Annotated in this window: 47 protein-coding genes and 11 pseudogenes (1 of these 58 running past the window's edge); 33 read left to right on the top strand and 25 right to left on the bottom strand. The window is 53.1% G+C overall.

Translation table 11 applies throughout. The features are described from left to right. The 6 genes from JMI88_RS27470 to JMI88_RS27445 form a co-directional block, all read left to right on the top strand. Window positions 1-658, top strand: partial view of an ABC transporter substrate-binding protein gene (locus JMI88_RS27470; RefSeq protein ID WP_236023089.1) — the 3' end only. 866 nt of this gene lie to the left of the window's left edge; only the last 658 of its 1,524 coding nucleotides appear in the window; the start codon falls outside the window, past its left edge; it ends in the stop codon at window positions 656-658. A gap of 137 nt (window positions 659-795) precedes the next feature. After that, the gene (locus JMI88_RS27465; protein WP_236023088.1) at window positions 796-1,839 is read left to right on the top strand and encodes a carbohydrate ABC transporter permease; all 1,044 of its coding nucleotides are present in this window, start codon (window positions 796-798) and stop codon (window positions 1,837-1,839) included. 32 nt (window positions 1,840-1,871) lie between these two features. Then, complete coding sequence (locus tag JMI88_RS27460) at window positions 1,872-2,771, top strand: carbohydrate ABC transporter permease (RefSeq protein WP_201365153.1); 900 nt, start codon at window positions 1,872-1,874, stop codon at window positions 2,769-2,771. A 991-nt stretch (window positions 2,772-3,762) separates the two neighbouring features. Further along, window positions 3,763-4,464, top strand: a complete 702-nt coding sequence (locus JMI88_RS27455; protein WP_201365243.1) for an IS6 family transposase — start codon at window positions 3,763-3,765, stop codon at window positions 4,462-4,464. A 504-nt stretch (window positions 4,465-4,968) separates the two neighbouring features. Continuing rightward, complete coding sequence (locus JMI88_RS27450; protein ID WP_201365152.1) at window positions 4,969-5,292, top strand: dihydrofolate reductase family protein; 324 nt, start codon at window positions 4,969-4,971, stop codon at window positions 5,290-5,292. A 393-nt stretch (window positions 5,293-5,685) separates the two neighbouring features. After that, window positions 5,686-6,624, top strand: a complete 939-nt coding sequence (locus tag JMI88_RS27445) for an NADP-dependent oxidoreductase (protein WP_201365151.1) — start codon at window positions 5,686-5,688, stop codon at window positions 6,622-6,624. On the opposite strand, the gene JMI88_RS27440 is transcribed toward JMI88_RS27445, so the two are convergent. Next, entirely contained in the window at window positions 6,541-6,996 is a 456-nt protein-coding gene (locus JMI88_RS27440) for a transposase (protein ID WP_201365150.1), read from the bottom strand. The two genes, JMI88_RS27445 and JMI88_RS27440, sit on opposite strands and share 84 nt — an antisense overlap. After that, complete coding sequence (locus tag JMI88_RS27435; RefSeq protein WP_201365149.1) at window positions 6,959-7,186, bottom strand: hypothetical protein; 228 nt, start codon at window positions 7,184-7,186, stop codon at window positions 6,959-6,961. Before JMI88_RS27435 ends, JMI88_RS27440 begins: the two co-directional genes overlap by 38 nt. A gap of 408 nt (window positions 7,187-7,594) precedes the next feature. Between JMI88_RS27435 and JMI88_RS27430 the strand changes: the two genes are divergently transcribed. Continuing rightward, window positions 7,595-11,788 (top strand): PAS domain-containing protein, encoded by a 4,194-nt coding sequence (locus JMI88_RS27430; RefSeq protein ID WP_201365148.1) that lies wholly within the window; start codon window positions 7,595-7,597, stop codon window positions 11,786-11,788. A gap of 14 nt (window positions 11,789-11,802) precedes the next feature. Here the strand turns inward: JMI88_RS27430 and JMI88_RS27425 are convergent, their stop codons facing one another. Continuing rightward, window positions 11,803-12,264 (bottom strand): hypothetical protein, encoded by a 462-nt coding sequence (locus JMI88_RS27425; RefSeq protein WP_236023101.1) that lies wholly within the window; start codon window positions 12,262-12,264, stop codon window positions 11,803-11,805. Then, window positions 12,257-13,036 (bottom strand): annotated as a pseudogene (locus JMI88_RS27420) (IS6 family transposase). The gene JMI88_RS27425 and the pseudogene JMI88_RS27420 overlap by 8 nt, the downstream one beginning before the upstream one ends. A 92-nt stretch (window positions 13,037-13,128) precedes the next feature. Between JMI88_RS27420 and JMI88_RS27415 the strand changes: the two are divergent. From JMI88_RS27415 to JMI88_RS40910, 5 genes and pseudogenes are all read left to right on the top strand, one after another. Next, window positions 13,129-13,602 (top strand): dihydrofolate reductase family protein, encoded by a 474-nt coding sequence (locus tag JMI88_RS27415; RefSeq protein ID WP_201365146.1) that lies wholly within the window; start codon window positions 13,129-13,131, stop codon window positions 13,600-13,602. A 244-nt stretch (window positions 13,603-13,846) separates the two neighbouring features. After that, window positions 13,847-13,993 (top strand): hypothetical protein, encoded by a 147-nt coding sequence (locus JMI88_RS27410; protein WP_201365145.1) that lies wholly within the window; start codon window positions 13,847-13,849, stop codon window positions 13,991-13,993. Window positions 13,994-13,996: 3 nt separating this feature from the next. After that, window positions 13,997-14,197: a helix-turn-helix domain-containing protein gene (locus JMI88_RS27405; protein ID WP_201365144.1), complete on the top strand. Its 201-nt coding sequence runs from the start codon at window positions 13,997-13,999 to the stop codon at window positions 14,195-14,197. A gap of 69 nt (window positions 14,198-14,266) precedes the next feature. Further along, window positions 14,267-14,923, top strand: coding sequence for an oxygen-insensitive NAD(P)H nitroreductase (nfsB, locus tag JMI88_RS27400; RefSeq protein WP_201365143.1), 657 nt, complete (start codon window positions 14,267-14,269; stop codon window positions 14,921-14,923). Between the two features lie 52 nt (window positions 14,924-14,975). Continuing rightward, window positions 14,976-15,056, top strand: a pseudogene (locus tag JMI88_RS40910) (hypothetical protein); the annotation flags it as partial. Here the strand turns inward: JMI88_RS40910 and JMI88_RS40905 are convergent. Next, entirely contained in the window at window positions 15,045-15,434 is a 390-nt protein-coding gene (locus tag JMI88_RS40905; RefSeq protein ID WP_373323985.1) for a transposase, read from the bottom strand. The pseudogene JMI88_RS40910 and the gene JMI88_RS40905 overlap by 12 nt on opposite strands. Before the next feature lie 648 nt (window positions 15,435-16,082). Here JMI88_RS40905 and JMI88_RS27390 point away from each other — a divergent pair. From JMI88_RS27390 to JMI88_RS27380, 3 genes are all read left to right on the top strand, one after another. Further along, on the top strand, window positions 16,083-18,359 hold the full coding sequence (locus JMI88_RS27390; protein WP_201365142.1) for a PAS domain S-box protein: 2,277 nt from the start codon (window positions 16,083-16,085) through the stop codon (window positions 18,357-18,359). Window positions 18,360-18,368: 9 nt separating this feature from the next. Beyond that, complete coding sequence (locus JMI88_RS27385) at window positions 18,369-18,764, top strand: response regulator (RefSeq protein ID WP_201365141.1); 396 nt, start codon at window positions 18,369-18,371, stop codon at window positions 18,762-18,764. Between the two features lie 255 nt (window positions 18,765-19,019). After that, on the top strand, window positions 19,020-22,316 hold the full coding sequence (locus JMI88_RS27380; RefSeq protein ID WP_201365140.1) for a PAS domain-containing sensor histidine kinase: 3,297 nt from the start codon (window positions 19,020-19,022) through the stop codon (window positions 22,314-22,316). A 14-nt stretch (window positions 22,317-22,330) separates the two neighbouring features. On the opposite strand, the gene JMI88_RS27375 is transcribed toward JMI88_RS27380, so the two are convergent. Then, on the bottom strand, window positions 22,331-22,567 hold the full coding sequence (locus JMI88_RS27375) for an HAD family hydrolase (protein WP_201365139.1): 237 nt from the start codon (window positions 22,565-22,567) through the stop codon (window positions 22,331-22,333). A 23-nt stretch (window positions 22,568-22,590) separates the two neighbouring features. Further along, window positions 22,591-23,371, bottom strand: a pseudogene (locus JMI88_RS27370) (IS6 family transposase). Between the two features lie 124 nt (window positions 23,372-23,495). On the opposite strand from JMI88_RS27370, the gene JMI88_RS27365 reads away from it, so the two are divergent. Both JMI88_RS27365 and JMI88_RS27360 read left to right on the top strand, forming a co-directional pair. Continuing rightward, a protein-coding gene (locus tag JMI88_RS27365) for an IS630 family transposase (RefSeq protein WP_201365138.1) occupies window positions 23,496-24,682 on the top strand; the annotation gives its coding sequence in 2 pieces (ribosomal slippage) (window positions 23,496-23,937 and window positions 23,937-24,682; 1,188 coding nt in all). Window positions 24,683-24,726: 44 nt separating this feature from the next. After that, window positions 24,727-25,443 (top strand): IS6 family transposase, encoded by a 717-nt coding sequence (locus JMI88_RS27360; RefSeq protein WP_201365137.1) that lies wholly within the window; start codon window positions 24,727-24,729, stop codon window positions 25,441-25,443. On the opposite strand, the gene JMI88_RS27355 is transcribed toward JMI88_RS27360, so the two are convergent. Both JMI88_RS27355 and JMI88_RS27350 read right to left on the bottom strand, forming a co-directional pair. After that, complete coding sequence (locus JMI88_RS27355) at window positions 25,440-25,610, bottom strand: hypothetical protein (RefSeq protein WP_201365136.1); 171 nt, start codon at window positions 25,608-25,610, stop codon at window positions 25,440-25,442. The two genes, JMI88_RS27360 and JMI88_RS27355, sit on opposite strands and share 4 nt — an antisense overlap. A 146-nt stretch (window positions 25,611-25,756) precedes the next feature. Continuing rightward, window positions 25,757-26,221, bottom strand: coding sequence for a GNAT family N-acetyltransferase (locus JMI88_RS27350; RefSeq protein WP_201365135.1), 465 nt, complete (start codon window positions 26,219-26,221; stop codon window positions 25,757-25,759). Window positions 26,222-26,247: 26 nt separating this feature from the next. Between JMI88_RS27350 and JMI88_RS27345 the strand changes: the two are divergent. The 9 genes and pseudogenes from JMI88_RS27345 to JMI88_RS41175 all read left to right on the top strand — a co-directional run bounded on the left by JMI88_RS27345 (window position 26,248) and on the right by JMI88_RS41175 (window position 34,644). Next, window positions 26,248-27,066 (top strand): annotated as a pseudogene (locus tag JMI88_RS27345) (IS6 family transposase). 544 nt (window positions 27,067-27,610) lie between these two features. Next, window positions 27,611-28,611, top strand: a pseudogene (locus JMI88_RS27340) (nitrilase-related carbon-nitrogen hydrolase). A 184-nt stretch (window positions 28,612-28,795) separates the two neighbouring features. Then, window positions 28,796-28,963, top strand: a pseudogene (locus tag JMI88_RS27330) (hydroxylase); the annotation flags it as partial. Next, window positions 28,951-29,472 (top strand): alpha/beta fold hydrolase, encoded by a 522-nt coding sequence (locus tag JMI88_RS27325; RefSeq protein ID WP_201365131.1) that lies wholly within the window; start codon window positions 28,951-28,953, stop codon window positions 29,470-29,472. The pseudogene JMI88_RS27330 and the gene JMI88_RS27325, both read left to right, overlap by 13 nt. 494 nt (window positions 29,473-29,966) lie before the next feature. Beyond that, complete coding sequence (locus JMI88_RS27320) at window positions 29,967-30,329, top strand: nuclear transport factor 2 family protein (RefSeq protein ID WP_201365130.1); 363 nt, start codon at window positions 29,967-29,969, stop codon at window positions 30,327-30,329. Between the two features lie 76 nt (window positions 30,330-30,405). Then, window positions 30,406-31,311, top strand: a complete 906-nt coding sequence (locus tag JMI88_RS27315) for an SDR family oxidoreductase (protein WP_201365129.1) — start codon at window positions 30,406-30,408, stop codon at window positions 31,309-31,311. Between the two features lie 541 nt (window positions 31,312-31,852). Further along, entirely contained in the window at window positions 31,853-32,722 is an 870-nt protein-coding gene (locus tag JMI88_RS27310; protein ID WP_236023086.1) for an NmrA family NAD(P)-binding protein, read from the top strand. Window positions 32,723-33,006: 284 nt separating this feature from the next. Next, window positions 33,007-33,795, top strand: coding sequence for a transposase (locus JMI88_RS41180; protein WP_444542386.1), 789 nt, complete (start codon window positions 33,007-33,009; stop codon window positions 33,793-33,795). Window positions 33,796-33,810: 15 nt separating this feature from the next. Continuing rightward, on the top strand, window positions 33,811-34,644 hold the full coding sequence (locus tag JMI88_RS41175; RefSeq protein ID WP_444542387.1) for a transposase: 834 nt from the start codon (window positions 33,811-33,813) through the stop codon (window positions 34,642-34,644). Here JMI88_RS41175 and JMI88_RS27300 read toward each other — a convergent pair. The 4 genes from JMI88_RS27300 to JMI88_RS27285 all read right to left on the bottom strand — a co-directional run bounded on the left by JMI88_RS27300 (window position 34,633) and on the right by JMI88_RS27285 (window position 40,167). Further along, a complete protein-coding gene (locus JMI88_RS27300) occupies window positions 34,633-34,923 on the bottom strand; it encodes a hypothetical protein (protein WP_201365128.1) in 291 nt (96 codons plus the stop codon). The two genes, JMI88_RS41175 and JMI88_RS27300, sit on opposite strands and share 12 nt — an antisense overlap. A gap of 46 nt (window positions 34,924-34,969) precedes the next feature. Continuing rightward, window positions 34,970-36,583 (bottom strand): tetratricopeptide repeat protein, encoded by a 1,614-nt coding sequence (locus JMI88_RS27295; protein ID WP_201365127.1) that lies wholly within the window; start codon window positions 36,581-36,583, stop codon window positions 34,970-34,972. A 26-nt stretch (window positions 36,584-36,609) separates the two neighbouring features. Continuing rightward, the gene (locus tag JMI88_RS27290) at window positions 36,610-37,872 is read right to left on the bottom strand and encodes a vWA domain-containing protein (protein ID WP_201365126.1); all 1,263 of its coding nucleotides are present in this window, start codon (window positions 37,870-37,872) and stop codon (window positions 36,610-36,612) included. 96 nt (window positions 37,873-37,968) lie between these two features. After that, on the bottom strand, window positions 37,969-40,167 hold the full coding sequence (locus JMI88_RS27285) for a protein kinase domain-containing protein (RefSeq protein WP_201365125.1): 2,199 nt from the start codon (window positions 40,165-40,167) through the stop codon (window positions 37,969-37,971). Between the two features lie 293 nt (window positions 40,168-40,460). Here JMI88_RS27285 and JMI88_RS27280 point away from each other — a divergent pair. Next, window positions 40,461-41,279, top strand: a pseudogene (locus JMI88_RS27280) (IS6 family transposase). A gap of 306 nt (window positions 41,280-41,585) precedes the next feature. On the opposite strand, the gene JMI88_RS27275 reads toward JMI88_RS27280, so the two are convergent. Both JMI88_RS27275 and JMI88_RS27270 read right to left on the bottom strand, forming a co-directional pair. Then, on the bottom strand, window positions 41,586-42,050 hold the full coding sequence (locus tag JMI88_RS27275; RefSeq protein ID WP_201365124.1) for a hypothetical protein: 465 nt from the start codon (window positions 42,048-42,050) through the stop codon (window positions 41,586-41,588). A 96-nt stretch (window positions 42,051-42,146) separates the two neighbouring features. Continuing rightward, a complete protein-coding gene (locus JMI88_RS27270; RefSeq protein ID WP_201365123.1) occupies window positions 42,147-42,755 on the bottom strand; it encodes a hypothetical protein in 609 nt (202 codons plus the stop codon). Between the two features lie 1,177 nt (window positions 42,756-43,932). Between JMI88_RS27270 and JMI88_RS27265 the strand changes: the two genes are divergently transcribed. The 3 genes from JMI88_RS27265 (at window position 43,933) to JMI88_RS27255 (ending at window position 47,136) form a co-directional block, all read left to right on the top strand. Beyond that, window positions 43,933-45,570 (top strand): IS1182 family transposase, encoded by a 1,638-nt coding sequence (locus tag JMI88_RS27265; protein WP_201365122.1) that lies wholly within the window; start codon window positions 43,933-43,935, stop codon window positions 45,568-45,570. A 102-nt stretch (window positions 45,571-45,672) separates the two neighbouring features. Beyond that, the gene (locus JMI88_RS27260) at window positions 45,673-46,290 is read left to right on the top strand and encodes a transposase family protein (protein WP_201365121.1); all 618 of its coding nucleotides are present in this window, start codon (window positions 45,673-45,675) and stop codon (window positions 46,288-46,290) included. 510 nt (window positions 46,291-46,800) lie between these two features. Continuing rightward, window positions 46,801-47,136 (top strand): hypothetical protein, encoded by a 336-nt coding sequence (locus JMI88_RS27255; RefSeq protein WP_201365120.1) that lies wholly within the window; start codon window positions 46,801-46,803, stop codon window positions 47,134-47,136. Window positions 47,137-47,242: 106 nt separating this feature from the next. Here JMI88_RS27255 and JMI88_RS27250 read toward each other — a convergent pair whose 3' ends face one another. From JMI88_RS27250 to JMI88_RS27240, 3 genes are all read right to left on the bottom strand, one after another. Further along, window positions 47,243-47,407, bottom strand: a complete 165-nt coding sequence (locus JMI88_RS27250) for a hypothetical protein (RefSeq protein WP_201365119.1) — start codon at window positions 47,405-47,407, stop codon at window positions 47,243-47,245. Between the two features lie 12 nt (window positions 47,408-47,419). After that, window positions 47,420-47,995 carry an RNA polymerase sigma factor gene (locus tag JMI88_RS27245; protein WP_201365118.1) on the bottom strand — a complete coding sequence of 192 codons (576 nt, stop codon included), beginning with the start codon at window positions 47,993-47,995 and terminating at the stop codon, window positions 47,420-47,422. Window positions 47,996-48,062: 67 nt separating this feature from the next. Continuing rightward, window positions 48,063-48,293, bottom strand: a complete 231-nt coding sequence (locus tag JMI88_RS27240) for a hypothetical protein (RefSeq protein WP_201365117.1) — start codon at window positions 48,291-48,293, stop codon at window positions 48,063-48,065. A gap of 154 nt (window positions 48,294-48,447) precedes the next feature. Here JMI88_RS27240 and JMI88_RS27235 point away from each other — a divergent pair, with 154 nt between their 5' ends. Together JMI88_RS27235 and JMI88_RS27230 are read left to right on the top strand one after the other, a co-directional pair. Next, window positions 48,448-48,744: a transposase gene (locus JMI88_RS27235; protein ID WP_201365116.1), complete on the top strand. Its 297-nt coding sequence runs from the start codon at window positions 48,448-48,450 to the stop codon at window positions 48,742-48,744. Between the two features lie 59 nt (window positions 48,745-48,803). After that, entirely contained in the window at window positions 48,804-49,061 is a 258-nt protein-coding gene (locus JMI88_RS27230) for an IS3 family transposase (RefSeq protein ID WP_201365115.1), read from the top strand. A 96-nt stretch (window positions 49,062-49,157) separates the two neighbouring features. Here the strand turns inward: JMI88_RS27230 and JMI88_RS27225 are convergent. The 7 genes and pseudogenes from JMI88_RS27225 to JMI88_RS27195 form a co-directional block, all read right to left on the bottom strand. Continuing rightward, a pseudogene (locus JMI88_RS27225) lies at window positions 49,158-50,127 on the bottom strand (IS3 family transposase); the annotation flags it as partial. Between the two features lie 20 nt (window positions 50,128-50,147). Continuing rightward, window positions 50,148-50,615: a transposase gene (locus tag JMI88_RS27220; protein ID WP_201365113.1), complete on the bottom strand. Its 468-nt coding sequence runs from the start codon at window positions 50,613-50,615 to the stop codon at window positions 50,148-50,150. Continuing rightward, window positions 50,612-51,803 (bottom strand): annotated as a pseudogene (locus JMI88_RS27215) (IS701 family transposase). Before JMI88_RS27215 ends, JMI88_RS27220 begins: the two are co-directional and overlap by 4 nt. A 59-nt stretch (window positions 51,804-51,862) precedes the next feature. Further along, window positions 51,863-52,009, bottom strand: a pseudogene (locus tag JMI88_RS27210) (transposase); the annotation flags it as partial. Between the two features lie 788 nt (window positions 52,010-52,797). Next, complete coding sequence (locus tag JMI88_RS27205) at window positions 52,798-53,403, bottom strand: hypothetical protein (RefSeq protein WP_201365111.1); 606 nt, start codon at window positions 53,401-53,403, stop codon at window positions 52,798-52,800. A 279-nt stretch (window positions 53,404-53,682) separates the two neighbouring features. After that, window positions 53,683-54,848 (bottom strand): IS3 family transposase gene (locus JMI88_RS27200; RefSeq protein ID WP_201365110.1). Its coding sequence is split into 2 segments (ribosomal slippage): window positions 53,683-54,581 and window positions 54,581-54,848, totalling 1,167 coding nucleotides; the frame shifts between segments, so codons are not numbered across the junction. Window positions 54,849-55,472: 624 nt separating this feature from the next. Continuing rightward, window positions 55,473-56,139 (bottom strand): annotated as a pseudogene (locus JMI88_RS27195) (IS6 family transposase). A 443-nt stretch (window positions 56,140-56,582) separates the two neighbouring features. Between JMI88_RS27195 and JMI88_RS27190 the strand changes: the two are divergent. Further along, entirely contained in the window at window positions 56,583-57,506 is a 924-nt protein-coding gene (locus tag JMI88_RS27190; protein ID WP_201365109.1) for an SDR family oxidoreductase, read from the top strand. The last annotated feature ends 165 nt before the right edge of the window (window positions 57,507-57,671 follow it).

Here is a 57,671-nt window from a genome sequence, read left to right as displayed (position 1 = left end):
CATGAGCATTACCGACGAAACAGCACGTGCCTACTTCGAGCGTGGCAAATTCGGGATGATAGTTGGTGGTGTCTGGAATCAGCCGGAATGGACGACGCACGGATTCACCAATTATAGCCTGACTACGCTGGTCGGACCGACGGCAACGCGCAAAGGCTTCTACTATCACACACCCGGCGGTCAAGAGTTCGCCATTTCCGCCCAAACAAAACATCCTGAAGAGGCCTGGCAGTGGTTCAACTGGCTCTATAGCGATGCGGCGGAACAGCGCTGGGTACAGACGTACAACGAAGATCTTTCGACCTTCAAGAGTCTCAACGATCCTTCGAAAATCAAGTTCAAGCCCTTTGCCGAATATGTCGCCAACGCGCCCTTGAACCTTACCTATCCCAATCCCAACGTGCGCAATCCCGAAACCTCGAAAGTCATCTTCAACTCCCTGTCGCCCAATTTGAATGACGCGATAGTTGGCCTCTGGACCGGCCAGTTGCACGATATGAAAGCCGCGCTCAGCGACCTTGAGGGCCGTGCTAACTCCGCGATCCAGAAAGCCATCTCACAGGCCCAGACCAATGGCGCTAAAGTCTCCATTAAAGACTACACTTACCCGGACTGGGATATCACCAAAGACTACATCACCAAACACAACCAGGGATAGGCAAACGAGTCGCGCAGCTTCCTTGCATGGCGATTGAACGCAGCTAGAAGTGCTAGCTGCGTTCTCGCCATGCGTGAGAGGCCAGACGCACGCCATAACTTACAATCGGGCTAACTAAAAGAGAGGACTTTCAACTCATGCGAGCTCAGGAAGTAAAACTAACACAACCAGAGATGGAGAAGAAGCATGTCACCGTAACTGCCCATAAGAAAAGTCTCTGGCAGGAAATATATAGAAACCGCTGGTCTTACATCTATCTTGTTCCGATGATCATCCTGCTGCTGGCTTTCATTGTCTACCCCATCTTCGCTTCTCTGGGCTACACGCTCTATCAGTGGAATGGCATCGGCGATCCGACCGCATATGTCGGCCTCGACAATTTTAAAAAGGTGACAACCGATCCCATTTTCTGGGAATCTTTCATCCACACATTCATTTTTACTGCCGTGGTGGTTCCTGTTCAATTGACGCTGGCCCTGATCCTGGCCCTGATCCTGAATAGCACCAAATTGCGCTTCGCTACGTTCTATCGCTCAGTCTATTTTCTGCCGGTCGTGATGTCTCCGGCGGTCATCGGCGTGATCATGAATCTGATGATCAGCAATTTTGGCGATAACTTCAATACCATCTTTTTGAAGCTCCACCTTATCAATCAACATATCGACTGGCTGGCTGATCCCCGTTTTGTGCTGTGGATCATTATTGCTATTCAAATTTGGAATACCCTGGGCATCAATATGGTCTATTTCCTGGCCGGGTTACAGACTATTCCCACCGAACTCTACGAGGCCGCGCGCATCGATGGAGCCGGTTGGGCCGCTCAGTTCTTCTCGATCACCATCCCGATGCTGCGCGGTGTGGGAATGATCATCCTCTTCCTCGCCATTCTGGGTAACCTCAACGTATTCGACCTCGTGCAGGTATTAACCGGCGGCGGCCCATACTTTGCCTCCAATGTCGTGAGCACCTATATCTATCAGCAGGCCTTTGGCGGTTTCAGCGTCGGTGGCTCCGGAGGAGGAGGGGTGGTACAGCCAAACGTTGGTTTCGCCTCAGCTGCTTCGTTCTTCTTCGGCCTGATCCTGATCGTATTGACCAGCTTCCAAGCCCTCGGCTGGCGATATGTGCGCCGCAACGGTGCCAGAACTGCCACTTCCGCTACCGAAACCGGGGCAGCATAGCAACTAGCTAGAATGGAAAGGACTTCATAATTATGGCAACCTCAATTCCACAGGCAACAGTGCGCGAAACAGAGAGACGACGAAAACAGGGCCGTAACTTCAGATACCGGCAGACTACGGGAAGGCTGCTATTGCATGCGATCCTACTGGTCTGTGGCTTCTTCTGGGTCTATCCCTTCCTATGGGCACTGGGCAGTTCACTCAAAAGCGAGGCGGGCTTCTTTAGTGAGGGCCTGAGTTTCATTCCCAAAGAGTTTCTGTGGCAGAATTATGTCGATGCCTGGACACAGGCGACATTCGGTCAGTACTTCTTCAATACGGTCATTATTACGGTCCTGACGGTCGTCTTTACGCTGACTTTCACCTCGATGGCTGGATTCGTGCTGGCCCGCACCAGTTTTCCCGGTAAAAAATGGTTGATCGCGTTGATCGCGGTCACCCTTTTCCTGCCACACGGCTACACGATTGTGCCGGTTTTCGATCTGATCCAGCGCATTGGCCTGCTCGATACCCTCTGGTCCGTCATCGTGGTAGAGACGGCAGGGAATATGGTCTTCAGCACCTTTCTCTTCATGGGCTACTTCTCGACGATTGATCGCGAACTGGAGGACGCGGCGCGCGTGGATGGTGCCAGCTTCCATCAACTCTTCTGGCAGGTGATGTTCCCGCTGGCTCGTCCGATGCTGGCAACACTTGGTCTCTTCACCTTTATAAATAGCTGGAACAACTTCCTGATCCCTCTGGTCTTCACGCTGGGCAATTCCGACCTGCGCACACTCCCTGTTGGTCTATACGCATTTATTGCCCAGACTTCCACAAACTGGGTACTGCTCTGCGCAGCCTCAATGATCTCGCTCGTGCCTACTATCCTGGTCTTTGTATTCACGCAACGCCATGTGATTAACGCCTTTGCCGGTGCAGTGAAGGGGTAGCAGACTCAGCATTCTCTCTCCTACTTACTTGCTCTTCAGCTATATCGGCACCATTCTATACCTCGAGGTATAGAATGGTGCCGATATAGCTGAACCAGCGTTTCTTAGCAGTATTTTTACAGAGAATATGTCGAGAAAGCCCCGTCCATGAATTTATCAAAAGTTCGACGATAAAGTATGCTCAAAGTACATTGAAGATATGTCCTCAAAGCAATGAGTGTGAAAAAATGGGCTGTGTTGCAAAAATAAAACTCATCAGATATGATGGATGAAAGGTATTGTCAACTTGATAACGGAACTGAACATTGTGCTAAAATAACTGCATGAAAACAAACGCCACTTCCCCCAATTACAAAGGCCACCGCTTTGTGCGTCCGTAGAGTCCTCTTGAGAACGCTCCCAAGGGAGCTACGAGCGGAGAGATCTCGTATCGTCACCTGATTTACCGGAGATGGAAACGTTAAAAGGGAACACAGCATGTCAAGAACGCATCAGTTCTAGGATTCAGCGAAAAGATCGTGATGCAAGACGAAGAGATGGCATGGTGAAAGCTGAATTGCTTGAACACCAGTTTCTTGGCCGTAATAGCCCGGGTGGACGAAGGCTGAATGAAACGTCCATGGAGAAGAAGTATCTTGTAATGGGAAGCGGTACGAGATACTCTCCCTCTTCTCCCGGCGTCCCAGAAAGGACGTAAAAGGAACGAACGGGCACCTAAACCATCTGAATGTCTCAGGAGGAGCAAAACGGAGATGCCCTACGTCGGAGAGACCCGATAAGGGTACGGAACTTGCATAGTAGTCCGAGACGGTAACGCCGATCACATGGCGAAGGCAAGTAAGTTGTTCAAGTGAGCAGGAGACCAACGTATGCGAAATGCAAAAAGCGGAGGCCTAAAGCAAACGACCAGTTATTTGGGAACAACTGGAGAGCCGGATACTTGGAAACTTGTACGTCCGGTTCGGAAGGAGGATCGCAGAAACCTCCCCATCTGGGAGAAGGCGCTGTGATCCCACCTTACCCGACTGAAATCATCAGCCATGCTGTTTGGCTGTATTTTCGCTTCTCGCTCAGTTTTCGCGATGTGGAGGAACTTCTGGCACAGCGCGGGATCATCGTGACCTATGAAACCGTCTGTCAGTGGTGTCTCAAATTTGGACAAACATACGCCAACGAACTACGCCATCGTCGCCTTCGTTGCGGTGACAAGTGGTATATGGACGAGGTCTTTCTCACGATCCGTGGCCAGAGGCACTATCTATGGCGAGCAGTCGATCAAGAGGGAAACGTCCTCGACATTCTGGTTCAGAGCCGACGAAACAAAAAAGCGGCGAAACGTTTCTTTCGGAAACTCCTCAAAGGGCTCCAATACGTCCCCCGCGTGATCATCACTGATAAATTGAAGAGTTATGCTGCGGCGAAACGTGAGATTCTACCTGGAGTGCAGCATCGACAGCACAAGGGGCTCAACAACCGGGCGGAAAACTCGCACCAACCCACGCGGCTCCGAGAGAAGAAGATGCGACGCTTCAAATCAGCCAAACAGGTGCAACGCTTCCTTTCTGCCTTCGGCCTCATCTCCGGCCACTTCCAACCGCGACGACATCGTCTGCGTGCGCAGGAATATCGTGCCACTTTACAGGACCGATTCCAGACGTGGAATGAGGTAACCAGAGTAAAACTGGTCGCATAACTGTAATGATCTCCCCACCTCTCGCTCTGCAGCATCTTTCCTCGTTATAACTCATCAATATATTTCATCTCTTATGAATAAGTTGACAATACCCGAACGGTGTATTCCAGACAAGGAAGATCTGCGGGCTTGCGAATGTAGGAACCATGCAGCCGTGTTGATGGAGAGGCACACGCAGGGCATGGAACCGCTCTTCTGGTTGAACGTAGAGAAAAGATGAGCACATTGCCCTCAAGCGTCGCTTCTTCGATGACCACATCAGGGTTATTTGGGAACAATAGGTTGGTCAGAGAATTCATTGGTACTTTCATGAAGGGGAAGAAAACAGCGAAAAAAAATCTCTTCTATTTTACTACCTTTGAGCTTCCCACACAAAGTGCGCATGAACCAACACTTCCTTCATTTTACGTACAAATTTACACCCGATTTGCTGGTCCGAACCCAGTCGTAGACCAGGTCATCCGGACGACAGGTGCCGTGCTGAGTGGCAGGCGGAGCTACGATGTGGGCCGGAAACCGGGACTACCACCAGCGTATCGGAAGGTCTTCGGAGGAGCCTGGATCGGACCTGTGTTCGTCCTGACGCATCACGCACCTGACGACGACGAAGATGAGACGATCACGTTCCTCTCGGATGACATTCGATCCGCAGGTGCGACAGGCTTGCGAGCCACAGAGGGGAAGAAGCTGCTGATCATCGGTGCCAGCCTTGCCCGTCAGTGTCTCGAGGCAGGGCTGATTGACGAGATCCTCGTGCATGTAGCGCCCATCTTGCTCGGTGATGGTGTCCGCTTCTTTGCCCGAAAGGCGGGCGAACAGGTTGCCTGAGAGACGATAGCCGTCTCACAAGCAGAGCAACTGACCACCCTTCGTTTCCGCGTGAGAAAGGCATGAACAGAAGCAACAGATGGGGGATGAACGCACCTCTCCGGCCAAGGGCACGCTCGCCAGAGAGAGACCAGTTCCAAAACCTGGCAGAGCAAAATGGCTCCGTACTTTCCCTATAAAATGGCCCTTGTAGCAAGACCATTATCATTCTATACTGTTGCCAGGTAAAGCACTTCGGAGCCATATGCAGGTACATATCCATTCAGAAGCTCCCCTTTCGCTCAAGACTTCTTAGCGCCTGCGGCACTTCGTGCGTCATGTGTAGGTCCTGCTGGAGAGATCAGCCTGGGAATGCGCTGGAAGCATGAGGAAGAACAAGGAGACAGGTAAGCGATGAAAGCTATTCACCTCTATAGTCAGAGCGGACCCGATCAATTTGTGTTCGAAGATGCACCGAAACCTCAGCCAGGAGTGGGAGAAGTCCTGATTCGGGTCCATGCGACCAGTGTGATGTGGCAGGAACCTACCTGGCCGGAAACCTGGAAAACACCGGCTGGTATCGAACGTCAGCATCCCATACCAGGTCATGATGTTTCTGGCGAGGTCGTTGAAGTGGAGGCCGGCGTCACTGGTATCGCCGTAGGAGAGGCTATCTATGCGCTCACCGAATTTTGGCGGGATGGCGCGGCTGCGGAATACACTGTCGCACGCGCAACTGATGTGGCGCCCAAGCCACGAACCCTTGGGCACCTACAGGCAGCCGGAGTCCCCCTGGTTGGACTGACCGCCTGGCAAGCGCTTTTTGAGCACGCAGGGCTTACCAGTGGGCAATCGCTTCTCATTCATGGTGCCGCTGGTGGCGTGGGAAGCATGGCGGTTCAAATGGCAAAGTGGGCTGGTGCCACGGTGATCGCGACAGCCTCTGCACACAATCATGCATTCCTACGCACGTTGGGAGCCGATGAGATCATTGAGTATACCACCACGCGCTTTGAGGAGGTCGTCCATGATGTCGATCTTGTTCTTGATACGGTAGGAGGCGAAACATTGGAGCGCTCCTGGACAGTGGTGAAAAAAGGAGGCATGCTCATCTCCGTTGCCAGCCCACCCTCAACTGAACAGGCCAAGGCGCATGGCGTGCGGTCCGTGTGGTTTATTGTTGAACCCAATCGGGAGCAACTGATCCAGATCGGGAACCTGATAGATACAGGCCAGCTCCGACCAATCACCGAGCGGGTCTTCCCTCTCTCAGAGGCATCCCAGGCGTTTGAGCAGGCCCGACAAGGGCACACGCGCGGAAAAATCATTTTGCGCGTAGAGAACGAGGAGTAGAGGACGAGGAAAGGAGGAGATGAGCATGATGCTTGTGACAGGCACAACGAGTGCTGTACGGATGACCTGCATGACAGCCAGAAACATGATCTGCTTTATCGTCCTGGCTCCCCCGCGGGTCAAGGAGGAGGCTTCCAAGGTGCTTCCCGATTGAGCCACCACCGGCGCCCAACCAACGTATGCTTTGAGGGCCGAAGCCAAGGGGAAGTTGTGGATCGAGCCGATAGCCGCTCTGATCGTCACCGCCGTGATTGGCCTAAAGCCTGGAAACGACAGCAGAATCTGCCCTTCGCGCGCCTGTTCAACCATCGCGATGATGTCGCTCTCCAATTGGTCAATAGGCTCGCGCAAGAGTCGAAGCGCTTTGATCAATTGGCCTTCCTTGTTCCAGAACCAGCCCGCGTTGGCGAATCAGGTCTTTCACGCCGATACGCTCAGCGGCCAGACGCTGCAATTCCAGCAGCTTGCGATCCGAGAGGGAACGGGCCCCTCCTCGAATCGGTTGCAACACGGTGAGGCTGGCAGTGGCCAGCGCTTGCGTTGATAGTACTCCAATGCCCAAGGTTTGGAGCGTGTGGATTGCCCAGCAAACGGCTGCGGAGCATGGCGCAATGGTTTGATGCAGGCAGAGCGGCGATGTGCTGTGGAATACGTGCCACGCTGATGGCCGACATCATCGATAACCACAGTGTCGTGCTTTTCGTCAGCCCAGTCGATGCCTGCGTACCACATGGGAGGTTCCTCCTCGAGCAACAAACGTTCCGGTCGCCTTTCGGATCCGACAGTTCCTATGCGCAAGCATACCCTTGCATACCCTTGCTCAAGCCCTCTCGACAGAAGGGCTTGAAAGGAGTTGAACGGAGAAGGAGGTTCCGCGTCTTCTCACATTGCTCAATGCTGTTTCGAGATATCAGAGCAGGGAAGCATCTTCCTTCCAGGGATGGGACCACATGAAAGGGAGAATTACTGCATGATGTTGGATGGAAAACAGATCAGGCATCTCACGCTTCCACTCTGGAAGGCGCTCATCAAGCATATTGCTGTGCAGAAACGTGCGGAGCAGCAGCTCAAAGAAAGCCGGGAGAACTTTCGTGTCCTGGCCGAGACCGTGCCCCAGTTGGTGTGGACAGCCCAACCTGATGGCTCGGTGACCTATTCGAATCACCGATGGTATGACTATACTGGCGCCTCCCCTGAACAGGCCTTGGGCGAGGAATGGAGCCAGTTTTTGCACCCTGACGATTATGAGCACACCCTGACGATCTGGCATCATGCGCTCGCAGTGGGAGAACCCTATGAGATTGAATATCGTCTCAAGGAGGGCCAAACGGGCGCGTACCGCTGGTTCTTAGCTCGCGGCATGCCGATGCGCGATGCAGGCGGTCACATCGTCAAGTGGTTTGGCACCTGCACCGACATTCACGACAAAAAGCAAGTCGAGGACGAAATCCGTGTCCTGGTTGATGCCATCCCCCAATTCGTCTGGATGCTGCGCCCCGATGGCTCGTGTGAATACACGAACCAACGCTGGTGTGACTATACCAATATGACTTCTGAACAAGCTCAAGGGGATGGTTGGCTCCACCAGGCCATCCACCCCGATGACCAACAACGTGTCCTGGAGGTGTGGCAGAGCGCCGTCCAGGCAGGCAGGCCCTATGAAGCGGAACTGCGCCTGCGCAATGGAACCACCGGGGAGTATCGCTGGTCCCTTGCCAGAGGAGTGCCGTTCAAAGATGCGCAGGGCACGATCCTGAAATGGTTTGGCACCAACACTGACATCGATGAGCAGAAACAGGCTGAACAGAGAATCAAAGCCAGTGAGGAAGACTTGCGCGTGCTGGCTGAAACGGTGCCACAGTTGGTGTGGACAGCACGCCCAGATGGAGCTTTAGAGTACTGGAATCAACGGTGGTATGCCTATAGCGGTTCCTCCCCTGAACAGGCCTTGGGCGAGGAATGGAGCCAGTTTTTGCACCCTGACGATTATGAGCACACCCTGACGATCTGGCATCATGCGCTCGCAGTGGGAGAACCCTATGAGATTGAATATCGTCTCAAGGAGGGCCAAACGGGCGCGTATCGCTGGTTCTTAGCTCGCGGCATGCCGATGCGCGATGCAGGCGGTCACATCGTCAAGTGGTTTGGCACCTGCACCGATATTGAGGACCAGAAACGGGCGGAGCAGCAGCTGAAAGAAAGCCAGGAGAGCTTGCGCGTGCTGGCCGAAACGGTGCCGCAGCTGGTCTGGACGGCACAGCCCGATGGTCAGGTCGAGTACACGAACCAGCGCTGGCGTGACTATACTGGGGTCACGCTTGAGCAGATACAAAGTGACCGATGGGCTCATCTCCGGTTCATCCATCCTGAGGATCGTGATGGCAATCGAGCACGCTGGCAACATGCCCTGGACACGAAAGACATGTATGAGCACGAAGAGCGTCTCAAAAATTGCCAAACAGGGGAGTATCGCTGGTTCTTAACCCGTGCACACCCAGTACGCAATGAAGGGGGTCAGATCGTCAAGTGGTTTGGCACCTGTACCGACATCGAGGAGCAGAAACAGGCCGAAGAGAGAATCAAAATCAGTGAGCAGAACTGGCGCATGCTTGCCGAAACGGTACCACAGTTGGTCTGGACGATGCAACCCGATGGTCGTCTCGAGTATATGAATCAACGGTATCGTGACTGGATGCAGCCCGATTTTGAGCTCAGTGGGGACGATTTCTGGCGTCAGTTTGTGCATCCTGCCGATTTTGAGCGCACATTGGCGCTTCGGCGCCATTCGCTGGAAACGGGTGAGCCGTATGAGAATGAATACCGTCTCAAGAATCGTCGGACCGGTACGTATCACTGGTTCTTAACCCGCGCTCTGCCAGTGCGCAATGAAGCAGGCCAGATCATCAAATGGTTTGGTACCTGTACTGACATCGAGGAGCAGAAACAGGCCGAAGAGAGAATCAAAATCAGCGAAGAGAACTGGCGTATGCTGGCCGAAACCGTTCCACAGCTCGTCTGGACAACGCAACCAGACGGCCGCGTTGACTACGTGAATCAACGCTATTGCGACTATACTCAGGCCACACTTGAGCACATCCGAGATGATGGCTGGCACCAGATTGTGCATCCCGAGGATATTGAGCGTACGCTGGCACTTCGGCGTCAGACACTCGCAACGGGTGAACCCTATGAGATCGAATACCGTCTCAAGAATCGTCAGACTGGTGAGTATCACTGGTTCTTAACCCGTGGCCTGCCGGTGCGTAATGAAGCAGGCCAGATCATCAAATGGTTTGGCACCAGCACCGATATTGAGGGCCAGAAACGGGCGGAGCAGCAACTCAAAGAAAGCCGGGAGAGCTTGCGCATGCTGGCCGAAACGGTGCCGCAACTGGTGTGGGTGAGACGACCCGACAGCCGGCACGAGTATGTGAACCAGCGCTGGTGTGACTACACCGGACTCACGCTTGAACACGTCCAAAGCGACCGCTGGGAGTATCTCCAGTTCATCCATCCTGATGATCGGGAAAGCAACCGAGCGCACTGGCAGCACGCCCTGGAGACGGGAGACATGTTTAAGTACGAAGCGCGTCTCAGAAATGCCCAGACCGGGGAATACCGCTGGTTTTTAGTCCGTGCCTTGCCAGTGCGTGACGAAGGAGGTCACATCGTCAAGTGGTTTGGCACCAGCACCGACATTGAGGACCAGAAACGGGCGGAGCAGCAACTCAAAGAAAGCCGGGAGAGCTTGCGCGTGCTGGCCGAAACGGTGCCGCAACTGGTGTGGGTGAGACGGCCCAACAGCCGGCACGAGTATGTGAACCAGCGCTGCTGTGACTACCTCGGGCTCACGGCTGAACACATGCAAAGCGACCCATGGGCTCATCTCCAATTCATCCATCCTGATGATCAGGAAGGCCACCGAGCGCACTGGCAGCATGCCCTGGAGACGGGAGACATGTTTGAGCACAAAGTGCGTCTCAGAAATGCCCAGACCGGGGAATACCGCTGGTTCTTAGCCCGCGCCATGCCCGTGCGCGATGAAAGCGGCCAGATCGTCAAGTGGTTTGGGACCTGCACCGACATCGACGAGCAGAAACGCTTGGAGGAAGCCTTGCGCCAGAGTCAGGAGCGCGCGAACGCCCTGATGAACTCCAGTATTATTGGGACCTTTCTCGCCGAAGATGAGCAGGTCGTGGATGCCAATGACACCTATCTGCACATGCTCGGCTACAGCCGAGAAGATTTGTGTGCCGGGAGCATCAACTGGGCTCGCATGACACCTCCAGAGTACCTGGCTCGCACCCAGCAGGCACGCCAGGAACTTGTCGTTCACCAATATAGAGCGCCTTATGAGAAAGAATATATCTGTCAAGATGGCAGCCGCCTGCCGGTGCTCGTGGGAGTTGTGGCCTTACGACTCGACCCACACCAGGCGATCGGCTTTGTGCTGGATAATTCGGCGCGCAAGGAACTCGATCAACGCAAGGATGACTTCATCAATATGGCAAGCCACGAACTAAGGAATCCGCTCACGGCCTTGAAGATGCACATCCAGTTGATGCGCAGACGGCAGCAAAAACAATCACATGACGAGGTGGTCACAGCGCTTTCCACCCTGGAGGGACCCATCAAGCAACTCGAACGCCTGATCGGAGAGTTGCTTGATGTCTCCAAGATCCAGGCGGGCAAGCTGGAGTATCGGCAGGGGCAAGTGGATCTTAACGAACTCCTCCGGGAGATCACCGACACCGTGCAATACAGCTATCCAGACCATAGCATTGTGGTACGTGCGCCAGTGAGGGCCTGCATGATCGGGGATCGAGACCGCCTGGGACAGGTCTTCACCAACCTGATCAGCAACGCCATCAAATACTCTCCTCAGGCAGAGACGGTCGAAGTGGAGATGGACACCACTGAAGATGTGGTCACAGTTCGGGTGCGCGATCATGGCCTCGGTATTCCGCGGGAACAGTGCGAGAAAATCTTTGAACGCTTTTATCGGGTCGCCAATCCCAGGCAGAAAGGGATTGCCGGCCTGGGCATGGGGCTCTACATCGTAGCCAGGATCGTCAAGCATCATAAGGGAACCATCACGGTGGAGAGCGAGGTTGGAAAAGGCTCCACTTTTACAGTCACCCTTCCCAATATGAGATGCGCTTGAACCACTTACATGAATCATCCCGAAAAAGGGAAAAGCTGAACACTGGGAGGATAGTAGAGCCAGAGAAAGCTCAACGCCTCCCGGAGTCGATAGAGCGGAACGTCAAACTGACGATACCGTTCGCCCGTCCGAGGACACCACTGCTTGAGCAGATGTTCTCGGACGGTTGCGAAGAAGGGTTGGAGTAAGGAGAGGAGAAACGCAAAGGCCAGGGTCGCAATCATCAACAGTTTCAGACGCGCCTCCCAGCTCCAGGACCGTGGACTTTCAAAGCCCAACTCACTTTTGGTGTACCTCCACGTCATCTCGATCTGCCATCGTCGCGCATACCGATAGACAATCTGCCACATATCCTCTTCATTGCGGATCGCTTCGTTGGTGAGTACATACCACGGCAACTGTCCTTGGTTGTGTTGCAAGAAATGAGAAGAAACAAGATGAGCATGGTAGGCCTCTCCATGTTCAAGCTTAGGCAACAACTCCAAAAAGTCTGGCGACCAGTGCGGCCTGCCCTTTTACGTCTCCTTTTCCACCTTTTGTATTTGCCCTTTCCGCAGCATGTTCATCATCTCGTATCCTTGCAGCGTTCGCCAGGCCGTCTCGAACGAGAAAAAGCCCATTCCCGGTTTCGTCAAGCGTTTGATGAACCGATGGTCTTGCTCGATCAGATTGTTGAGGTATGTCACCTGTCGCAATTCCACGTGGTCAGGCAGGACTCCAGCGGCTTTCAGGTTGGCCACGGCCTTGGGATAGGCTGCATTCTTATCGACGTTGATCACTCGAAGAGTTAATATGGCGGGGTTGGCCGCAGCCGCGGGCTGGGACATCTGTTCCTCGACTGGATGAGCTTGAGAAGCTCCATCAGTGGAGAAATGCAGTGCTTTCAGGAAGAAACGTGTGGCCGCCTCGGTATTGCGCGTCGGACTCAAGAGAAACTCGAGGGTGTTCCCCTGGGAATCAACGGCCCGATAGAGGTAGAACCAAACTTTTTTGATTTTGATGTATGTCTCATCCACGCGTCCTCGAGTCATTGCAGGCTTTGAGATGCGGTCGGCAGCGCTTCTCCAGTTCGGGGGCATACTGCTGAACCCAACGATAGATCGTGGTGTGATCGACATGCAAACCCCGTTCGAGCAACATCTCCTCTAGGTCGCGGTAACTCAACGAATAGCGCAAGTACCAGCGTACGCACAAAAGAATGATCTTGGCTTCAAAATGACGCCATTTGAACGGGGTTTGCTCGATCATGATGAAGAACTCCTCTGCGATGCTCCAAATAAAGCAGAGTTTATCATTGTACCTTCATTCTTGCAACACAACCAGAAATGATAGGGAAAGTTTTGTGGCACGTCACCATGTCGTTGGACGGCTTTATCGCCGGGCCAGACGATGGGATGGACTGGGTAGCTCGATTTGCTGGTCCAAACCCAGTCGTAGACCAGGTCATCCGGACGACAGGTGCCGTGCTGAGTGGCAGACGGAGCTACGATGTGGGCCGGAAACCGGGACTACCACCAGTGGATCGGAAGGTCTTCGGAGGAGCCTGGATCGGACCTGTGTTCGTCCTGACGCATCACGCACCTGACGACGAAGAAGATGAGACGATCATGTTCCTCTCGGATGACATTCGATCCGCAGTTGCGACAGGCTTGCGAGCCACAGAGGGGAAGAATCTGCTGATCATCGGTGCCAGCCTTGCCCGTCAGTGTCTCGAGGCAGGGCTGATTGACGAGATCCTCGTGTATGTAGCGCCCATCTTGCTCGGTGATGGTGTCCGCTTCTTTGCCCGAAAGGCGGGCGAACAGGTTGCCTGAGAGACGATAGCCGTCTCACAAGCAGAGCAACTGACCACCCTTCGTTTCCGCGTGAGAAAGGCATGAACAGAAGCAACAGATGGGGGATGAACGCACCTCTCCGGCCAAGGGCACGCTCGCCAGAGAGAGACCAGTTCCAAAACCTGGCAGAGCAAAATGGCTCCGTACTTTCCCTATAAAATGGCCCTTGTAGCAAGACCATTATCATTCTATACTGTTGCCAGGCAAAGCACTTCGGAGCCACATGCAGGTACATATCCATGCAGAAGCTGCCCTTTCGCTCAAGACTTCTCAGCGCCTGCGGCGCGACACCTGGTCATGTGTCGGTCCTGCTGGAGAGATCAGCCTGGAAATGTTCTGGAAGCATGAGGAAGAACAAGGAGACGTGTGAGAGATGAAAGCTATTCACCTCTATAGTCAGAGCAGACCCGATCAATTTGTGTTCGAAGATGCACCGAAACCTCAGCCAGGAGTTGGAAGGGGTATTCAAACGGCGCTGAAACACTTCTATGGCGAAGCTGAAGATGCTCTGAAGCAGCGTCTAGCCCAGACGACTGTCGCAGATCTCTTAGAAGAAACATTGCAATACTGTTGAACAGGCACAAGAAACAGCAATGATGCCTCATCAACAGCGCCTCGTAACACAAACATAAGGATGAACTTCATGAATCTCACAAAGATTACCCAAACTGGTCACATGACGAAAGCGTTTGATCCGGATCGTCGTATTCCACAGGAAACGATAGATACATTGCTAGAGTTTTTGCGCTTCAGCCCTTCCTCTGTGAATGTACAGCCCTGGCATTTTTTCGTAGCCAGTACACAGGAAGGAAAAGAACGCATCGCGAAAGAAATGCGTCCAGAACAGGCCGTCAACGCCGTGAAGGTTGAGAATGCCTCTCATGTAATCGTTTTTTGTACACGCATGAGCCTGCCGACAGGGTACATGGATATTATGCTTGACAAAGAAGAGCGTGATGGTTGGTTCAAAAGTGCATCTGCTAAAAAACACTGGGGAGATAGTGCTAGCGATTGGGTCAGTCTGCACGAGTACGACTATAAAGACCTCCAACATTGGATGGAAAAACAGACATATATGGCGTTGGGAATGTTGCTCATTGCTGCAGCTGAGTTTGGCATTGATGTCAGTCCTCTTGAGGGATTCGACCCTCGCAGGCTCGACGCTGAACTGGGGCTACGCGAAAAAGGCTTTACATCCAGTGTCCTGCTCCCTCTTGGCTATCGCGACTTTGAGAAAGATCATGCTGTTCATACACCAAAATCCAGATTATCTAAAGAAGAGCTATTTACCTTTATTTAACCTGTAACGCTTATACTGTGGTGTTTATAAAGGTAAATATTAAAGAGGTGAGGTGCCGGCAACACTGACACATGCAGATACGGGCCAGCTCCGACCAATCACCGAGCGGGTCTTCCCGCTCTCAGAGGCATCCCAGGCGTTTGAGCAGGCCCGACAAGGGCACACGCGCGGAAAAATCATTTTGCGCGTAGAGGATGAGGAAAGGAGGAGATGACCATGATGCTTGTGACAGGCACATGACAGGCACAACGAGTGCTGTACGGATGACCTGCATGACAGCCAGCAACATGATCTGCTTTATCGTCCTGGCTCCCCCGCGGGTCAAGGAGGAGGCATCCAAGGTGCTTCCCGATTGAGCCACCACCGGCGCCCAACCAACGTATGCATTGAGGGCCCAAGCCAGGGGGAAGTGGTGGATCGAGCCGATAGCCGCTCTGATCGTCACCGCCGTGATTGGCCCAAAGCCTGGAAACGACAGCAGAATCTGCCCTTCGCGCGTCTGTTCAACCATCGCGATGATGTCGCTCTCCAATTGGTCAATATGCTCGCGCAAGAGTCGAAGCGCTTTGATCAATTGGCCTTGTTCCAGAACCAGCCCGCGTTGGCGAATCAGGTCTTTCACGCCGATCCGCTCAGCGGCCAGACGCTGCAATGCCAGCAGCTTGAGATCCGAGAGGGAACGGGCCCCGCCTCGAATCGGTTGCAACACGGTGAGGCTGGCAGTGGCCAGCGCGTGCGTTGATAGTACTCCAATGCCCAAGGTTTGGAGCGTGTGGATTGCCCAGCAAACGGCTGCGGAGCATGGCGCAATGGTTTGATGCAGGCAGAGCGGCAATGTGCGTTGGCATACGTGCCACGCTGATGGCCGACATCATCGATAACCACAGTGTCGTGCTTTTCGTCAGCCCAGTCGATGCCTGCGTACCACCTGGGCAGGTTCCTCCTCGCGCAACAAACGTTCCGGTCGCCTTTCGGATCCGACAGTTCCTATGCGCAAGCATACCCTGGCGCAAGCCCTCTCGACAGAAGGGCTTGAAAGGAGTTTCACGGAGAAGGAGGTTCCGCGTCTTCTCACATTTCTCAATGCTGTTTCGAGATATCAGAGCAGGGAAGCATCTTCCTTCCAGGGATGGGACCACATGAAAGGGAGAACTACTGCATGATGTTCAATCCACAAAGCAGCGTCTCAAGCATGCTCACATCGCGTGAAACGCTCCTCAGCGCGCTTGAGACGCTTCCTGATGCGTTGATTGTCGTCGATGACGCCACAACGATTGTGTATGCCAATGCGAGCGCGCAGACCATGCTCGGCACCACACAAGAGGCGCTTGTTGGAAACAGCTTCTGGTGCCTCGCTCCTCACCTGGTGAGCACAACGCTCTACCAGGCGGTGCTCAAGGCCAGACAGACGCGGAAACTGACCGACGTGGAATATCGTTCCCCGGTGACCCAGACCTGGTTCCATGCACAGATCTCGCCCACCGGAGTGGGCCTCGCGGTCTTTTTCCAGGAAAACACGGAACCAACGCAGTGCCAGGACGCCCTTCGCCAAAGTGAACAGCGGTATCGGGATCTCCTGGAGCACAGTGCTGAGCGGGTCGCGATGTTGACACCGGAGGGACTGATCCTGGAGATCAGTCAGCGTCCCTTGACGGACGCGCAGGTCCAGCTCGAGGAGGTGATTGGCAAACCGCTCACCGCTGTTTCCTGGTGGTCGTCTGTCCCGCATGCCCAAAGGCAATTAGGTGCGGCGATCGAACAGGCCAGACAGGGAGTGACGGTACGCTTTGAAGCCCGCATATACCCACACCCAGGAAGGTATCTCGACCTTGCCGTGACGCTGACGCCCCAATGTGCGGCGAATCAGCAGGTCGAGTATCTGATCTGTACGGGATTCGATATTACCCAGTACAAGCGCGTGGAAGAGGAACTTCGTACTGTGCTCGATACCGTGCCCCAATTTGTCTGGATCAGGCGGCCTGATGGTTCCATCGCCTACTGTAATCGACGCTCGCACGACTATGCCCATATGATGTCCGAGCAATGCACAGAGGATGAATGGCTCCAGCAACTGCCTCCCGCTGACCGGCAGTGCATCCAGGGTATGTGGCACACAGCCCCCCGAACGGATATCACGCATGATGAAGCGGTCTCACTTCAGTTTGTACATCCTGAGGATCGAGAGCGGGTCCTGGCTCTTCAGCGCCAGGCATTAGAGACAGGGGAACCCTATGAGTTTGAATATCGCCTCAGGGAGAGACAGCCGGGCACCTATCGCTGGTTTTTATCACGGGGTGTGCCTCTGCGGAACGAGGAGAGGCAGGTCGTCCAATGGTTTGGTACCTGCACCGATATTCAGAGGCAGAAACAAACCGAGGATGCCTTGCGCCAGAGCCAGGAACGCGTGAACCATCTCATGAATTCCAGCGTGATCGGGATCTTTTTCGCCGAAGACGACGTGGTGGTGGAAGGGAACAACACCTTCCTGAGGATGACGGGCTATAACCGAGACGAGCTGTGCCGGCGGTGTATCAACTGGGGCAGTTTCACCCTGCCAACCTCGAAGCCCTCGCTGTTCCAGCAAGTGCACCAGGAACTGGTCGTGCAGCAAGATACCACGCCCTTTGAAGCCGAACTCGTGTGTAAGGATGGTAGCCGCCTGGACGTGCTAATGGGAGGAGTGGCCTTTCATGGTGAGGTGCTCCAGGGCATCGGCTTTCTGCTGGACAACTCAGCCCGCAAGGAGCTGGAGCAGCGCAAAGATCACTTTCTAGGGATGGTCAGCCATGAACTCAAGACGCCGCTCACGTCCTTGAAGCTGCAAACGCAACTATTACGAAAGCAACTGGGAAAGCAAGGCATCTACAACGCGGATACCGTTCTTTCCCGGATGGAGGCACAACTCAACATGGTTACCCGATTGGTCGGAGAGTTGCTCGACCTCTCCAAAATTCAGGCTGGCACCCTGGAGTATGCCCAAGAAACGGTGAATCTGGACGACGTGCTCCAGGAGGTCGTTGATATCGTGCAACAGATGCAGACGACCCATACCATCGTCGTGCATCGTGCCGCGTCCCCCCCTCTTCTGGTCGGGGATAAGGACCGGCTCGAGCAAATGTTGCTGAACCTGATCAGCAACGCGATCAAATATTCCCCAGGAGCCAACACGATAGAGGTGGATATCAAGGTATCCGAAGAGGCCGTGACGCTCAGCGTGCATGATCAGGGTATCGGCATTCCACAAGAGCAGCGCGAGAAAATCTTTGAGCGCTTCTATCGGGCGGTTGCTCCACATCAGCGCGCCTTTCCAGGCCTCGGAATGGGCTTGTATATTGTCGCGGAGATTGTGAAATACCATGGAGGATCCATCACGATGGAGAGCGAAATGGGAAAAGGATCGACGTTTCAGGTGACGCTTCCCCTGAAAAGAACATAAGGAGCGCATATGTCTATGTTCCAACGACAGGCATGGAGTGATGTTCTTGCTGTCAAGCGTATTCTCATTGTCGAAGATGATCCCATCCTTGGCAATCTCCTGCTGGAAGTGCTCCAGGAGGAGGCAATCTATCAAGGGCATCTTGCCCCGAGCGGCGAGATGGCGCTGAATATGCTGCAAACGATCACGCCTGATTTGTTTCTCCTCGATTATCATCTCCCTGGGATGAATGGGCTGGAACTCGCCGACCAGTTGCAGCGTAGAGAAGGAGGTGAGCAAACACCCATCCTCCTGATGAGTGCCGATTTGCCACAAGAAAGCGGCGCCTTGGATCATCTCAGAACGCTCCGGAAACCCTTTGATCTGGAGACACTGCTGCAATTGATCGCAAATCTTCTTGCATGAGAAGGGTATTGTCAACTTAAAAATTTTCGTTGATGAGCTTTCACTACTTCGATGCCACATCAACCAGAATTCTCGAGCAACTCAGGCAAGAAAAAGGGCGCAATCTCCACTTTGAGGCCTGTTTCTCTTCTATAAGCTCTACAATTTCAATGAAGTTGACAATACCCATCATTGTAATAGATTTCTTGAGGTTAGAGCAGAGATGCGCCTTCGTTCTCAGGGATGGGGGTACGTGAAAGGGAGAGCTACCGCACGATGTCGAATACCAAACAGACCCGGCATGTCACTCCTACCTCGAGTGACACGCTCCTTTCTCTGCTTGAGGCGCTTCCAGGTGCCCTGTTTGTCGTCGATGACGCCGCCACGATTGTCTATGCCAATGCGAGCGCGCAGGCCATCCTAGGCACCACACGAGAGGATGTAGTGGGCAAGCCCTTGTGGCGCGGCGCTTCCCAACTGGTGAGCACCGCACTCTATCAGGCCGTCCAGCAGACCAGACAGACCCAGGCACCAACGGAAGTGGAGTATGTGTCTCCCGTGACGGGGACCTGGCTGCACGTGCAGCTCGCTCCCACGATTGGGGGGCTGATGGTGCAGGTCCACCAGGGCAGAGCCGCAGCCCGACGAGAGGCGCCGGTTCCCCAGGGCGAGTGTCTCTCCATCGAGGACCTGGATGGCTTGTTTAGCAGGATCGGCGTGCTGACCCCCGAGGGGATCGTCCTCGAGATCAATGAGATCCCCCTGGCGCAGGCGCGCGTCCGACGCGAGGAGGTCATTGGCCACCCGCTCGCCGAAGCCCGGTGGTGGTCCTGTGCTCCGACCAGTCAAGCGCAGTTGCGCGCCGCCATCACGCGAGCCAGCAGGGGAGAAACCGTGCGTTTCGAGACGGTGGTTCACCCCAGGGAAGGGATGGACCTTCACCTTGAGGCAACGATCACCCCCCGCAGGGACGTGGACCACCACGTCGCGTACCTCGTCTATGTCGGGACCGACATCACTGAGCGCAAGCGCGCCGAAGCGGAAATCCATGCCCTTATCGATGCTATCCCCCAGCTGGTCTGGACCACGCAACCGGACGGCTCTCAGGACTCGTGTAATCAACGCTGGCGCGACTATACCGGCCTGAACACCGAAGAGGCCCAGGGGGAGGGATGGATGCAGTGTCTCCATCCTGAGGACCGGCCACGCGTCCGCTCCGTGTGGCAGCGCGCCGTCCAGACCGGCGGGGTGTATGAAACGGAACTGCGCCTGCGCCAGGGCACGACTGGGGAGTATCGCTGGTTCTTAGCCCGCGCCATGCCGGTACGTGATGAAAGAGGCCAGATCATCAAATGGTTTGGCACCAACACCGACATTGAGGAGCAGAAACGGGCGGAGCAGAGAATCAAAGAAAGCGAGGAGAACTGGCGAGTGCTGGCCGAAACGGTGCCGCAGCTCGTGTGGATGGCACGCCCAGATGGAGCTTTAGAGTACTGGAATCAACGGTGGTATGCCTATAGCGGTTCCTCCCCTGAACAAGCATTGGGCTCTGGATGGAGCCAGTTTTTACACCCTGACGATTATGAGCACACCCTGACGATCTGGCATCATGCACTCGCAGTGGGAGAACCCTATGAGATTGAATATCGTCTCAAGGAGGGCCAAACGGGCGCGTATCGCTGGTTCTTAGCTCGCGGCATGCCGATGCGCGATGCAGGCGGTCACATCGTCAAGTGGTTTGGCACCTGCACCGACATTCACGACAAAAAGCAAGTCGAGGACGAAATCCGTGTCCTGGTTGATGCCATCCCCCAATTCGTCTGGATGCTGCGCCCCGATGGCTCGTGTGAATACACGAACCAACGCTGGTGTGACTATACCAATATGACTTCTGAACAAGCTCAAGGGGATGGTTGGCTCCAGGCCATCCACCCCGATGACCAACAACGTGTCCTGGAGGTGTGGCAGAGCGCCGTCCAGGCAGGCAGGCCCTATGAAGCGGAACTGCGCCTGTGCAATGGAACCACCGGGGAGTATCGTTGGTCCCTTGCCAGAGGAGGGCCGTTCAAAGATGCGCAGGGCACGATCCTGAAATGGTTTGGCACCAACACTGACATTGACGAGCAGAAACAGGCTGAACAGAGAATCAAAGCCAGTGAGGAGAACTGGCGCGTGCTGGCTGAAACGGTGCCACAGTTGGTGTGGACAGCACGGCCAGATGGTCGTCTTGAGTACGCCAATCAACGCGCTTGCGACTACCTTGGGGCTTCCCCTGAATCCATACTGGGCGATGAATGGAGCCAGTTTTTACACCCTGACGATGCTCAGCGCACCCTGACGATCTGGCATCATGCGCTCGCAGTGGGTGAACCCTATGAGATCGAAAATCGCCTCAAGGAGGGCCAAACGGGCGCGTATCGCTGGTTCTTAACTCGTGGGGTGCCGGTGCGCGATGAAGCAGGCCAGATCGTCAAGTGGTTCGGCACCAGCACGGATATCGACGATCAGAAGCGCATCGAAGAAGCCTTGCGCCAAAGTCAGGAACGCGTAAGCGCTTTGATGAACTCCCCGATTATCGGGATCAATATCGAAGAAGGCGGGCAGATTGTAGATGCCAATGATACCTTTCTGCACATGACCGGCTATACCCGCGAGGATCTGTATGCGGGGAACATCAACTGGGTGCATATGACCCCTCCAGAACATCTTCGTCTTCAGCAATCTCGCCAAGAAATGGCCGATCACCAATATATAGCGCCTTATGAGAAAGAGTATGTATGTAAAGATGGAAGTCGCCTTCCGGTAATTGTTGGACGCATCGCATTGCCGTCTAATCCCTCTCAGGGGATCGCCTTCGTGCTGGATAATTCGGCCCGCAAAGAACTCGATCAACGCAAGGATGATTTCATCAATATGGCAAGCCACGAACTGAGGAATCCACTCACGGCCTTGAAGATGCAAATCCAACTGGCGCGCAGACGGCAGCAAAAACAATCACATGACGAGGTGGTCACAGCGCTTTCCACCCTGGAGGGACCCATCAAGCAACTCGAACGCCTGATCGGAGAGTTGCTTGATGTCTCCAAGATCCAGGCGGGCAAGCTGGAGTATCGGCAGGGGCAAGTGGATCTTAACGAACTCCTCCGGGAGATCACCGACACCGTGCAATACAGCTATCCAGACCATAGCATTGTGGTACGTGCGCCAGTGAGGGCCTGCATGATCGGGGATCGAGACCGCCTGGGACAGGTCTTCACCAACCTGATCAGCAACGCCATCAAATACTCTCCTCAGGCAGAGACGGTCGAAGTGGAGATGGACACCACTGAAGATGTGGTCACAGTTCGGGTGCGCGATCATGGCCTCGGTATTCCGCGGGAACAGTGCGAGAAAATCTTTGAACGCTTTTATCGGGTCGCCAATCCCAGGCAGAAAGGGATTGCCGGCCTGGGCATGGGGCTCTACATCGTAGCCAGGATCGTCAAGCATCATAAGGGAACCATCACGGTGGAGAGCGAGGTTGGAAAAGGCTCCACTTTTACAGTCACCCTTCCCAATATGAGATGCGCTTGAACCACTTACATGAATCATCCCGAAAAAGGGAAAAGCTGAACACTGGGAGGATAGTAGAGCCAGAGAAAGCTCAACGCCTCCCGGAGTCGATAGAGCGGAACGTCAAACTGACGATACCGTTCGCCCGTCCGAGGACACCACTGCTTGAGCAGATGTTCTCGGACGGTTGCGAAGAAGGGTTGGAGTAAGGAGAGGAGAAACGCAAAGGCCAGGGTTGTGTTGCAAGAAATGAGAAGAAACAAGATGAGCATGGTAGGCCTCTCCATGTTCAAGCTTAGGCAACAACTCCAAAAAGTCTGGCGACCAGTGCGGCCTGCCCTTTTACGTCTCCTTTATCCACCCTTTGTATTTGCCCTTTCCTCAGCATGTTCATCATCTCGTATCCTTGCAGCGTTCGCCAGGCCGTCTCGAACGAGAAAAAGCCCATTCCCGGTTTCGTCAAGCGTTTGATGAACCGATGGTCTTGCTCGATCAGATTGTTGAGGTATGTCACCTGTCGCAATTCCACGTGGTCAGGCAGGACTCCAGCGGCTTTCAGGTTGGCCACGGCCTTGGGATAGGCTGCATTCTTATCGACGTTGATCACTCGAAGAGTTAATATGGCGGGGTTGGCCGCAGCCGCGGGCTGGGACATCTGTTCCTCGACTGGATGAGCTTGAGAAGCTCCATCAGTGGAGAAATGCAGTGCTTTCAGGAAGAAACGTGTGGCCGCCTCGGTATTGCGCGTCGGACTCAAGAGAAACTCGAGGGTGTTCCCCTGGGAATCAACGGCCCGATAGAGGTAGAACCAAACTTTTTTGATTTTGATGTATGTCTCATCCACGCGTCCTCGAGTCATTGCAGGCTTTGAGATGCGGTCGGCAGCGCTTCTCCAGTTCGGGGGCATACTGCTGAACCCAACGATAGATCGTGGTGTGATCGACATGCAAACCCCGTTCGAGCAACATCTCCTCTAGGTCGCGGTAACTCAACGAATAGCGCAAGTACCAGCGTACGCACAAAAGAATGATCTTGGCTTCAAAATGACGCCATTTGAACGGGGTTTGCTCGATCATGATGAAGAACTCCTCTGCGATGCTCCAAATAAAGCAGAGTTTATTGCTCTGTCAAGGATGGTTTGCAACAGGAGAGTTTTTCTGTTATCCTGGAAACTCCATTCTCTTTTTCTAGGAGAGACAGATGAGAGAGCGTCCACACAAGTATGAAGTCGCGTTGAGTGAAGAACAGCGGTTCCTTTTACAGCAATTGCTGGCTGGCGGCAAAGCTCCTGTGAGACAACAAGCGCATGCTCGTATTCTTTTGAAAATCGATCGCAATGCTTCTGGTCCCCGTTGGACCGATGAGCAAGTGGCGGAGGCCTTCGAGATGAGCCGCTACACCGTAATCCGTATTCGCGAGCGCTTCGTCAATCATGGCCTGGACGATGCCCTCAACCACCGTCTTCACACGCAAAGGCGAGCGCAAGCCCTGGATGGGGAGCAAGAAGCCCATCTCATTGCGCTCTCCTGCAGTCCCTGCCCGACTGGACAAGCCCGTTGGAGCTTGCGTTTGCTGGCCAATCGGCTCGTGGAATTGGGCTATGTCGAGCAGGTGAGCCACGAAACTGTGCGCAAAACGCTCAAAAAAATGAACTCAAGCCCTGGCTAAAACAATGCTGGTGTATTCCTCCCGAAGCCAGCGCCGCCTTTGTCTGGCGCATGGAAGATGTGCTGGAAGTCTACACGCGTCCCTATGATCCTCGTTTTCCCCAGGTGTGCATGGATGAAAGCGCCAAACAACTCCTGCAGGACAAACGCGAGCCCCTGCCGATGCAACCGGGGCAACCAGAACGCGTTGATTACACCTTTGAAGCTGCCGGCATGCGCAAAATCTTCCTGGCGTGTGAACCGCTGGCTGGCAAACGCTTTGTCAACGTGACAGAGCGTCGGACGAGCGAGGACTGGGCCCAGTTCATCCGTGAACTGGTAGATGTTGAGTATCCCGATGCCGAGAAGATCGTGCTCGTGATGGATAATCTGAGTACCCACACGCCCTCTGCTTTGTATCAGACCTTTCCTCCGACTGAGGCACGTCGCATCCTCCGCACGTTGGAAATCCATGATACTCCTGTGCATGGAAGTTGGCTCAACATGGCTGAGATTGAGCTCTCCGCCCTGGCGCGCCAGTGTCTCTCTCGTCGCATTGGAACCCAGGAGGAACTGGAGCGTGAGGTTCATGCCTGGCAACAGAACCGCAATGAGGAGGCCATCACGGTCAATTGGCGTTTTACCACCGCTGATGCCCGTATCAAGCTCAAACGGCTTTACCCATCCCTTGAGAAAAAGAAGTCACCCTCTCCAACAGGCAATGTTGCAAAGCATGATTGACAGAGCACTACAGTGGGGAGAAAAGAGCGAGAGAGGTCTCCATCATGAGCAACCAGAACCAGAATCCCTTCAAGTGGCGTCATTTCCAGGCTGACATCATTCTCCTGTGTGTGCGCTGGTATCTGCGCTATTCGCTCAGCTATCGGGATCTCGAAGAAATGATGGCTGAGCGCGGCCTGAACGTTGATCATACCACGATCTATCGCTGGATCCAGCACTATGCTCCTGAGCTTGAACGGCGGTGCCGCCTCCATGTGAAGTTCACAACGGATTCTTGGCGTGTTGATGAGACGTACATCAAAGTGAAAAAAGAGTGGGTCTACCTCTATCGAGCGGTCGATTCACAGGGAAATACACTCGACTTTTGGCTGAGCTCGATCAGAGATGGAAATGCGGCTAAGCACTTCTTTTTGAAAACCCTCTCTGCCTTTCATACAACAGAACCGCGAGTGATCAATGTCGATAAAAATGCAGCCTATCCCAAAGCGTTCAATGACCTCAAAACAGTCGGAAAGATCCCCGAGAGCTGCGAGTTGCGACAGGTGAAGTATCTCAATAATCTCATTGAACAAGACCACCGGTGTATCAAACGGTTAACCAAACCGGGGATGGGCTTCTTCTCTTTCGAGACGGCGTGGCGAACCATACAGGGGTTTGAGGTGATGAACATGCTGAGAAAAGGGCAACTGCAAGGCGTGGCAAAAGGGGATGTGGGAGGGCAGGTTGCCCTGGTTGCCAAGCTGTTTGGAGTGGCAGCCTAAGAACTTTGATAGGGTCCACTCACGCTCCATTTCTTTTCCCTCTTATTTTTTGCAACACTACCTTCTATAGTGCCCAAGAGGGCTTCGAGCGTGTCTATCACCTGTTGGTACGGCAGCTTTGATGAGACGACCACATGCTCAACAGAAATACGTACTGTACGACTCATCAGATTTCTTCCTTTCCAATGTCTGCAGCAGGTCTCCCCGTGAGAACCTGTTTACAGGACGCACATGGCTTCCGGATCGGATCATAATTGTCAAAAAGACCATAAACTGAACTGCCAGGCCTGGTTGAGGCATCTTGCCCTTTTCCTCAAAACGTGTGTCGATACCCGAGCACAACCACTCCTTCGCCGGACTGAAAGTCGGTTTCGGGAGTGCGCACAAAGCCTAGACGCTCATACATGCGTATTGCGGTCTGCATGACTTCCGCAGTGTGCAGCCCGATGGCCTGTGCTCCCGCCTCCTGAGCATGTCGTTCGCGCTCCTTCATGAGAGCGGTTCCAATACCTTGTCCACGCATCTGTGGAAGAACCGCGAGAAAACGGACCTCCGGGTAGGAGGCGCAGATGAGCGCATTCGCATAGGGATTCGTTGCCGGTGGGAAGAGCATAACACTGCCGACGATCGATCCATTTTGCTCAGCGACAAGACGCTCGCCGTTTCCTTCCCCATCCACGGTAGCAATGAGATTGCGTTGATAGTATGTCGGATGCGTCAGAACTGAGAACAAGACCTCAAGCCGAGATCCCTCCTTTTGTGGTAAACTGATGATCACGCACGTATTTTTTGTAGGAGTGCCTCATGAACTGTCCATCTTGTCTATCCACAGTGATCAGGGAACAGAGAAAGAAAACAGTACTCGGCTACCGAACCTTCCGCTGTTCAACCTGCCAACGCATCTTTCATGAACGAACTGGCACTCCTTTTCATTACTGAGAATACCCGACAGAGATTGTTCTTCTTGTTGTCCTCTGGCGTCTGCGCTATAAGCTGAGTCTACGTGACCTCGCTGAGATATTTCTCGAACGCGGTTTTGTGTTTACCTATGAGGCGGTTCGGGACTGGGAAGCTCGTTTTGCACCGTTGTTGGCGGATCAACTCCGTGCTAGAAGACGCGGACAAGCGCAAACCTCCTGGTACGTCGATGAAACCTACGTCAAAGTCCACGGGAAGTGGTGTTCCCTCTATCGGGCCATCGACCGGGATGGCAATCTCGTTGATTCTCTGCTGAGCGAGAAACGGGATATGGATGCAGCTCAACGGTTTTTCAAGCAGGCGGTTGAGACAGTTGGTTCTGTGCCAGAACGCCTAACGACCGACGGGCATAACTCCTATCCACGAGCGATCCATGAGATGCTCGGCTATGAGGTTCTCCATCGCTGTAACCCGTACCTGAACAACCGCTTGGAACAAGACCATCGTGGGATCAAGCAGCGCTATTATCCCATGCGCGGATTTGGAAACTTCACGTCGGCATCACGCTTCTGCAGGGCGTTCGACGAGGTACGCCAGTTCTTCCGGTTTCGTACCACGATGAAGCAATACATTTCTCTTGCCGACCAACGCCGTCTGTTCTGCCATCGATTGGATACCTTGAAAGCCATGTTCCTGGTAGCCTAAACGGAGTGTTGGATGGAGCCAAACATGATGTGATCTTCTGTGTTCTCAATTCTGACACATCCGTCCAATGTGACAGGGGAGGGCCTCTTGAACTCTCATATGGTCCTTACGTGTCATTTTGACGACCTGATACAACGTGCTATAGAAGTAGTAACTTTGAACATCTAGGGCTGTGTTTTTCTTCTTATTAGGATCAGGAGTTGCGCTAGAGTAGCTTCATCACTGGCGATCTCTGCATCTTGAGCAGAGAGACACGCTAGAATTGATCACTTCTACCGCACGTTGTACCCTCTCGTCAAAAAGTCACGTAAGGCCAATTGCCATATCGCAGGCCGGCAGGAAATTACTGATTTCGGCGGCGCCTGCGTGGCGATCAGCACAGGTGAAAGCAAAACAGTTGCTCGGCGAGGAAGGCGTGGCTGCCATAGTCAGCGTGGCCGACAGCATCCCGCTCGACGAACTCGTGGAGTAAGCGGCCCATAGTGTTGTGTATGCAACATACAGCGTAGCGAATTCCGTCACGTCAACCTGAAAGGAACATACAGTGAGCACCATCGTTAAAGCTGCCGCCGTGCAGATCAGCCCCGTGCTGTACAGCCGGCAGGGTACCGTCGAGAAGGTCGTGAAGAAGATCCGTGAGCTGGGCAAACAGGGCGTCCAGTTCGCGACCTTCCCCGAAACCGTCGTTCCCTACTACCCCTATTTCTCCTTCGTGCAGTCAGCGTTCGACATGAGGATTGGGAAGGAGCATCAGCGTCTGCTCGAAGAGTCGGTCACGGTCCCGTCTGCCGAGACCCATGCGATCGGCGAGGCCGCGAAGGAGGCGAACATGGTCGTCTCGATCGGCGTCAATGAGCGCGACGGCCGCTCGATCTACAATACGCAGCTTCTCTTCGACGCGGACGGTACGCTGATCCAGCGCCGCCGCAAGATTACGCCAACCTATCATGAGCGTATGATCTGGGGCCAGGGCGATGGCACGGGCCTGCGCGCCGTCGATAGCGCCGTTGGGCGTATCGGACAGCTCGCCTGCTGGGAGCACTACCTGCCGCTCGCGCGTTACGCGCTCATTGCCGATGGCGAGCAGATCCACTCGGCGATGCATCCCGGATCGATCTTCGGCCCGCTGTTCGCGGAGCAGACGGAAGTGAACATCCGCCAGCACGCCCTCGAATCCGCTGCTTTGTCGTCAACGCGACGGCGTGGCTCGATGCCGATCAGCAGGCCCAGATCATGAAGGATACGGGGTGTACTATCGAGCCGATTTCCGGCGGCTGCTTCACCGCCATTGTGAACCCGGAAGGCCAGATCATCGGCGAGCCTCTCAAAGCTGGTGAAGGCGAAGTGATTGCAGATCTTGACTTCGCTCAGATCGACTTCCGCAAGAGAATCATGGACGCGCGCGGTCACTACAGCCGCCCCGAACTGCTCAGCCTGCTGATCGATCGGACGCCCGCGTCGCACGTCCATGAGCGCACCGAGCACCCGAAGGCTGAGGCCTTGCGCACGGCTGTCGAGGAGGAGAGGACCGTCGAGGTCCTGTAATCCCGCCGTTCGTCCAGCCGGCCACCTGCCGCGCCGGATCCAGCATGGTCGGGGATAAATCAGGCACACGGCAGACGTCGAGGATCCATCAAGAGGTGTCCTGTCCGGTGACGATCAGACCCGAGAACACGCCGAACTCCGAACGCCTCCCAACCTATCTGAACGCAACTACAAAGTAAGGAGTATGACAATGAAATCTACACATGACAGCCCGATCCTTGTGACCGGAGCGGCCGGCGATGTCGGTGCTATCGGCCGCAACCTCACCGCATTGCTGCTCGCCAAGGGGCAGAAGGTACGCGCCTTGGTCCGGCGAGAGGATGAGCGCGCCAAAGCGTTGTGCCAGCTCGGTACCGTGAGGCTGTGCAGCGTCTCGTGATCCTGGATATTCCCCTCGAAGGCTTTGGGCGCGAAGATTTTGCCGCCAAACGCAACATCTGGCACTTCGGCTTTTTCCAGGCTCCTGGTGGCCTGACGGAATCTCTTGCCGAGGGACGTGAGCGTATCCTGCTTCAGTGGTTCTTCTCTCGTGCTCCGGCTGCATTCACTCAAGAGGAGATCGATGAGTACGTTCGTTGTTATTCTGGCCGAGACGCCTTACGGGCCGGATTTAGCTATTATCGCGAGTTCTCAATCAATGCACAGCTCTTTAAAGAGTACAGCAAAGAAAAGTTACGCATCCCGGTCTTAGCGCTGGGAGGCGAATACAGCGGAGCTGGCTGGCCTTTCTATAGTCTCGCTCAGCTCGCTGAACACGTCTCCGGCGGCATCATCCCACAGTACGGCCACTATAGCGCTGAGGAACAACCAGAAGAACTGCTACGACGACTCAACACATTTTTCTCTGAACAAGAGGAGTAGGTCGCCAAAAGGAGACGCAGTAGGTCCTTACGTGTCATTTTGACGACCTGATACAACGTGCTAACAAGTGAAATTGTTCCCATGTTCCTCTCCCTTGAGGAAAGCGAACACTGAGGCAGAGTGTCATGTGCTTTGATTAATGGCTCGTCCCACGGGATGCACAACGAGTTTGCTCTGTGAAGTCGAACGGGCGTGAGCGCGTCCTTCATGGCTTTCACATGTGCCTCAGGCAGCAGAGCCGTTCCTCACTCCACGGCCTATGAGGCTGTTGATAGCGCTTTCATAACGCTTCTTCCTTACATTAGGAGCAGGGAGGGCGAGGTGCATGAACTGGGCTTTGGTGTGAGGAACGGCACTCACACCGCTTGATCTCGCCCCGTCTCAGCAACAAGAGAGAGCAGTGAACGGGCCTGTGAAGACACTTCAGCCTAAGGGGCAGCTCGTTGCACATCCCGTGGGATGTGCAACGTCTTTGCAGAGGAGAGGAGAAAGCGATGACACAAACAGATTTCTCGAAAAGGACGCCGGAGAAAGTCTTTACTCACCACACACAGGCCTTGGGGGCCGAAGATCTCGATGCCACTATGATGGATTACGCTGCCGCCGCTACCTTCATCAGCCCGTCTGGTGTTCTCCGTGGCAAGGACGCGATACGTCAGTTCTTCGCCGATCTTCTCCAGGAGCTTCCCAAGGCACCGTGGGGCGTCAAAACGATGTACGCGGACAACGTGCTCTTTCTTGAGTGGACCGCCGACTCCGCGCGGGCAAGCGTCTCTGATGGAGTAGAAACCTTCCTCTTTGAGAATGGCTTGATCACTCTTCAGACAGTACACAATGCCATCGTTCCAAAGGCGTAATGCCAGGGAGTGAGCGGTGGCAACGCCAAGACATGACTGCCGGTCATGTCATTTTGAGAAGAAAGGAAACATACCGATGGCGCAAACAATACTTGTCACTGGCAGTAGCAGTGGCTTTGGTCGTCTGATCGTTGAAACCCTAGCACGCCAGGGATACACCGTTTTTGCGGGCATGCGTGCTGTGGCGGGGAAAAATGCCCCTACGGCAGAAGAACTACGCGCTCTGGCGCAACGAGAACAGCTGGCAATGCATATCATCGAAATCGATATCACTGACGACGCTTCCGTGGAGCAGGCAATCGCATCTCTTGTAGGGATCACGGGTCGTCTTGACGTGGTGGTCAACAATGCCGGAACATCGTATAGTGGTCCACTGGAAGCATTCACCCTGGAACAAGCCCAGCAGCAATTCGATACCAATGTTTTTAGCGTGTTGCGGGTGAACCGGGCAGCTCTGCCACACATGCGCAGGCTCGGCAGTGGGTTGCTGCTGCAAATTGGGTCCATTGGCGGGCGTCTGGCCTTGCCTTTTCTGGGCCTCTATGGAGCGACAAAGTTTGCCCTGGAGGCACTCACCGAGTCGTATCGCTATGAACTGGCACCCTTTGGCATCGACGCCGCCATTATTGAGCCTGGAACCTACCCGACCCCAATTGCGGCGAAACATCAGAGCGCGGCAGATACCGGACGGACTGCCCTTTATCAGGCTGCTATGGATGCGTTTACGACGGCGTTTTACGCAGAGAACCGATCCGCCACGCCTCCCGATCCCCAGGAGGTGGCCGACGCGGTGGCCAGAGTCATCGCCCAACCAGCGGGGGAGCGGCCATTGCACACCGTTGTTGCGCCGGTTGCCCAACGGCAGGCTCCCCAGGCGATAAACGAGGCCGTCACACAGGCGACCCGATCCTTTTTCGAGGCGCTCGATCTCCCCCTGACGACCCTCACACCAAAGGGAGAGAAACAGAAGTTGAAGAAGTGAGCCACACGCTCCTTTTTGTGTAAATTTGCGAATGCACGTGGGCGGATTCTGACCAAATCTTTCCAATTAAATAGGCGGTAGAACGGGCAAAAGACGTACAAAATTTTTGCTCTCCCATCGAAGCGTAGTGAAGAGATCTCTCGTGTCGCGCCGATTCAGGTTGATTGCTTGCTTTCCCATTTAATTATCAAAATTCTTAACAATCCGCCCACGCGCATTCGCAAATTTACAGGCAACGCTGCTCCAATCGGTTGCTGAACTGCTCGTCTCAGGAGCAAAGGCTGATCCTGGCGCAGAAAAAGCGTTCTCCCACAACCCTGGTGCTCAAAGGAAGTGAAAAAGATGGGGTTTCGCAAACAGATCACGATTAAACACACGGTCCTCGCCTCGAACCAGCCGGCAGCAGTACGTCTGTGTATGAGCATATGGATTTTGTGCGTGCCCTGAGCTTGATTTCAGTCACACCGAGGGAGTGCCGGTCATCGGCTATAGCTGTGCTCTGAACGATATGGAGAAGCACATAGAATCAGTATGGAGGAACATGATGAGTTCAAAACGCTTTTTGATTACAGGAGCAACAGGAGCAACCGGCGGGAAAACGATCGAATTGCTTCTTGAACGAGGCCATCAAGTAAGGGCATTCGTTCATAAGTACGACGAACGAAGTGCACAATTAGAAAAACAAGGCGTCGAGATCGCCGTGGGAGATTTGCTCGATTTCACCACGATTCGGCCCGCGCTCGAAGGCGTCTGGGGAGCCTACTTCGTGTATCCAATTGCTCCCGGCCTCATCGAGGCAACCGCCTACTTCGCACAAGCCGCGAAAGAGGCAGCCGTGCCAGCCATCGTGAATATGTCGCAAATCCAAGCAAGACGCGAGGCGAAGAGTCACGCGGCGTTCAATCACTGGATGGCAGAACGAGTGTTTGATTGGTCTGGCCTTGCTGTCACCCATCTGCGACCGACGTTTTTTGCCGAATGGTTTCTCTACTATGCGCAAAATATCAAAGACGGTCTTGTGCAATTGCCGTTTGGCGAAAGCAAGCACGCTCCCATCGCAGCGGAGGATCAAGCATGTCTCATCGCAAGCATTTTAGAGCATCCATCAGCGCATACAGGGAAAACCTACCGCCTGTTTGGTCCCAAAGAGTACACCTACGCCGAAGCATTCGAGAAGATTTCGCAGATCTTGGGATATAAAATCAAATACGAAAAAATATCACTTGAAGAGTATCACGAGCAATTGGTGAAGAGGGGCCGGCCCTTCTTTGCACAGCATATCATTGAAGCTGCGAAAGACCATGCAGCAGGCATGTTCTCTGGCACAGATGAAGTGATCGAGCACATTACGGGCCAACCGCCAATGGACCTTGAGGCATATATCAGAAAACATCGAGAGGCAATTGAATGAGTCGTCTGCATGACCATTGAACGCGTGTCTCACCTCTGTTGACGAGAACAGAGGTGAGACACGCTGGGATCAGCATCGAGAAGCATGTGGACGCAAGATGCCTCTCCGGTTTTCTTTCGTTCCACCCAGCGGACCAATGATTCCATGATTGTGTAAATCATTTTGCTTGGTGGCTCATACACAACTTTGATACCGGTGGCGAAGTCAAAACGGAGCAACTGGACCTCATCTAGTAGCATGGAGGTGATGAATGCGTTGTTGCGTACCCAATGAGGAGGTCATCTATGTCACTCAAAGTGCTACCCATTCCTCCGGTTCCTGAAGAAACCGCCCGTGTCGTACGTGCCATCTTTCCCCGTGGTAATGTCCTGATGCAGTTGCGCGACACGGTGGGAACGATGTATGTTGATGAAGCATTTGCTGACCTGTTTCCCACGCATGGTCAGCCTGCCGAGGCCCCATGGCGTTTGGCGTTCATCACGGTGCTGCAATTCATGGAGCATCTCACGGATCGGCAAGCTGCAGACGCGGTACGAAGCCGGTTGGATTGGAAGTATACCCTCAGCCTGGACCTCACCGATCCTGGCTTTCATCATACGGTGCTCTCCGAATTTCGCTCACGCCTCGTTCAAGGCAATGCGGAAGAGCGTTTGTTAGATCTGCTCTTAGAGCGGTGCCGGGAAGGTGGATGGCTCAAAGCTCGCGGGCGGCAACGCACCGATTCCACCCATATCCTGGCGAAGATCCGCGCACTCAACCGCGTGCTGTGCGTGGCGCAGACCATGGTCTATGCGTTAAACGTCCTGGCGGAGGTGGCCCCGGCGTGGGTACGCGCTTACGTGCCTGCCGAGTGGGTGGAACGCTATGGGGAGAGGCTGGAACATGAACGCTTGCCCCAAGGTGAGGACGAACGCACACAGTATGCCAATCAGGTGGGAGCCGATGGGTGGACGCTTCTGCAAGCAGTAGATGCAGCTAGCACCGCAGACTGGATGAAAACGCTGCCCGCCGTCACTACGCTGCGTATCATCTGGGAGCAGCAATTTGAGCCAAGAGAGCAAGGCGGGCAATAGCGCGTTGAGCCTGCTCTGCCAGCAGCTCAACTGATCAACTCCCCCTATGAGCTCGATGCCCGCTACGGCAAGAAAAGGAGCACGTTGTGGGTGGGCTACAAGGCGCATTTCAGTGAGACCTGCGACGAAGAGGCACCGCAACTGATTACCCACGTGGAAACCACTCGTGCTGGCATCAATGACGAACAAGTCCTTCCTGCAATCCAGGCCGGTCTCGCAGACAAACACCTCCTCCCTGATCAACACCTGGTGGATGCAGGCTATGTCGATGCAGCCAATCTCCTACAAAGTCAGCACCAATATGGAGTGGACCTCCTTGGTCCGGTTCGTCACAATTATTGGTGGCAAGCCGATACCGAGTATGATGTCACGCACTTCTGCATTGATTGGCAAGCACGAACTGTGACCTGCCCTCACGGTCAGATCAGCTCAAGCTGGACACCTGCTCAGGATGGTAAAGGCCACCCTGTCATCAAAATCAAGTTTTCCCAGACCGATTGTAAGGTCTGTCCCGGTCGCACCTCCTGCACCGGGCAAACACGGCGTACCTTGACGTTGCAGCCTCCGGAGAGGATGCAGGCCTTGCTTGCTGCACGCAACCGTGAGAGCACAGATGCATTCAAGGAGAGCTATCGCCATCGGGCAGGGATTGAAGGAACCCACTCTCAAGGAACGCGCACGATGGGTTTGCGGCGTTCGCGCTATTTTGGCCTTCCCAAAACACATCTTAGTCATGTCGCCATCGCTACCGCAATCAATATTGTTCACCTGATGAGTTGGCTCCGGGGAGAAGCGCCTGCTCAGACGCGGACTTCTCCCTTTAAGAAGGTGATGCAGTCAGCTGCATAGGATGGGGGTTTCGACTTCGCCACCGGTATCAACTTTGGTGATAGGCTCATCAATAATGGCCAGGCAGCTGTTTTTCTGAGCGTTAGGAAGATGCAGTCCTCTTCCCATAAACTCATCCTTCACCAAGGTTATGTATGAGCCATTTTTAAAGGCAAATGACATCAAAAATACACTTAAAAGCCTTATTGAACATTTTCTGTCAACAAAATACCACAAAATCAGTAAAAAAGAGAAGGAAGAGCGCATCCGATCTCTATGATCGGATGCTGACTCTTCCATTTCGATTGGCCTTTTCACTGATCAAGCTATCTTAGAAATCTTTCAATCAGAAATCTTTCAAGCGATACATCACTCCCCAGACAGCCAGGATGCCCAGACTGATGAAAAGGACAAGGCTGAACAAACTGTATACGTTCAGCGTAATTTGGGTAGCCTGGAGAGTTGCGCTGTAGTGACCATCGTTGGCTTGCCGCAAGTGATCGACTGCGGTGGTAAAATTGCCAAAGGCAGTATTGGAGTCACCAGTACTTAACTTCTCCGCTTGTAACAAATGCGTGGAGCTGGCTATGCCATCAGTAACCTGGGCAGTACTACGAATCGAGCCATCAATACCATAATATTTTGCCCACCAATTATGCATGTCCTGCAGAGGTTGGTCTTCCTCGGGCCAGGTACGATTAGCCTGGGCACGATCAATCAGGGTTTGTACCTGCTGAGTGCTGGTCTGCCAATCAGCTTGCCAACGCGCAACCCCGGCTTGATCATGAAAGGTCAGAGCGACTAACCAGCGCGACTCATCAGCATTGGCATTGGTCGCATAACGATTAAGCTGGGCAGCATAGTAGATGCTATCATAGTCATCCTGTACGATTTGCCCATAAGCTCCATGGCGACCAGCGAAGTTCAGGAAATTACTCACCACGGTCAGGCTAAACACGATCCCTATCACCAGAGCCAGCGAGAGGCCCATATTGATGATGCGATGGGTTATCCGTGCCATACGCCAGGTGGTAAAGGCCAGCAAGGCACAGAACGCCAGGCAGAGCAGAATTGCCAGTACCACATCGCCTGTAAGAGAGCCACTGACATTACTGTAGGCATCATCGAGATGTTGCTTGTTGATCGCATTTAAACAATCGACATTGGTTTCGATGCCCGCAAAGACCCATTCATTTGGAGATAGACTGCGCGAGCCAATCCTACAATTGGGCAAGCTCGACTCATCCAACGCATAGGTTCCATTTGCATTGTGTTGCGGTACGCGCTGAATTCTGCTATGCAGGACATCCCCGGCGGCCTGATAAGCTGCATAGGCTCTGACCAGGTGTTCATCCTGTGGATCTGTCATGCTCTTCGCTAAACTAAATTCATGCTGCATAATCGCAACATTCGAGCTATATTCTTCAGCTCCGGCAATGATACGCTCAATGGCGGTTTGCTCACCGGAATAGGTGACATTGTGCGCGGCCAGATAGATCTGCTGATTCATCAAGATGAGTTCAGCATTGATATCTTTGGCGTCGCAATCATGTACAGTCAGGGTGCCGCCGTCAATCGTGGTGTTGCCTGTACCTACAACCGAACAGGGACCTGTCTCTTTCAACGAGGCCGTTGCCAGGTAGTCGGCGGATTTCGCATCGATATCTCCAATATATTGTGCAATCGCCTGTGCCGCATTGACACTGGGGATACTCCCGCTGACGATGGTGTTAAGGTCGTCGTTGGCCCGGCGAAATTGTTGCGCAATCAAGAGCGATAGGATCAAGGCCACCAGCATACAGCCAGCAGCCAGCAACACAAATTGTCCTTTGAGGGTTTGATAGGCTTGCCGCCCCAACTTCCGCCACATACCATCTAGCTGAGGCGATGATTGTGACCTGGCTGCAATGGTCTGAGCAGGACTGCTAGAGACCACCTGTTTCCCTATCTGTTTAGCCATACGAACGTCTCTTCTTTCACTTACACCTATTTCAGTTTTGAGGTGCGGCCTGTATTGATCGCCAGTGTCTTGCGCGCTACTGCATCGGCACGCTGACTCAGACGAATAGTGCCCCTGGCGTCGCGTTCAACGATATCGTTGAGCAGGCGCGTAATACGCTCATTATTGGTACGTTCGCTGATCTCTAGCGCCCGCCCCAGGAGTCGAGTGGCTTTTTCGCTATCACCAGCCGCCAAGGCTTCCTGTCCTTCTTTGATACTGCGAGACAATTCTTCCTGGTTCGTGTAGTGTGCGATATGTTCCTCAATCTGCGCTGCCTGCGCTGCATTGTCGGTCCACTGAACAAAGACCCAGCCACTACGCGCGCTTTTCTCTTCTAGCGCCTGCATTCCTCCCGCTTGAAAGCGCAGTGCGGGTCGCATCAGCATAAACTGCTGCCCAACTGGATAAGCAGGCATCTCTAGATTGATCAAGTAATCACGCTGGTCTCCGGCGGCAAACGAACCCAGCGAGGCCACAACCTGGCGTGGATTGCTCGCATCAGGCTCTAATCCCAGTTGCACAATAGATGGATATACCTGCTCTATGCGTGTGATGCGTACCCCATTGGGAGTCCAGAGCAAGAGTCGTGCATTGGAGATAGCCGTTTTGCGCATATCGCGGAACGTCTGCGTAAAGGCAGCTTCAACCTGCCCGGGCGTGGGTATAATATCCGCGCTGCCATGTGTGGCGTCAGCAATATGACGCAATTCGGCGGCATCCCAATCGGTCCCAACTCCCCACGCGCTGATACTGATATGTGCCTCTGCGCAGCGGGCCACAGCCTTGTTTAATTGTGTCCGCGTCTCTCCTTCATTCCTACCATCGGTTAAAAAGAGGATCTTGAGGGCTCGTGATTGTTCATGCTGGAGTTTGTCAGCAATCAGGTTGAGGGCGGCGCTCATGCGCGTTCCGTTGGCGGCCCGCACCCGTTGTAGAGCTGTGACAGCCTGCTTCTTATTCTCAGGGGTGGCCAGTGCTGGACCAAACAGGACATTCCCAGAATCATTAAAGGTGACGACCATAAATACCATACTCTCATCCAGAGCCTGGACAGTTTTTATCGCACCCTCGCGGGCCGCGCTCATCTTGGCACCATCCATTGATCCAGATCGATCCATGGCGATGGCCAACGCCTGGGGTGTTGGGCCAACCGCTAATTGCTCATCTACTTTTAGCGAGATCACCGCTTGCATCGAGGTCTGATTGACGCGCAGAAAGGGATTATGATAGGCATTGATGGTAAACATGGTTGTTTCATGCTTCTTTCTTTGAGATAAGTGGTGTTGCTGCATTTCTCATAATAAAAATGGGATTCAATATGCTTCAGGAATAAGCGTAGAATTTTATACCCAACGCCAGGGTGCTACTTCAAAACGACGTCGGACCACTGCTTCCCGCTGGTCGGGATGGAGCTCACGGCGTAGGTATTCGCTATAACTCTCCTCTGCCATCTGGCCCAGGGTACGTGGATCAGTCCTGGAGGCACCGGCAATACTGATATTTGAGGAGAGTCGTTTGCTTTTGGCCATCAACCAGGCCGCTCGATAGATGTCTCCACGCATCAGATAGTAGCGTGGATCCTCGGTACGTCCCCGTAGCCCTTGAATGGCTTCAGCTGCGCTCTGCACGTTTTGTGGGGTCAAAGGAACCATATGTTGCAGGTAGAGCTTGCATAGGAGCAATTGAGCTTCCACATACCTGGCTGCTGCTTCGTTCACTCCACGCAAAATTACCGCCGCTTCATTCCAGCGTTGAAGCTGAATTAACGCATCTGTAACCCCCAGGATCACTTCGGTATTTCCCGGGTCAGCTTTTAAGACACCCGTGTAGAGCTCAACCGCGCTAGCTGTATCGCCCATACACGCACAAACGCGGGCCAGCGACTGTTGCGGTGGTAGCTCACCTGGTAAATCTGCCATCAGTTCACGATATTGATTGGCTGCTTCTTGATATTTCCCTTGCGCCTCCAGGAGCCGCCCGGTGTACCAGGCCACCTTCCAATGTCCCGGAGATCGACGCTGTACCTGCGTGATTTCAGCCAATGCCAGTGCGTACTCTCCCTGGTCCATTGCTGTTTCAGCCAGCCGCAGGTGCGCATCCACACTGTTGGGATTGACCTTAACAGCCTGCTGGTAAAAGGTGCGCGCACTGCTGTAGCTACCGGCTCTTAAAGCCTGATCACCATAGTGCAACATATCAATGGCCTTATCGGTTTCGTCCAGGATGGCCTCGCCGCGTAATCCTAGCTTGCCCGTTGTCGTCAGGATACCCGCGACAAACATATGTGAACCAGTGGGCACCCCTGGTCGTCCGCTGACAATTTGCCGCAAGACTCCTGTCAGTTGATCCCGCAACTCTTCGGCGCTTTGAAAGCGCAGGGCGGCCCTGGCATTCGTCCCTTTGACCAATAGCCGGTAGAGACCAGGATAGTCGCGGAACACTTGGTAGTACTCAGAGGATGGCATGCCGAAGATAGGATTGGCCAGGTCCATGCGTGTTGCCAGGTAGGCCAGCGTTCGACAAATGGTGTAGAGATCGGTTGCTGATGAGGGCGTCTTGACCGCTTCGGGCGCATAAAAGCCATGCGTGCCGTAGACATCCTTTGGATGCGGCTCGTACTTGATGACCGTTCCCAGGTCTATCAGTTTCACTATCTTCGTTCCGTCTTTGAGTTGCTCCAACATCACGTTCTGGGGCTTAAAATCACAATAGACCAGCCCTAGTTTGGCGAGATATGAGAAGGCAGGTAAAATCCCGAGAATATAGCCGATGGCTTCTTCTATGCCGAGTGGTTCTCCGCGCTCCTCCAGCAGATCTTCCAGCGTTTTACCATGTACGTACTCCATCACGATATAGCCTTGCGTCCCGACGGTGACAAAGTCGTAGATCGAAACGATGTTGGCATGTTTGACGGCAGCCAGGAACTCACGTTCCTTGACGCTTTGTTCAACCAGGTCTGGATCATCTTCACTGAGCAGCGCTTTGATCACCACCTGGCGCTTTAAGACCTGGTCTTCAGCCAGGTAGACGGCTCCCATACCACCCGCGCCAATGGTTCGAGCCACTTTATATTTGGAATTGAGCAGGCTACCAATCTGCAAACCCGGGGTGATTGTGGTTGATCCTTCTACAGAAGGGCTGCTGTCGGGTCCGGTAGTGGCGCCTATGAAGTTGTAGCCACAGCGCCCACAGAACTTAACCCCAGAAGCTTTTCGGTTCCCGCAATTGGGACAGGTTTCTTCCCGGCTGACCGGTAGAGCTTGACCGGCAGCCGCCTGCGCCGGTGCGGATGTTGGCATCATTTCTTGCCCATCGACCACCATGCCGCACTGCTCACAGATATCATCGCCTGGTTGTAGTGGTTGATGACAATTGGGGCAGGTTATAGATGAGGGCTGATTGGAGTGGCTACCCATCTGGGACACGATGGGCGCCGCCACAAAGGAAGCAGGGACGAGCAGCGAAGAGAGGACAGCGCCACAATTTTCGCAAATATCATCATCGCCTCCTACAGGTTGATGACAATTGGGACAGGAAGACATGTATTTCCTCCATGAAAAAGAACATATTAAGCCCGATCACGGGCCATTTCGCATGCATCATTTGCAATATCGCTGGAATTTTTCTATCCACTGTCCACTATTATATGCCTGAAAACCTCAAAAAATACTCAAGAAATTGAATTTTGCGAAACTGCACAAGAGTATACTGTGCCACGCAGTGCTCATAGAGGCGGTACTCGTAGGGGTTCTGTCAGAACTCAGAATATGATGTGGCGTGGAAGCTCCTCACGGCGTATACTTTTGAGAAACAAACACCTGATGAGGAACGCCCCATGAATTGTCCCCATTGTACATCTTCCTCCGCAAAAGAACAGCGCAAGAAAACCATCCTCGGGTACAAGATATTTCGTTGCACAGCCTGCAAACACCTTTTTAATGAACGCACCGGCACTCCTTTCAACTTTCTCGAATATCCTACGGATATCGTTCTTCTTGTCGTTATCTGGCGATTGCGCTACAAACTGAGCCTCCGCGATGTAGCGGAGATGTTTTTGGAGCATGGGTGGTCTTTCACGCACGAGACGGTCAGGAATTGGGAAGCTCGATTCGCGCCACTGCTTGCGGACCACGTGCGTGTCAAACGACGAGGCCGGTCTGGAATCTCCTGGCACGTTGACGAGACCTATGTAAAGGTTCAGGGAACGTAGTGCTACTTGTATCGTGCCATTGATCAGAACGGCAATTTGGTTGACTCAATGCTCAGCCAGAAGCGAGATATGGACGCCGCCAAGCGTTTTTTCCAGCAAACCCTCCAGACGGTCAGTCATACTCCAGAGCGAGTGATCACGGATGGGCACCGTTCGTACCCACGTGCGATCCGCGAGGTCCTTGGCAAGGACGTTCTCCATCGATGGAACCATTATCTCAACAATCGACGAGAGCAAGACCACCGTGGCATGAAACAGCGCTACTCCTCCATGCATGGGTTTGGAAGCTTTCCATCGGCATCGCGCTTCTGTCGGGCCTTTGATGAAGTGCGTCAGTTTTTCCGGATTCGTACGACCATAAAACAACCTGTTTCCCTGCAACAGCGACGCGAGATGTTTCGCCAGCGATTGGTGGCTCTGCAGGCCCTGGTGCAGGTGGCCTAAGAGCCTGTTTTGGAAATAAACTGAAGCGTCTCTGGAAGCGGCTTCAGCCCATGTGATAGTAAGATAGGCGGGAGTGGGCTTATGCCTACATAGCTCCCTTATCTTGGCTCTCGCTCTGTGGTCATTGCCAAAAACGCTCTAACAGACAAAAAAGGTTGGGGCGAGAAGCGGCCAACGCATTTTGTTTGTTTCCTCTGTTCTCAGTTCTGACACATCCGATGCAGTGTAATGGCTTGTCGGAGTGCAGCCTCATAAGAAGCCACCTGATCGGTTTGGGTGTTTCTTCCTGTTCCTACACCAGTGGGACTAGGCTGTTCGTCGGCGTCCTTGGTACTCATACTTATTATAGAAGATGCGATTGCCACAAAAGATATTTCGTTGGCTAAATTCCTCTGGGGTGGTGGCCCGAAGCTTTTCTTGACCTCGTAGATGGTCTGATCCGAGTCCATGATACCAGGCGTGATCTAACGTGTAGTATGGATCACGTGCCCAGTCTGGGCACTCGAGTGAATACACATGGCAGAGGTAGTTGGCAGATGCAGCGCAAAAGACGGCCCAGCGAAATTGCTCGGGCGTTTTATTTGGAGGAAGGAATAGTGGATCGTGGAGTAACGCTTCACGATGCTCTTTAAATTCACCAAAGAATTGATGCATAAATTTGCCCAGGGGAATCCACGGATCTTCTCCTGCGCAGATCTGTTCAAATGAGCGTTGCAATGTCTGGAAGCGAGCACGATCTCGCTGCTCTATCTGTTGCTCGTGCACTATCATGTGTTCTTTCCTCCCTTTCTCTAAGTATACCACGTGAGAGGGAAGATTTATAGATTGGAAGTGATCCCTTTCATTTCAGGGATCACTTCTGCTCAATTAAGGGAACAACAGGTCAAGCTGGTCATCTACCTGCCAGAACACTTGAGCTTCTGGAAGTAGAAAACGATCAATGATCTGTTTGGCTTGGGCTCGATTTTTTATCTTGAGGTCCCTCATCAGCACTTGGATGTCATTCACATCCTTTGGTCGGCTTGCTGCAATTTTTGTCGCAAACATATATTCCTTGGTGGGAAGATAGCAGTATAGGATTCCTTGAAATGATTGCCAGAAGGTGACCTCTGGCAGAGGTGCGTCATCATAATAGTATGACGCTGCCTCATCATTGAGCCAGTCTTCTGCAAGTTCAGGATGACGTTGTGCGATGATTTGCACTGCTTGCTTAAACTCTGCTGAAAAGGGCACTGTCGTACGCGCCTGGGCTATTTCTGTCCGTTCAATTGTAACCTGGAATACTCGATTTCGTGGAATACGCGAAGGTTGCTGGATGATGGCAAAGTCGATATCTTCGGTAAACTGTCGCTTTTTTTGTATCAACATATACGCTCCTCCAGCGATTAATAGGTGAAATTGGGCCGAGGGAACCTGAAATTGTTGGAGGACTTCGGCCAGTTCATCTAAGTTTTTTTCAATTTGTTTGCTATTCATGTCTTGTTCCTCTTTCGTTATTAGAAATGAAACATAAGGAAAGGAGAATAAGACATGTTGAGCTTAGCTGATATACATCAGTAAGCTACAAGCATGTAATATATTTAACCTCCTTGCCTCATCATACGATAATTAGGTGTATTTTTATAGACAAAGGGCTTACACCTATAGCAGTTTGTCTAAGTCCGTTGCAGATATCTGCCAGAGTGGACTATGCTCCCAAACCAATGATTGGCTTGTTTGGTCCTGTGCAGGAAATCTGCCGAAGCTGGACCAGGCTTCCAAATTGCTTATCAGGCAATTTGATAGAATTTTTTGTCTATTTATTATGCCTGAGCAATTGGCGAAAGCAAGCAATATCGTCGAAGATGGAGGAATTAGCAAAAAAACAGGTGAAGGAGTATGGGACGTAAGAGCACCCTTTATTGAAGGATAGGTCGTGCTCCAGGTATCTCAAAAGACAGATGCAATGATACCGTCTGGAAAACGAGCAATCATTGCATCTATTTCTCATGTACTTCTGTCAAAAGTCACTTTGAACAAGCTTCTTTTTCTGAGCAATGAAGTCGAACAATTAACTATACCCGGACCGTTCCATGTAAGAACGGAGTTCTTTTTTGAGGACTTCTTTCCCTCCTGGTAGAGAGGCGCACCCTGAAGCGAGGCGGTGTCTCATATTATTCATTGGGTGTCTGTTGCTGTAATGCATGGCAGGTAGAACAGAGAGGAAAGAAACCAGAATAGTCAGGCCTGGGAGATTGTGCATTCAGCGCTTTCTCCTCTTCCTCTGGCCAGAGCGAGCGTCAGCTCATCTCAAATGCTTTCAGCAGGCTTCTATCCAGCTTCGGACGGAATCAACTCGCCTGAGATATTCCATTCGCGTGCGAGTTGATTCCGCTCAAGGCAAGATTGAGGTCAGTTGAGAGTATTTGATCTGTACAATCATCGGTGTGACCCTTACACTTGATAACACACTCGTTCCTGTTACCCCTCATTGAAGTGGAGAAATGTCAATCGCATAACAGATTTCTAAAACTGTCCAGTACCTGCTATACTGGATCTCCCGCACTTTGACACTGTTGGCGAACTCCCTTCCCCTCGCTAAATGAGAGGAAACCTGTTATGCTCGGACAAGAAGAGATCGTAAAGCAAGCTCTGAGCCAAAGAGGAGAAGGATATGTCACTCAAACCAGAACCTATTCATCCCGTACCTCAAGAAACAGCGCGCGTTGCCAAGGCAGCCTTCCCAAAAGGGAGCACCTTTATCCGCATGCGAGACGAACTCGGTATTCTCTACCAAGATGAAGCGTTCGCTGCCCTTTTTCCGCAAAACGGTCAACCCGCTCTGGCTCCTTGGAGACTAGCCTTGATTACCATTATGCAATTCGCTGAGGAACTATCTGATCGACAAGCGGCCGACGCAGTGCGCGCTCGCCTCGATTGGAAATACGCACTCAGCTTAGAATTAGAAGATAGTGGCTTTGACTTCTCGGTCCTGAGTGAGTTTCGCTCACGACTCCTTGCAGGCAATGCTGAATATCTCCTGTTTGACACGATGCTCGATCATTTCAAACAACGAGGTCTTGTCAAAGCCGGTGGGAGACAGCGCACAGATGCCACCCACATCTTAGCCAAAGTCCGTGCCTTACATCGCGTGATGTGTGTTGGTGAGACCTTTCGTGCCACCTTAAACAGCCTGGCTGTTGTTGCTCCCACCTGGCTTCAGTCGTTTGCTCCAGAAGAATGGCATATCCGCTATGACCATCGGATGGAGGAGCATCGCTTCCCACGGGACACAATCAAGCGCATCGCAGCGGCTCAAACGATAGGAGCTGATGGATACCAGTTGCTCAATGCAATTGACACCACTCCAGAGCTCCACTGGTTGTACCAGGTTCCGGCGGTGCAAACCTTGCGACGCGTGTGGCTCCAGCACTTTGAACTGGTCGATGGACATGTCCACTTTCGTTCCGATGACAATATTCCACCGCCGGCAACGATGATTTGCTCCCCCTATGATACTGAGGCGACATATGGTCGCAAACTCACGACCTGGTGGGTGGGATACAAAGTGCATCTGACGGAAAGCTGTGATGAGGACCAACCTCGGCTGATCACACATGTTGAAACGAGTCCTGCTGGGAAGGGAGATGTCGATGTGACGCCAGTGATCCATCAAGCCTTAAAAGACAAGCAATTACTGCCCAAAGAGCATTTGACCGACACGAACTATGCAGAGTCCAAACAATTCGTCGCCAGCCAGGTGGACTATGGAATTGATTTGATCGCTCCAACCAGAGCGGATAACAAGTGGCAAGGCCAGGCCAAACAGGGTTTTGCAGCCAGCAGTTTCCAGATCGATTGGCCTGCACAACAAGCCATCTGTCCAACTGGGCACCCAAGTTCAAGTTGGACGCCAGCCATTGATCGACGTGACAATGAGGTCATCAAAATCAAGTTTTCGACCAAGGATTGCCAAGCATGCCCTTGCCGTTCTCAATGTACCAGGACGGATCGACGAACGATTACCGTCAGGAAAGAGGAACATCACATGGCCTTAGAGAAGGCCAGAGCACGCGAAAAAACTTCTGAGTTCTGGAAGGTCTACGACCAACGAGCTGGGATCGAGGCGACGATGTCACAGGGAGTACGAGCGTTTGACATGCGCCGAAGTCGGTATGAAGGATTTTCTAAAACCCATCTCCAACATCTTGCCTGTGCCACAGCAATGAACATCGTGCGTGTGTTAGCCTGGTTGGAAGAACCGTCCGTTGCCAAGACACGAACCTCTCACTTTGCAGCCTTAGCTGCTTGAGTTTGAGAAGTTCGCCAACAGTGTCACTTTGTGTGATCAAGAATGTGATATAATAGAAGAAAATAGAGCTTCACCAGCATTGGCTCCTTCTTACTCAAAACAATGACATTTATACAACAGCTTCTTCCCGATCTTGTAGATTTCACCATTGAGCAAGTGATGCTAGAGGGCGATCAAGTGATCATCCTTGCTCAATCACAGACCGTACACGCTCTCTGTCCTGCGTGCGCTCATCCCTCCTCGCGCGTGCATAGCCGATATACACGCCGATTGGCTGATCTGCCGTGGGGTGGACAAAGCGTTCGGCTCGTCATACAGGTCCGCCGCTTCTTCTGCCAGCAGCAGACCTGTTCTCGTAAGACCTTTGCGGAAACCATTCCCACGCTTGCTAAACGCTATGGGCGGCGCACTATCCGCCTCAAAGAGGCGTTAGAGCAATTTGGCCTCGCTCTTGGGGGAGAGGCAACTGCACGGCTCACTGGTCGGTTGAAGATGTTCTGTAGCCCTGATACGCTCCTGCGTATGCTTCGTTGCCTTCCCGATAAGCCTGTTGAGCCACCTCGCGTGGTCAGTCTGGATGATTGGTCATGGCGCAAAGGGCATCGGTACGGGACGCTGATCTGTGACCTGGAACGGCATCGCCGACTCGATGTTCTCCCTGATCGGGATGTACATAAATACGTCAGAAACACTGTAGAGGAAGCTATAGGGTTCCCGTAGCCAATAAACAAACCCAACGTTGAGCGAAAAACACTCCTCAAGGTACGCACGCCTGCCCTTACCGCTCGCGTCGATCTTCTCAGGAAAACCAGATAGCCCTCGTTCGCGCAGAAAGCACCTGTCTGCCCTGTCAAAACGCATCCCTGCGTACAAAGCGGATGCAGTGACTGCAGTTGTGACAATTGGGCATCAACGCGCCACTGGTCTGCCTTTTTGGCCTAGGCTCTATAGGAATTCCTATCTATCTCTTTCTCCCTCTTGTGTCTTGTCTCCTTCCACCTTTGTTCTTCCTGTTCTCCTCCTCGGAAGGATCTCATCTCGCAGTATCTTTCTGCGAGTTATCATCGTAACAGATCTCTTCCCTCTTCCTCCTCGTGCTTCTCTCTATTCACATCCACCCACACACCCTGATGACCATCATCCACGCATGACCCCAGGGCACGCAATCTGGACGCTGGATCTTGCCACCTTGCACGTACACAGGCATACACACAATCACACGATGGCTATATGACACGACCCCAACACGACCCCAAACGGCACCACCATACCGGCAGGATCTCCGCAGCCATTCCTGCGGATTCCACCGTCGATTCCTCCAACAGACCACCTGCGGCACAGTCACAAGCATCTCTTCACCAGTCGCGATCGCGCTCCCTTGAGCATGCACCACTCATTGCGTCAACGCTCCTCACTCGCTGGTATCCTGTTCGCTCTATCGATCGCGCCCACAATTGCCTCATCATTGGCTACCCGGATGATCTTCCTGAAGACCTGTTCCGCATCGCCCTCATCCCACACAAAACACACTATGGGCTCGCCCCAGGCCTCTCGCTCTCATCCTGACACAAGAGGCCTGCCTCCCTCTTTTCATCCTTGAACACACGACAAAACACGCTGTGCCTTCTTTGGAAAGGGTGGCAGCGTGCTTTGCATCCACCACACGCACGTTCTACCAGAAACGCTGGTCACCCCTCGGCCAGCATGAGCGGCGCCGGCGCCGTTTCTTGCGCCGTTTCCCGTCGACGATCTCTGCTTCTCCTAAGAGCAACGCTTTGCGCATCTTGCGAGCGCGGCCCATATACACCCGAATCCTGGCATGGGGATAGCCCAACATGTCCGCCACCTCCTAGAGTGGTTGCCCTTCAACAGAGTACAGACGCACAATGTCAGCGAAAGGGGAAGGCAGGGCAGCCACATACCGGCGGAGTTCTTGCGCCTGCTGCTGTCGGATGGTATCGCGCTCCGGCTGCGCAAAACACGACTCCTTCCGCTCCGCCTCCCGCATCACTTCCTCCAACGACACCAACGCCACTTTGCGCTTGCGCACATAATTGCAGGCTGTATTATGCACAATGGTATACAGCCAGGCCGCGGGATTTTGAATCTGCACCACCGGCAGATTCAGATCCAGCGAGGCGTGCTCGGGATCGCTGTTCTTCACGTGCTGGAACTGCTGGCGCGGCGCCGCATAGGATTGGCCCTTGGTCAAATGCCGATACGCACGCAACAACGCCTGCTGCACCACATCCTCCGCCGCAGCCGAATCATCGTGCACAATCGGCGCGGCGATCCGGAGGAGCACACTGCGGTTCAAACGCGCAAAGAACTCCTCATACGCCTCCTGACTACCATCCATCTGAGGCGGTTGCATACACATCAGCCGCTCGGAGAACGCTTTGCGCGGCCGCCCCAGACTGGCCACTCAGGCTTCGAACTCCTGCGCCATCGTGGTGTTTATTAGCTCTTCCATGTCCTCTGCTTCTCCTTCCTTAGTGCTGCTTCTTGAGACGACCCTGCTTCTTTGAGCGGCGCATCAGCCGTGCACGCGTCCGGCTAGCGTGCCAGGCGTTCAACACGCGCACGAGCCGTTGACTCATCGTGCGGCAAAAAGCAAGCAACGTGAGCCCGTAGCACAGCACAACACACCCACCGACAATACCCACCACCTGGGCTTGCGGCGTCAGGCTCGCGAGCAGTTTCATCAGTGCTGTTAACACCATCTTGTTTGTCCTCCATTTCTGAGAAACTCACAACGATCTCATGAAGGACCAGTATGCAGAGGACAGATCATCCTCCCAAAAACATGGTCTTGACCCAGGAAAATGGGGAAGGTAAACTAGAACGAGTGAAGCCGACCCAGAAAGGGAAAAGATCATGCAGAAGGAACAACGAAGGTTTACGAGGGAATTCAAACAAGAAGCGGTCCAGCTCGTCAAGACCGGTGGAAAACCGATGGCCCAGATTGCTCGTGAGCTGGGGATCGCCGACAGCACGCTGTATGAGTGGTGTAAGCAGAGCTCTGAACACGGAGAGCAGGCCTTTCCTGGCAGTGGTCACCAGACGCCCCAAGAGGAAGAACTCCGTCGGCTCAAACGAGAACTGGAAGTGACGCGGCAGGAGCGTGATATATTAAAAAAAGCGCTGGGCGTCTTCTCGCGCAGCCAGCTCTGACCTTTCCCTTCATTGCAGAGCATGCAGAAGAGTATCCGATCACGCTGCTCTGCAAGACGTTGGAGGTCTCAGAGAGTGGCTATTATGCCTGGAAAAACCGCGAGCCCAGCCAGCATGGCCGAGAAGATGCCCGTTTATCCGCGCAGATCCAGCAGATTTTCCTGGAGCATCGCCAACTCTATGGGAGTCCACGGATTCATGCGGTGCTCAAGGAGCGGGGCATCGCCTGTTCCCGCAAACGCGTGGCACGGCTGATGCAGCAATTGGGCTTGTCGGCACAAACGAAGCCCTCGCGCAAGCCAACAACCACCAGCTAAGCTATGGTGGTCCCCTGTGTCTAGACAAAAACCGGGCCAGTTTAAGATAAAACTCAGCAATATTTGAAAGAGCTTACGTTTACGTTTTACGTGACGTTATGGCTGCCGATACACTTGTGCTGGCGTTTGATAGTCCAGTGACTGATGCAAACGCTGATGGTTGTAAAAGTCAAAGTACTGCTTGATTCCTTCCCTGACGTCTTTGACCGTACGATACTCCTTGAGATAAATGCCTTCATATTTGAGTGAACGCCACAGACGCTCGACAAAAATGTTATCCAGCGCTCTGCCTCGGCCATCCCAACTGATGCGAATCTGGGCTGCTTGCAAACGTTGGACAAATTCTGAGCTCGTAAATTGCACTCCCTGATCGCTGTTAAAAATCGTTGGCGTTGCTTGCATGAGCGCTCGATCCAAGGCATCGAGACAAAAGCTCGTATCCAAGGTGATCGAAAGTTCCCAAGCCAACACATAGCGACTCCACCAATCCAGGATCGCCACCAGGTAGACAAACCCGCGCGCCAAGCGGATATAGGTAATATCGGTGCTCCAAACTTGGTTCACCATGGTGATGGCCAGGTTCCGCAACAGATAAGGAAATCGCTGTTCTCTCATCCCAGCTTGACTCAGATGCGGTTTTGGATAGATCGTTTCGAGCCCCATGGTCTGCAGCAAACGGCGAACCCGTTTTCGTCCGACCTCGTAGCCTTGCAGATTGAGCCACTCCGTCATTTTTCGCGTGCCGTAGAAAGGCGTTCTCGTGTATTGTTCATCCAATAAACGCATCAAGAGAAGATCTTCTTCACTCACAGGCATGGGCCGATAGTAGTAACTGGCACGAGCCAGTCCAAGCAACTCGCACTGTCGCCCAATGCTCATCTGCGGATGGCTGGGATCAATCAACTGGCGTTTGTCCTCAACGGAGCTGCCCTGATTTTTTTTTGAGCCAGTCCAGTTCAACTTTTAACTGACCAATTTGCTGATACAAGGCCGCTGTAAGTTCCTCCTCACCTTTTTCCTGGCCAGGACTCCGTGAAGAAAAGAGCGATGGAAGTCCATCTAATACTACAGTGACACTTAATAAAGTCAAGCCGAGGATGCGAACGGTACCTCTTGCGTTTGTAAGATCGGAAGGATATGTACCCACCGTCCCTCCTGACACCAACGTCGATAGGCACCCACCACGGTTTGCCACGGTCCGAAGCGTTCTGGCAGAGCGCGCCATGGGCATCCAGTTCGCAGGACCAAAACAATCCCTTCCAGTATCAGGCGATAATCACCTGCAGGACGCCCCTTTGCTGGTTTCTCAGACTGCAGGAATGGACGAATCCGTTCCCATTGAGCGTCCGTGAGCTTGGGCAGGGCAGAGACAGCAAGCGCCTCTGAAGCTTCCGTTCGCATCAAGGGGGCTTGGCAAGCACGGCGCTGGATATGGCAGCGCTTCGCTCCTGCTTGATGCTCTCGCCGGAAGCGCGACCAGTGCAACCCTCGTTCTCGCTGTGCTTCTGGCTCCCGGAGGACCTGAACAACTCGACGCAGTTCCGCAACACTCATCTGGATGCATGCCTGCTCGGTTCCCCTTTTTTTTCCTGGGCATTGATCTGCGCTCGCAGCACTGCCAGTACGGCGTGTGCTAGCAACGCAAGGGTTACATGTCGATACCAGGCCCGATACCCTCTCACTTCATACTGATCGAGCCCAACTTCTCCTTTGGCTTGTTCATAGCCTTCTTCAATCCGCCATCGACTTCCAGCTATGCGGACCAGTTCGGCAAGTGGCGTGTTGGCTGGAGCGTAGACTCGGTAATACGCTCGTTCGCTTGGATCGGAAAGACTGCGCCGAAGGAGCACCCAGTGTTTTTTTTCGCTGGGGATGTCCGTCTCTTCTGGCAATTGCAACCAGGCCCATTCGTAGAGCCGTGGTCCTTTACCGCCTTCGCCTGCTGCGAGCATCACCCAGGATGCTTTCGGAAAGAGGGCTGCTAGCAGCCCCACCGGTTGAGGTTCTCCTCGGATCCAAACCAGATGTGTTTCGGGCACCGCAAGGACGTAGTTTTTCTGGTGTCCTTGCAGAAACAGGCGAAGCTCATCATAACCATAGATGGTATCTCCTGCCACCCAGTTGACCGGAAGGCCGGTGGCAAAAGCCCGCGCCAGCATCTGCTGGGCCAGTTCTCCTTTCGTGGCAAACCCTCTCTCCTCAGGAATCCCAGCCTCACGACACCGCACGCGGTCCGAGGTCCATTCTTCTGGCAGATACAGCTCACGATCAATGAACGCGTATCCTTTCTGACTCGCATAGAGGAGAAAGACGCCGCGATCTGGCTGTTCTCTCGCCGTCCGGCAGTCCCGCTGTATTGGCGCGCGACCCCAGCCGATCTCTTGCCTTTCTTCAGAAATCCGGTTTCATCCATGACGAGCAGTCCCTCAGTGTCCCCAGAGACTCCAGCACATAGGTACGTAACTCGTCACGCACGGCATCTTCATCCCAATCGGCTTCCCCCAACAAGCGCTGAACCCCACGCGGACCGCTTTCACCGAGATGTTCAGCCATTTGCCAGCCGTTTTTGCGAGGAATATCGGTCAACAAGCCTTCCAGGAAGCGATGCGCTCGTTGACGCACCTCAGCCCGTCGAAAGCGTGGCCCAATACGCGCTTGCAGTTTCGTCAGTTCTTCTTTGATCTGCTGCAACAGGTCTTCTTGCTGTTCTTTTGGCTCTTTATCTTGCTTGGTTGAGGTCATCTGCTTCACCCTCCTGAAGCAGTCTATCACTTTTTCTCAATTAAGTGTCACTGTAGTACTAAGGCTTGTTTTTTCCATTGGGCAATCTGAGTTGGATGCACGCCATACTCCGCGGCGATTTCATTCGCGGTCTTGTTGCCGCGAATGGCTTCTAGGGCAATCTTTGCCTTCAGATCTGAGCTGTATCGTTTGCGTGATCCTGCCATGTTTTTGCTCCTTTTCTTCTCTTTCCGATACAGCTATTTTATCTTATTGACCTGTCCAGGATTCCGGTACCATTATACTGCAATCACTCTGTTGCCTCGGCACAAAATTCAATGCGTAGTCTTGCCGAACATATACGACCCGTCCAAAAGAAAGCACATGTCCTTCTTCAATAGCAAAAGCACGTTTTCTTCCCAACATTGTTACCTTTTCAAAAACCTCTTGTTAGAGAGTGACTGTTATTTTTGACTAGTAAAATTTGATAGGCTTCTCTGTATGCTTGTGTTATTGGTGCTCCAGACTCTTCCATGTGCGTTCTACATGGGATACATGCAGCATTAAAAGGAGGGTGATTCTGTATCCAGTCTAGGGCTTCTTTGACGTCTATAATGGAAGGGTTTGACACCCGAACTTGATACCTTATCGTCTTTTGTTTGATGTTTTTCCGGCAAGACAGTGAGCTACCAACCAGTAAACATTCGATCTGCAACACATACCAATGCACCACCAGTATTCAATGGAAACCATTAGCCTTGTTTGTCACCAAATTCAATACAATTTGGACAGATAAGCATCTCAAACTCTGTGCCATCTTGGCGAACCAAGATGAGTGTCGAAAGTTGCCTTCTATCTTCTGTCTGTCCACAACAATCGCATGCATCTTCCATAGAATTTCCGTTCCTCTATTTTCATGTTACTTTATCCAGAAGTTTGTCACGTCTTTTGTCAACAATAAATCCTATTACTGGTTGCTTACATGATTCATCGGTATGTATCGATCATCAGAACTTTATCTATGCTGATCAAACCACTTCTCCATGTTTTCTATCACTTCGGCACAAACCTCTTGAAATAGTCCTGTGATCTTGGATTCCGACACATCATGTTTTTTAGGATTACCAATAAGAAAATCAACACGTCTTTGTGCTTCAATATTCATGAGAGCCTTAGCTTCAGGGTCTCGCCCACTTGCATCCCACCAGATTTGACAAATAGAATCAAGTGCGCATGTTTGAACAGCTAAGTGGTCATGATCTAGATATTGCTTCAAAATGCTGATGTCAGTTATTCTCTTCGACCAACCTAACATGCCGAGGGCATACATCAAACCATTTAATGATAGAAAAGAAAGCTGCCTGATTACCACATCCCAGTCAATATATTCGCTAATATCATTCCAACTTACGGCCGTCTTAAGGGCGGAAAAGATCGTTTCTTTTACTCTCTCATCTCTTTCGTCTAGAGAAGCAAGCAACATGAAAGAAGCCGCCTGCCCTACATCAGCTTTCTTAAATCCTCCCTTCTCAAAAAGCCAATCCAGGTCATCGATCCGTGACTCTTTCTCTCTAGGATTGAGTGTTGCAAGTGCTCGTTTGGTTTCTTCAATGATATCCATGATAGAATCTCTTCCTAACACCTACAGCGTACGATAGGGTTTAACGGCTCCACTTGTTAAAAACATAAGTTTATCTGTGCCGAATAGCTCCTTAGCTAGCGATTGGACTTGACCCGTTTTTGTAGAGTGCCCAAAGGTGAGAGTTGGGCAAGAGGAACGACGTAAAAACGTAGATGAAACGCATAGAAATAGGTGGTAAAGAGAAAGATATGACGTATACGTAACGTCAATATTTCTTCTTTAAAGAGAAAGATAGCATATATATCTCTCTTTGTCAATTTACTCGCTTTTCTCTCGTTCCCCTCCTTCTTCAAAAGTAAGTGGACTGACGTAGCCTAATGCTGAATGAAGCTGTTTCCTATTGTAAAATTCTTCTATGTAGAGAAAAAGGTCTTGCCGAGCCTCAATGCGCGTGGTATAGGACTGACGATCGGCACATTCGGCTTTGAGCGTGGCAAAAAAGGATTCGGCCAGCGCATTATCGTAACAATCGCCTTTGCGACTCATACTGGCCACGATTCCATGCCGCTGCAACTGGGATTGATAGCAGAGACTGGCATATTGCGATCCGCGATCGGAATGATGAATGAGGCCAGGAGCGGGCTTGCGCCAGGTCACAGCCATCTGCAGAGCAGCCAGGACCAATTCTTCCGTGCGCTCATGGCTCATGGACCAGCCTACAACGCGGCGCGAATACACATCAAGCACCGTGGCAAGATACAACCATCCTTCTCGTGTGCCGACGTACGTAAAATCACTGACCCAGACGCGATCTGGCGTCTCAGCGGTAAAATTTCTGTTGAGAAGATTGGCCGCAATGGGAAACGAATGCTCGCTGTTCGTTGTTTGTACGCGGGATCGCCGTCGCCTGGCGCTGATTCCATGCAGACGCATCAAGCGAGCCACACGCTTTCTTCCACACTGCATGCCTTGGTCTCGTAAAGCAACGTGAATGCGTGGACTTCCATAGACGGATCGATGCTCATGAAAAATCTGTTCAATCTCGTGCAGCAGCAGCTCATTGGCCTTGGCTCGCTGACATGTTTCACGTTTGAGCCAGGCATAATAGCCGCTTTCCGAGACCGAAAAGGCCGCACACATCCGTTTGACCGGATAGTCCTGGTGATGCTCAAATATGCATTGGTACTTCATCATGGCTGTTGCGCGAAGATATGCACCGTTTTTTTTAGAATGTCGCGCTCTTGACGCAGGATTTCATTCTCGCGTTCGAGACGACGCAGTTTTTCTTCCAGCTCTGTTTGATGTCCTTTTCCCGGAAAAGCTTGATTTCCGTGGTGAGCAATACTTTTTCTCCAACTGTGCAGTGCACTATCTGAAACCCCGAGATCGCGTGCCAGTTGGGCAATACTTTTCCCGCTGGTTTCCATCAGTTGAACCGCTTCTTGTTTGAACTCTGTGGTGTACACACGCTGCTTTTTGGCCATTGGACCCTCCTGAGTCGAAGTCTATCACACTTTTCTTCCTCGACTCTACAAAAACGGGGGAAGTCCATTCAAGCATGGGTCATTTTTTTCAGCATGCTCTTGTTCCGTTTGGCTTTCGCCGCCGGGTAAGCTGGTGGCTCAAGAACATCTCCCTAGTTCCTCCTGTCTGTAACAGGAATATCTCAAAGCGCCTCACGGCGCACACCGGACGTACAAGTTTCCAAGTATCCGGCTCTCCAGTTGTTCCCAGAGAACTGGTCGTTTACTTTCGGCTTCCGCTTTTTGCCTTTCGCATACGTTGGCCTCTTGCTCACGTGAACAACTTACTTGCCTTTGCCATGTGATCGGCGTTACCGTCTCGGACTACTATGCAAGTTCCGTACCCCTATCGGGTCTCTCCGACGTAGGGCATCTCCGTTTTGCTTCTTTTGAGACAGTCAGATGGTTTAGGTGCCCGTTCGTTCCTTTTACGTCCTTTCTGGGACGTCGGGAGAAAAGGGAGAGTATCTCGTACCGCTTCCCATTACGAGGTGGTATTGTCAACTTATTTGTTAGGAATGCCGATTATTGTTGAGTTATAAAGAAGAGAGAGACTGAAGACAGTGAAATGCGAGGGAGGGTTAACTAGTATGCGATGAGTTTTCCTACGGTGATCTCGTTCCACACCAGAAAGCGAGCCTGTAAAATAGCACGGTATTCCTCGGCCCTCAAACGGTGACAACGGGGTTGGAAATGCCCTGAAATGGGGCGCGATCAGCAGAGAGAAAACGTTGGGCATGTTTGGCAGACGTGAATCGCCGCATCTTCTTTTCACGCAGTCGCGTAGGTTGGTGCGAATTTTCCGCACGATTGTTCACCCCTTTGTGCTGACGATGCTCCACGCCAGGCAAGGTTTCGCGTTTCGCCGTCCCATAACTCTTCAGCTTATCGGTAATGATCACGCGTGGAACGTATTGTAACCCTTTGAGAAGCGCGGCGCGAAAAATCGTTTCGCGGCCTTCTTGTTGCGTCGGCTTTGCACCAGGATGTCGAGCACGTTGCCATCCTGATCTACAGCCCTCCAGAGAGAGTGCGTTTTCCCGTTCATCTTCAGATAGACTTCATCCAGGTGCCAGATGTCGCCACAACGAGGGCGGCGACAACGTAACTCATTGGCAGAGGTCTGCCCAAACTTCAAGCACCACTGCCACGCGGTTTCATAGGTCACGACGATCCCTCGCTGTGCCAGCAGTTCTTCGACATCACGAAAACTGAGCGAAAAGCGAAAATACAGCCAGATGGCGTGGCTCATGATTTACGGAGGGTCACGAAAGCCTTTCTATGGGGGGGCAACGATGGTTGTTTTCATGCGGTTATTTTAGCACCATGTTTCGCCACACCGTCAAGTTGACAATACCGTTCTGGTCAAGGGTGATTTCCGGCCTTCTGCCAGGGAGTGCTCTTTTCGGCATACGGTATCTGCTTTCCCTCAAGCCTCTGCATAGATCGAAATCTTTCTTCAATGGCTCCTTTAGTCTATCTAAAAATGGTCCTTTTGACAAGTCCTTTATCAGTGTATACTTCTGATGTCAGTTAAGGAACGCTTGTCGTCGGGAGAGATGCTGGCTGCATTGCTTGCCGAACCGGCACACGCACGTGTGACGACACCATCAATCATGCTGGATCACCTGACTTGATGTGTGTGGCCACACGACCCAAACCCTAACCTTACGCTTCTTAATGGAGGATTTTCCTATGAGAGTTTTTGTTACCGGCGCGACCGGTGTTATCGGCTCCGCCGTCGTCCCCGAACTGATCAAGGCGGGCCATCAGGTCCTCGGCCTGGCGCGCTCAGAGGCAGCCGCTGCCTCGCTTGCTGCCGCCGGCGCACAGGTGCATCGTGGTTCCCTTGATGATCTTGACAGCCTGCGCAGCGCAGCGGCTGCCTCTGACGGCGTCATCCACCTCGCGTTTGTCCACGACTTCGTCGCGGACCACGAGGGGATCTTCTCGGACTACGAGGGCGCTGTGCGCAGGGATCTGCACGCCGTCCAGACAATCGGAGCAGCGCTCGAAGGCTCCGGCAAGCCGTTCGTGGTCACCTCGGGAACAGTGATGCTCACATTCTTTCTCCCGCCGGGGCGTCTCGGGACGGAAAAGGACGTGGCCGACGCCGGGTCGGTCGCGCCCCGGCTCGCATCGGAGAACGTGGCGCTCGCTCTCTCCCAGCGCGGCGTGCGCTCATCGATCGTGCGACTGTCTCCCTCGGTTCACGACAAAAGAAGAGGTGGCTTCACGGAGATCCTGATCGCTATCGCCCGTGAGAAGGGCGTCTCCGGCTACGTCGGCGATGGTTCTAACCGCTGGCCCACTGTGCACCGGCTCGATGCCGCTCGCCTGTTCCGTCTGGCGCTGGAGAAGGCCCCAGCGGGATCGGTGCTGCACGGAGTCGGGGAAGAGGGCGTGCCGACCCGCACCATCGCCGAGGTGATCGGTCGGCATCTCGATCTCCCGGTGGTCTCCATCTCTCCAGAGGACGCGGGCAAGCACTTTCGCTGGCTCGGACCCTTCTCCTCAATAGACAACCCGACGTCGAGCGCGCTGACCCGCGAGCTGCTGGGGTGGCAGCCAGTACACCCCACGCTGATCCAGGATCTCGAAGATGGACACTTCTTCTAGAAGAGGAAGAGGATCTATTGGACTGCTAAGAAGATGACTCGCATACCGATGGTGTTTGAGAGAAGATGTCCTTTGAAAGAAACGTTGAGCTTTCTCGCATGTGCTCTCACATCGAGATAAAGATAACCAAGGAGACGAAGAATGAAGACAAGCCACAATGTAGGG

It is taken from the genome of Dictyobacter formicarum, assembly GCF_016587435.1.
Note: the sequence above shows the minus strand (reverse complement) of the source record. Positions and strands in the feature narration are given on the sequence as shown.

Bases quoted from the DNA above. Each gene is read 5' to 3' on its own strand.
- JMI88_RS27205 (WP_201365111.1), bottom strand. From the start codon at position 53,403: ATGGATATCATTGAAGAAACCAAACGAGCACTTGCAACACTCAATCCT.
- JMI88_RS27285 (WP_201365125.1), bottom strand. From the start codon at position 40,167: ATGTCTTCCTGTCCCAATTGTCATCAACCTGTAGGAGGCGATGATGAT.
- JMI88_RS41180 (WP_444542386.1), top strand. From the start codon at position 33,007: ATGTCACTCAAAGTGCTACCCATTCCTCCGGTTCCTGAAGAAACCGCC.
- JMI88_RS27460 (WP_201365153.1), top strand. From the start codon at position 1,872: ATGGCAACCTCAATTCCACAGGCAACAGTGCGCGAAACAGAGAGACGA.
- JMI88_RS27290 (WP_201365126.1), bottom strand. From the start codon at position 37,872: ATGTTTACCATCAATGCCTATCATAATCCCTTTCTGCGCGTCAATCAG.
- JMI88_RS27270 (WP_201365123.1), bottom strand. From the start codon at position 42,755: ATGAATAGCAAACAAATTGAAAAAAACTTAGATGAACTGGCCGAAGTC.
- JMI88_RS27220 (WP_201365113.1), bottom strand. From the start codon at position 50,615: ATGAGTGTTGCGGAACTGCGTCGAGTTGTTCAGGTCCTCCGGGAGCCA.
- JMI88_RS27295 (WP_201365127.1), bottom strand. From the start codon at position 36,583: ATGGCTAAACAGATAGGGAAACAGGTGGTCTCTAGCAGTCCTGCTCAG.
- JMI88_RS27300 (WP_201365128.1), bottom strand. From the start codon at position 34,923: ATGGAAGAGTCAGCATCCGATCATAGAGATCGGATGCGCTCTTCCTTC.
- JMI88_RS27410 (WP_201365145.1), top strand. From the start codon at position 13,847: ATGCAGGTACATATCCATGCAGAAGCTGCCCTTTCGCTCAAGACTTCT.
- JMI88_RS27465 (WP_236023088.1), top strand. From the start codon at position 796: ATGCGAGCTCAGGAAGTAAAACTAACACAACCAGAGATGGAGAAGAAG.
- JMI88_RS27315 (WP_201365129.1), top strand. From the start codon at position 30,406: ATGGCGCAAACAATACTTGTCACTGGCAGTAGCAGTGGCTTTGGTCGT.
- JMI88_RS27390 (WP_201365142.1), top strand. From the start codon at position 16,083: ATGATGTTCAATCCACAAAGCAGCGTCTCAAGCATGCTCACATCGCGT.
- JMI88_RS27235 (WP_201365116.1), top strand. From the start codon at position 48,448: ATGCAGAAGGAACAACGAAGGTTTACGAGGGAATTCAAACAAGAAGCG.
- JMI88_RS27265 (WP_201365122.1), top strand. From the start codon at position 43,933: ATGTCACTCAAACCAGAACCTATTCATCCCGTACCTCAAGAAACAGCG.
- JMI88_RS27310 (WP_236023086.1), top strand. From the start codon at position 31,853: ATGATGAGTTCAAAACGCTTTTTGATTACAGGAGCAACAGGAGCAACC.
- JMI88_RS27260 (WP_201365121.1), top strand. From the start codon at position 45,673: ATGACATTTATACAACAGCTTCTTCCCGATCTTGTAGATTTCACCATT.
- JMI88_RS27405 (WP_201365144.1), top strand. From the start codon at position 13,997: ATGAAAGCTATTCACCTCTATAGTCAGAGCAGACCCGATCAATTTGTG.
- JMI88_RS27355 (WP_201365136.1), bottom strand. From the start codon at position 25,610: ATGAGTCGTACAGTACGTATTTCTGTTGAGCATGTGGTCGTCTCATCA.
- JMI88_RS27375 (WP_201365139.1), bottom strand. From the start codon at position 22,567: ATGCTCATCTTGTTTCTTCTCATTTCTTGCAACACAACCCTGGCCTTT.
- JMI88_RS27255 (WP_201365120.1), top strand. From the start codon at position 46,801: ATGACACGACCCCAACACGACCCCAAACGGCACCACCATACCGGCAGG.
- JMI88_RS27250 (WP_201365119.1), bottom strand. From the start codon at position 47,407: ATGTTGGGCTATCCCCATGCCAGGATTCGGGTGTATATGGGCCGCGCT.
- JMI88_RS27190 (WP_201365109.1), top strand. From the start codon at position 56,583: ATGAGAGTTTTTGTTACCGGCGCGACCGGTGTTATCGGCTCCGCCGTC.
- JMI88_RS27275 (WP_201365124.1), bottom strand. From the start codon at position 42,050: ATGATAGTGCACGAGCAACAGATAGAGCAGCGAGATCGTGCTCGCTTC.
- JMI88_RS27380 (WP_201365140.1), top strand. From the start codon at position 19,020: ATGTCGAATACCAAACAGACCCGGCATGTCACTCCTACCTCGAGTGAC.
- JMI88_RS27430 (WP_201365148.1), top strand. From the start codon at position 7,595: ATGATGTTGGATGGAAAACAGATCAGGCATCTCACGCTTCCACTCTGG.
- JMI88_RS40905 (WP_373323985.1), bottom strand. From the start codon at position 15,434: ATGGTTGAACAGACGCGCGAAGGGCAGATTCTGCTGTCGTTTCCAGGC.
- JMI88_RS27360 (WP_201365137.1), top strand. From the start codon at position 24,727: ATGAGCAACCAGAACCAGAATCCCTTCAAGTGGCGTCATTTCCAGGCT.
- JMI88_RS27445 (WP_201365151.1), top strand. From the start codon at position 5,686: ATGAAAGCTATTCACCTCTATAGTCAGAGCGGACCCGATCAATTTGTG.
- JMI88_RS27240 (WP_201365117.1), bottom strand. From the start codon at position 48,293: ATGGTGTTAACAGCACTGATGAAACTGCTCGCGAGCCTGACGCCGCAA.
- nfsB (WP_201365143.1), top strand. From the start codon at position 14,267: ATGAATCTCACAAAGATTACCCAAACTGGTCACATGACGAAAGCGTTT.
- JMI88_RS27320 (WP_201365130.1), top strand. From the start codon at position 29,967: ATGACACAAACAGATTTCTCGAAAAGGACGCCGGAGAAAGTCTTTACT.
- JMI88_RS27385 (WP_201365141.1), top strand. From the start codon at position 18,369: ATGTCTATGTTCCAACGACAGGCATGGAGTGATGTTCTTGCTGTCAAG.